Here is a 57,671-nt window from a genome sequence, read left to right as displayed (position 1 = left end):
TACCTGCGCGCTATATTTTGGCGCGTATCTGCTTGGCTCAATTCCGTTTGGATTATTGCTGACCAAGCTTGCGGGGCTTGGTGATATTCGCACTATGGGTTCGGGCAATATCGGTGCAACGAATGTGCTGCGCACCGGTAATAAATCGCTTGCTGCACTCACACTGTTTTTGGATGGGGGTAAAGGCGCGCTGGCGGTTTGGCTTGGCCTTGCCATCAGCGACAACACATTTTTTGCGCTGCTGATGGGCCTGTGCGCTGTGATTGGTCACATCTATCCAATTTTTTTGAAATTCAAAGGCGGCAAAGGCGTTGCGACCGCCATCGGCTTTTACATGATGATGTCATGGGAATTGGGTCTGATGATTGTGGTCATGTGGCTTATAATTGCCTTTGTATTAAAAAAATCATCCGCTGCCGCGATTGCTGCCATTGGCTCCGCGCCGTTCTTTGCATGGTTTCTCGATATGCCCGAATATATCCTTTATTTTGGCGGGCTTTCAGCGCTGATTATCTGGAAGCATAAAGCAAATATTGAGCGCCTTTTTAATGGCACCGAACCCACCATTGGAAAAAAATGATGATTACTACTCGCGCTATGAACGATAATGAGCGCATGGACTGGTTAAGGCTAATCCGCAGTGAAAATATCGGCCCTATTACGTTTTATAAATTGCTGGAACGCTTTGGCACCGCGGAGAACGCGCTGCGTCAAGCACCAGAACTTGCCAAACGTGCTGGCGCCAAAAAGCCAATTATTATCGCAACGCGCGAAGTGGCTGAAAAAGAAATCAGCGCTTTAGAAAAGTGTGGCGGATATATGGTGGCCGCGTGCGAAGCGGATTATCCCGCGCATCTGCGTGCTGTTGAAGACGCACCGCCGATCTTAAGCGTGAAGGGTCAGCGCAGCGCATTAAACGGCAGACGCATGGTCGCCATGGTGGGTTCACGCAACGCATCCTTGAACGGAAGGCAATTCGCCGAACGCATTGCGCGTGATTGCGGGCAGGCGGATATGATGGTGGTATCCGGTTTGGCCCGCGGTATTGATACCGCGGCCCATCAAGGCGCATTGAAAACAGGTACCATTGCGGTTGTAGCGGGCGGAATTGATGTGATTTACCCCGAAGAAAATGCCAAGTTATATGATGCTATTTGCGAAAAAGGCGCCATTATCGCCGAGAGCCAGTTTGGGGTGCCACCCACCAACCGCCATTTTCCAAAACGGAACCGCATCATCTCGGGTGTGAGCGAAGGCGTCTTAGTTATTGAAGCGGTTGAACATTCTGGCTCCCTGATTACTGCTCGAATGGCCTTGGAACAGGGCCGCGAAGTGATGGCGGTTCCCGGTTCCCCGCTTGATCCACGCAGCAAAGGAAATAACAATTTGTTGCGTCAGGGCGCAATATTGGTTGAAAACGTGCAGGATATTATGGGCGGACTGTCCAAATTACCCAACCACACCCTGTCAGAGCCATTGGCAAGTTTTTCGGAACGAAACGAATCTCTATCCGAGGATGATATTGCCCAAGCTCGCAGCAAAATCCTTGAAACCCTTGGGCCAGTGCAGGTCCGGATTGATGATTTAATCAGGGACGTGAATTTGCCCGCATCCATTGTTTTAGCTGCACTTTTAGAGCTGGAACTAGCCGGAAAAGCTGCCCGTTCACCGGGGCAATTTGTGGCGCTTATTGACGCGAGCTAATAAATTGTTTACGGGTCAGCACCTACAGGTAAACGGCGTATTAAAATTTTTTGCCTCTTTTCTGACCATATATAAGCATGTCCGGACACAAACTCGTCATCGTTGAATCGCCCGCAAAGGCAAAAACCATCAATAAATATTTGGGCTCGGATTATACCGTTTTGGCCTCTTTTGGGCATGTGCGTGACCTCCCACCCAAAGATGGCTCAGTAAGACCCGATGATGATTTCGCCATGTCGTGGGAATTGGGTGATCGCGCTGCGCGGCCCGTTGGTGAAATTACCAAAGCATTAAAAGATGCCGACACCTTATATTTAGCAACCGACCCTGACAGAGAAGGTGAAGCCATTGCATGGCACGTGCAGGAAGTATTGGAACACAAAAAACTGCTCAAAGGCAAAAAAGTCCACCGCATTACGTTTAATGAAATCACCAAAAGCGCGGTAAAGGATGCGATTGAAAATCCGCGAGCGCTTGACCAGCCACTGATTGACGCTTACATGGCACGCCGCGCGCTCGATTATTTGGTTGGCTTCTCGCTCTCGCCCGTATTGTGGCGCAAATTGCCAGGCGCACGTTCGGCTGGCCGTGTGCAATCAGTTGCATTGCGTTTGATTTGCCAACGAGAAGATGAAATTGAAAAATTCATCCCGCAGGAATACTGGACCATTGAAGCTGTATTCACAACCGACACTGGCGCACAAATTCCTGCGCGCCTGTCGCAATATGACGGCAAGAAGGTTGAAAAGTTCACCTTCACCAATGAAAAAGATGCCAAGGCCGCCTTCGATAAACTGAATTCACTGAACTACACGGTTGGTGAGATCGAGCGCAAGCAAACCAAGCGTAACCCCTACGCGCCATTCACCACTTCGACGCTGCAACAAGAAGCATCGCGCAAACTGGGCATGGGCGCTTCACGCACCATGCGCATGGCGCAGCAACTTTATGAAGGAATGGATATTGGCGGTGAAACCATTGGCCTCATTACCTATATGCGTACCGACGGTATTTATTTGTCAAATGAAGCGATTGCCGGCGCGCGCAATATCATCGGTAAGGAATATGGCGATAAGTACCTGCCCAGCGAGCCACGCATATATAAGAGTGTGGTAAAGAATGCGCAGGAAGCTCACGAAGCCGTTCGCCCTACTGATTTAAGTCGCTTGCCATCACAGGTCGCCCGTTATCTGGAACCCGATGCGCTGCGGTTATATACTCTTATTTGGCAACGCACGGTTGCGAGCCAAATGGAAAGCGCAATTTTGGATCAAGTTGCCATTGATATTGTGGGCTCAAATAAGGGCTTTGAATTCCGCGCGAATGGTTCGGTTGTATTATTCGATGGCTTTTTGAAAGCTTACGAAGAAGAAAAAGATGACACCGAAGCAGCAAGCGATGAAGACAAACAATCCCGCTTGCCAAACGTAAAGACCGGTGAAGCACTAAAGAAAAATTCGGTCACGCCAAACCAGCATTTTACCGAGCCCCCACCGCGCTATTCCGAAGCGAGCCTGATTAAAAAACTGGAAGAGCTTGGCATTGGCAGACCTTCAACCTACACCAGCATCATTCAGGTATTACAAGACCGTGATTATGTAGTGCTGGATAAGAAGCGCTTTGTGCCCGAAGACCGCGGACGCATCGTGACCACATTCCTTAATCACTTCTTTGAACGCTATGTTGAATACGGCTTTACGGCATCGCTGGAAGAACAACTAGATAAGGTTTCTGAAGATAAGCTGAACTGGAAGGCTCTCTTGCGCGATTTCTGGAAAGATTTTTCTGCCGCGATTGATGGCACGAAAGAATTAAAAATCCGTGATGTGATTGATGCGCTTGATGAAAATCTTGGGCCCCACTTCTTCCCGGATAAGGGTGATGGTGTTGACCCGCGTCTTTGTAAATCATGCAATACGGGGCGTCTTGGGTTGCGCCTTGGTAAAAACGGCGCGTTTGTTGGCTGTTCCAATTATCCTGAATGCAAATACACCGCGCCGCTAGTTGCCGGTGAAGCAGCAAACGCTGGAAGCGCCGAACCAAAATTATTAGGCAACGACCCTGTCACCAACATGCCTGTAACATTACGCAACGGCCCATACGGCATGTATGTGCAGCTGGATAGGCCCGAAAGCGCCGCGCCGCCAGCCCCAAAAGAAGAAGTGGTTGAAGACGAAGTTGACGCCACAAAAGACTCTGGGGGCAAAAAGAAGAAAAAGAAAAAAGCCAAAAAGGAAAAAGGCCCACAACCCAAACGCAGCAGCCTTCCAAAAGGCCTTGATCCCGCCACTATCGATCTGGATATTGCGCTCAAGCTATTGGCATTACCGCGCGATGTTGGCCCATACCCTGAAACGGGAGAAGTCATTCAAGCAGGCGTTGGTCGTTTTGGCCCTTACTTGAAACTGGGTAGTGTTTATAAATCCATTCCAAAAGATGAAGACGTACTTACTATCGGTTTGAACCGCGCAACGGTTCTTATGGCTGAAGCGCTTGAAAAGCGTAAAGCCATGCAAGGCCGCGACGTAGGTGAACATCCCGCAGACAAGAAAATGATTACTGTGCAACAAGGCCGCTTTGGCGCATTTGTAAAACACGGAAAAGTTATGGCTACCTTGCCAAAAGGCACAAACATGGATGCCCTGACACTGGCAGAAGCTGTTGAAATCCTCGCCAAAAAAGCCGCCAAAGGGGCTGCGCCTAAAAAAGGCAAGGCAAGCAACGATGACGAAACCACTGAACCAAAGAAGGCCGCGCCGAAAGGCAAATCAAAAGCTGCAAAGGCCGAAGAAAAAGCAGCACCCAAAAAGAAAGCCGTAAAGAAAAAGAAAGCGGCGTAACAAGAATAGAAAAATAAATTGAAAAAGAACAAACCACCTAAAGACAAAAAACCAACATCCTTCCCTGCTTCGGAAGAAATCCTTAAATTCATCAAAGAAAGCCCCGTTCCCGTTGGTAAGCGTGAAATTGCACGTCACTTTCGTATCCACGATGACCAACGCATAAAACTTAAACGCCTGCTGCAAGAATTAAAAGTTAGCGGGAATGTTGAAAAGTCGCACGGTAAGAAAATATCCCGACCCGGTGCGCTGCCCGATATTCTTGGCGTTGAAATCACGCATATCGATGGCGATGAAATGACGGTCCGCCCACTGGAACCACAAAAAGACCCCAATGCGCGTATTCATCTGCATATCTCCCACCATCAGGCCAAGACCCTAAAGCTGGAAAGCTTGGCCAAGGGCGACCGCTTGCTGGTGCGCGTGGAACATCAAGGACGCGGCGATTACACCGCAAGGCCCATCAAAAAACTGCCCCGCGCTGTTTCCAAACTGGTGGGTGTTGTTGAGCAAAGTGGTGAAGGATTAGTCCTGCGCCCCACTGACCGCAAGAACCGTGATGAATATGTTATCGACCATAAAAACGAACTCAAAGCCGTTAAGGGTGATATTGTTGTGGGCGATGTGTTATCACAAAGCAAGTTCGGCAAAAAACTTGTGCGCATCACCGAAAATCTTGGCCCGCTTAATGCACCGCGCGCCGTATCGCTTATCGCGATTGCACAGCATAGTATTCCATGGCAATTCCCTGAAGGTGTAGTAGAAGCATCAGAAAAATTAGTTGGCGCCGATTTAAAAGGCCGCACGGATTTACGCAAACTACCCCTCATCACCATTGATGGCGCGGATGCCCGTGACTTTGATGATGCCGTTCATGCCGAAATGGATGACAGCCCATCCAATAAAGGCGGATGGAAATTGACAGTGGCGATTGCCGATGTTTCGTATTACGTCAAATCAAACTCCATCATCGACCGTGAGGCAATCAAGCGCGGCAATTCGGTTTATTTCCCCGACCGCGTTGTGCCGATGCTGCCCGAAGCATTATCGAATGAATTATGTTCGCTAAAGCCACAGGTTGACCGCGCCTGTATGGTTGCGCATATGACGATTGATAAGCATGGCGAATTGAAACACTTCAAATTCTCCCGTGCGCTCATGAAATCGGTTGCCCGCACCACCTATGAACAGGTGCAAGAAGCCTTTGATGGCAACCCGAATGATATCACTAAGCCCATATTGGAAACCGTAATTAAACCGCTTTATGGCGCTTACCACGTATTACTTGAAGCGCGCAAGAAACGCGGTACGCTGGAATTGAACATTGCCGAACGCCAAATCAAGGTTTCGGAAGACGGGAAGATTTCATCCATTGGCAATCGTGCGCGCCTTGAAAGCCACAAGCTGATTGAAGAATTCATGGTGCTGGCGAATGTTGCGGCCGCACGTGCACTGCAAGACGGCAATATGGGCGCGCTGTACCGCGTACATGACTTGCCTTCGGTTGAAAAGATTTCTGCCTTGCGCGACTTCCTGAAAGGTTTTGGCGTTAATTTATCACCTGGAAAAACACTGCGCCCAGCTGATCTCGCAGCTATCCTTGAACAATTTGTTGATACCGCACATAGCCAGGTTATTAACGAGGTGATGCTGCGAAGCCTTGCGCAAGCGATATACAGCCCCGAAAATATTGGGCATTTTGGCCTTGCGCTTTCCCATTACGCACATTTTACATCGCCCATCCGCCGTTATGCGGATTTGATTGTACACCGAGCCCTCATCCGTTTGTTCAAACTGGGGGATGACGGAATTACCGATGATGAACTGTCGCGCCTTGACGAAATTGGCGAACACATATCCAAAACCGAACGCCGCGCGATTGATGCCGAGCGTGATGCAAGCGACCGTTACACATCGCTCTATCTTGCTGATAACATCGGTGCGGAATTTGAAGGCCGCATTAGCGGTGTTACGCGCGCGGGAATTTTTGTGCGTCTTACTGAAACCGGCGCGGATGGGTTTGTACCCATGAGCCAGTTGCCCAATGATTATTATAACCATGATGAACAAAACCAGCGGCTTGTTGGATCAAAGCATGGCAAAGTGTTCCGGCTTGCCGATATGCTGAAGGTAAAACTGGTTGAAGCAGACCCCGTTGTAGGTGGCCTTAGATTCTCTATCGTTGGAGTTATTGGCCGCGCCAGCACACCAGTCAGGGATAGTGGGAATTTTAGAAAAGACCGCAGCGGGAAACATCCGTTCGGTGGCAAGAGAAGCTTTAAAAAAGGCCGCAGGAGAAGGTAAAACCACCGTTTGTGGCACGCGCAAAACTATCCACAAACCGCTCGCAAACGCTGGAGATTCGCGCAGAATCTGTGTGTCCAAGCAGCAACAACTGCAAAGTAGATAGCTTAAGATTGCCAAAAAGCCCGAACTTAGCTAGGAAATAAGCTTCTAACGTATTAATCTTTCATAGGTTTTTAAGCTTTTGGTCGCGAGACTGCGAATGCGGCATATTTAAGTCAGATGAGGTTTCAGTAATGAACTTGACCAAGCATTTTTATCAATCGGTTGCGCTGCTGGTTTTGGCCAGCGCAGCGTTTGTCTCAACGCCTCTTTTTGCTCAAACGGCAGATCCGAATGATGATGCGCTTCGCCCGCTTATCGTTCGCCCAACAGACGGCGTTTCATCGGCTGCTCCAGCGCCAATTGCCCCTCCATCTGGCGCAACCATTACCCCAATTTCTGCTCCAACTGATTTGACACAGGCTGCCGGTGCAAGCGATGCACGTCTGCGTTTGCCGCCCCCACCAGCACCAAGCCAAATCGATTTAAATACCGCACAACCTGCACCTGGTTCCCGTACGCCAGTGCGCGCACCGGTTGGCCAGAATATGTTTGCTGATTTCGGCCCGCCAAGTGGTTCCAGTGTTTCGGACCGCGTATTCCAGTTACGCGATGAAGCAATTGGCCTTCGCCAGGCGGTTGACCGCGACGTTGATGAATTCACCCAATTACGTGGCCGCGGCGCTGCTGGCGCTATCCAATTCCATTCTACCGTTGCGGCTATAACCGCACGTTTGGAAGCAGGCACGACCCGTGGCAACCCGATTTTGCAACGCCAATGGTCTGAAGCTGAGCAAAGCCTGACGGAAGTGAACTATTCGATTTCCAAACTGAACCTGCTCTCCACCACCCTATCTGCTTCATCATCCCAAGCAGCTTACCTGCTTCAGGCTATTAAGGCAGCGTTTGAACTTTCTGGCGCATTGGATGAAGACCATGACCAGCTCGCGATGATCCGTGATGAAGTTGCCAAGTCCACAGTAAACATCGACCGCATTCGCGGTGAAATCAACGACGACATCCGTCGCCAAAACACCTATCTCGCAACAGAACGCCAAAACCTGCAAGTGCTTGCCTTGTCTATCAGCCGCGGCGAACTCATTCGTAACTCGCTTGCGGGTCAAACCGTTATTGTTGGCAATGAACCCATCTATGGAACCTTGCCAAATACGCAAATGGACGTAAGCGGCTTCCCAAGCATTCGCGAACCCACCAGCCTTTCACCAACCGACAATGGCGGCGTTTACAACCCGCCAGCCGTACCGGTTGATCCTGTTCAGTCTGCCCCACTTGCTCGTAATCGCTCTGCCCTTCCGATGAAGACCGGTAGCGCAACCGCACGCGGCGCAACGCCCGTTAGCGCGATGATGGGCGATGAAGCAACGCTGGGCCAACTTCTTGTTCTTGTACGCTTTAACGAGCCACAGGTGGATTACGAAGACCAGATGTACCAAGCTGTAAGCACAGCGTTAGACCGCAAGCCAGATGCAAACTTTACCGTTGTAGCCGTTAGCCCGAAAAGCAACGACCCAGCAGCAGTTGGCGGGGATGTGGAACGCGCGGAGCGTAATGCAGAAAACGTGAAAAGCTCGCTCATTCAGCTGGGCCTACAACCCAACCGCATTTCCATGAGCAATATCAGCAGCGAAGCGGCACAAAGCCCCGAAGTGCATCTCTACATTCGCTAAGTAAATTAAGGCAAACCCATTAAAAACCCCGCGAAAGCGGGGTTTTTTAGTTTCAGGATTTTGGGTTATTTTATGATCATATTTTTAAAGGATATGGCATGGCCAAAACACCGCTTGTTGAACTGGCAAAAGACAATGCCCAAGTAAATATTCACACTGCGCCAAAACGCGGCGTTGATGTGCGTTTCTATTTCAAAGCAACAGCTATAGAAGTTACTGCGGATAAGCTAAATGCTATGCTTGATCTGATTATCGAAGATTTAAATAAAGGCTGGAAAGCAGAATTCGGCGAAGCACCTGCATTTAAAACCCAACTTACAAAAGGCAACGTGCATATACAAAATGTTGTGGTTGGTTCTAATAAAAAACTGACTTTTGAAGTATCCTTGCAGGAAGTCGAATTCGACAGCATTAATAATTCGAATGCACAACGTGCCGCCGCAAATTCAATCTTGCGTACACTCAATACCGCCCTGCCCCACGCATTGAAACAAGCCTAATCAACCATATTTGTTGGACGGAAGTAATTCGCCGCCGCGCCAGCTGCCGCGCCATTTCTGCCGCCAGAGCGGCTTAGAATTATCGCGTGTTACGGTTTCAATTTTTTGCTGCGGATTGCGGATACTCGCAACGCTTCCTTGGGTAAATAGCCCCGATTGCTCGGCTGCCAAACTTATGCTTTGTACCACAAAGGCAACCATATCTGCTTCTTCGGTTGTTTCAGCAACCGGGACAACCAAGCCAGCCTCACGCCAAATAAGCGGGTTTTCTTCTTCGCGTTCATCTAAGTCCGGCTTCAGGACAAAAGAGCCGCCCAGCGCGGCGATTTCCTCGCGGAAGCGCTCAATGCGGTATTTGCCTGAATATTCTTGAAAGATAACGGGGTAATCGCTTTCAGGTCCCATAATCCAGCCCGGGCCGATTTCCCCATACACATCAACGGTTGAAGCAGTCCAGCGTGGATCAAAATCAAGAACAACTAGACGAACAGGGGGAGCTTCCGCGTCTTGCGGGTCAGACTTCGTTGTAAGGGCTGAAGAATGAAGGGCCATTGATGCGCGACCTTATAGGCTGAGTACCAGCAGACGTAAAGGAGATTCGGGAATCTCATCTACATGGCGTACGGGCTGCGTTTGTGCTGCTTTTTCCTTTTCAATCAATTTTGCGTAATAGCCAGGCGGGCGCGGAATATAATTTTCGCCTCTGCGCACGGCCCATGCGGCTCTGCGATCTGCAAATGATGATGTGGGTTTTGATTTGGCTAATAGCGCCATGTGTTGCTCCTGCTGTGTATTGTCCAAAACGCAGATTGGTTGGCTGATGAAACCTTGCAATCTGTAGGGACTACAGCAGCGGGTAATGGTGGTTTACCCATCGGGGTGCACTTTCCCCTAAGCTATAGCGCTTTAGCACTTGGTAACGCGGTTGCAAGCAAGCCCTCAAATCCCGCGATTCACATCCATTTGTCTGTGAGTGAAGAAAATATACTTATGGGCACCCCTATTGTCAAGTATGTTTGTAGGAATTGTATATTTATCAAAATCTCAATAAAACATGGGGTTTATAGCGATTCCTTGAAACTAATCAGCACCTAATTATCCGCAGGCTGATTTTAAAGTCGCTGCGGCTGGCTTGTAATCCGGAGCACGGCTGGCAAAGACCCGCGAACCCATGAACAGACGTTCCAAAACTGCCGGATCTGTCTCACCCAATATAGCCTTTGCGCCGCCATCCACATTAATCAGCCGGAAGCCAGCGCCTTCTAGCCGCTCGATTGCTTTAGCAGAGCGCACTCCGCCCTCGCACAGCACATGAATTGCCAACCCTTTTGGCAAGCCAGCAATAACGGGATTATCCAATTGTACTTCACCGCCGCGCAGTGATGCGGTAGCAAGTTGGCGCGATCTATCTTGTGATAATGAAAAGCTCAACAGTTCCTCTGCATCGCGAACATCAAGAACAACATTTGGTTTACCGCCATCCTTGGAACGCAAATCGAGCTCGGCTGCAAAATCGACCACATTAGTAACACCAGTAACGGTTGCGCCAATGTGTTTCGCAACAGCTTTAATGCCCGTATAGAACACTCCCACACTGTTAGCGATGTGATAGGTAATCGCGCCAACTGCCGTGATATTATCACCCGCAAAGGTTGGCAACACGCGCGGATTGTCAATAGATGGAGCAATCAAATCTGTTTCAATTGCACTACGCAATAACGGGCTAAGGATCTGACCATCACGGCCAACTGCCAAGGCACGGCGTACCGTTGTGCCATCAATTACCCGACCTTGAGTAACAACTGGTGCGCGCTCGTCTTCAAAATGGAGTTCTAATGCCTGCTCACTGTGCGGCTGAACATCCTTGATTTTGGCAGCGATGAAGTTAATTTTTTTGGATGCAATCAGATGCTCCAGCAATTTCTGGCGCTCTGGCGCAACGGGGTTGCCGTTAAACACAATCGCCACTTCATGCACATGTTTGTTTTCCGGTGCAGACACACGTTTAGGATCATCACCTAATAACAAATAATCAATCACATGCTGTTCAAGAATGGCTGGCGTTGCTGCTTTGGCATCGACCAATAATCCGCGGATATGATAGGCCACCCTAGCAGGATCATGTTTATCATCGCCAAGTTTATTATAAAACGCATCAACCAATGGGCGAAGCGCCGCGATTTGCTCAGGATTTGGCGGGATTTTTCCATAGAACGGGATTGATGTATCGCCAAGCGGCGCATACACATTAATCACCCCATTAAAATCGTGACCGACTAGCGTCGCGATATCCAAGCTGGTACCACCCCACCCCAGCAATGATAATTCCTTGTCATTCGATGCAATCAGCTTGGCGAGTGCCAGCTTATCTTCCCAATTCTTTTCCGAATATGGCGCGATGTAATTTGCATGGTTCTTAACTGCTACGCGCTCTTCAAATTCATGGCCCGTTGCCAGAACAACATGATCATAGGTATTTTTGACGCCATTTTCCTGAGTCACACTTAAGGTATTATCTGCATATCGTTCAATATTCACCGCAACTGATGGCATATTATTGATTTGAATGCCAAGTTCATCTGCTAGCTGCTTGGTTTGGTCATGCAGCCATAAAATATAATCGCCATATAGGCCACGCGGTACGAAACTGTTCTTGGTATAATCCTTTTCCGGCACAACATTGTTGAGATATTTCAAGAATCCGTAGCCTGTGGGCGCAAGCGGATCCATTACTTCGACGCTGCGGTTCAAAATCAACGCATCACTCTGCGCATTATAGGCAGGGCCAGTTGTTACCTCACCAATAATGTCGATATTCCGCAGCGCGCCAATATCTTGTCCTGCTTCCTTGCGCTGTTTTAGTTCTAATACAGCACTGAAGGCAGTTGCCACGCCGCTAAACCCGCCACCAACAATCCCTAATGAATGAATGCTCATAAATCTCTCCGCGTTAAATACAGAGAAACAATGCAGCCTGAACCGCCTTATTGTCAAGTTAGTTTGTAGGATTTGTATTATTTAAGAATACGCCTATTTTTGTTGGAGATTTTGAAATCTTAAGAAACTAATTTTGCTTTTAGTAATCCGCGCACGGAATTGCCAAGATACACCTGCTTGGCCGTTTTTAAATCATCAGGAAACACGGTTTTCTCGATTACGTGGTTTTTTGCAATAAATTCTGCACGAAATACGCCCGGCAGCAACCCCGCAGTTATAGGCGGCGTTACAAATGTTCCATCTGCTTGCTCCAGAAATATATTCATGTAACTTCCTTGTGTCACTTCCCCGCGTTCATTTAAATACACTACCTCATCACAACAGGTTGATTTTTTGAGCCGTGCGCATGGCGCGTCCAGAAAATCACGCGTGGTTGTCTTATGATACAAATACGGATTATTACTTTGCATAATTTCTGGCGCGTAAACGAAATGAATAGTCTGGGTTAACGCACCTGCTGGCAAGGCCTGCGCGGTCAAGTTTATGCCACCACTAGAAAGCAATACAAGCCTGCACCGTGTGTGGTCATCAACGATATCTGCTACAAATTCATTAAGCGCCTTGATTACCTTGTCCCTGTTAAACGGAATTTCATAATAAGCCGCAGAAGCAGCCATGCGTTGCATGTGGAGATCCAGCAGATAAAAGCCGCCCTTTTTGTCATAGCGCAGGGTTTCAATTAACCCTTCGGGTTTAATGTGATGTTGAAAGAATTTTGTCTTGAGCAGGCATTCCTGATATTCACTGGTTGCAGATGAATCATATACCACGCCACTACCAATGCCCATTTCACCTGCATAGGCTTGATCATCTTTTGGAAAAAGCACAGCTGTGCGAATGGCTACATTAAAAACAGCTTCACCCTGCCCCATCATACCGATGGCGCCGCAATAAATGCCACGCGGGGATGTTTCAAGTGCACGGATTTTTTTCATCGCTTGTATTTTTGGCGCACCGACAACTGAACCCGGAGCAAATAGCGCCTTAAACAAATCCATACAGTTAATATTTGGTTTTAAGGTAGCGCTTACGGTCGAAATCATTTGATGCAATGTTTTGTATGTTTCCACGGCATATAAATTATGCACAGCCACACTGCCCGTTTGTGAAATGCGCCCAACATCGTTGCGCATTAAATCTACAATCATAAGGTTTTCAGCCTGTGATTTGGGTTCAGTAGCAAGGGTATGCGCTACCACTTTGTCCAATTCTGGCAGCGGGGCGCGGGGCGCGGTGCCCTTCATGGGGCGCGTTTCGATATGGCTACCGCTTTTCTTGATAAACAGTTCAGGAGAAAGCGATAAGACTTTAAAATCTGGCGCATCAAGATAAGCGCCATATGCTACGGGTTGCTGTTCACGCAACCGTAAGTATAAATTAACCGGATCCCGCTTGCATTCAAATGTTGTCTTGAAGGTAAGATTTAGCTGATAAATTTCCCCGGCACTTATTGCTTCGCGTGCTTTTTCAAAACGCTGCGTGTAGTCATCTTGCGACCATTCCGGAACAAGGGTTGGAATGTGAATGCCTTGCCCTGCCTTGTTTTTTAAATAGGCTGTGGCTTGATCAGCACTCAACCTCTCACGGGTTTTAAATACACCAAACCACAGCAACGGAACATTACGGTTTTGGGGTAAATACGGGGTGAGGCTTGGTTCCAGCACATAAGCCAGCTCAAACGCACAAAATCCAGCCGCATAAAGCTCACGTTTATGTGCATTTTCCAGTTTTTCGAAAGCCGCAAGAACCTCTTCCGGCGCATCAGCGCGAATGAGTTCGAGCGGATCTTCAAACAACCACGCCCCTTCATCCCTGTCTTTGGTATTATCGAGAAGAATAAAGGTCATGGCTTTTCAGCACTGTTACTCGGCAGCGTCGTGATAAATCTGGCTGCCTAGTTTGCGGAATTCATTTGATTTTTCCTGCATACCTTTATCTGCCATATCGCGGATTTCGGCAGAAATCTTCATGGAGCAGAATTTCGGCCCGCACATCGAGCAGAAATGCGCAAGTTTTGCGCCTTCGGCTGGCAAGGTTTCATCATGGAACGATGCTGCTGTGTCCGGGTCAAGCGATAGGTTGAACTGATCTTTCCAACGGAACTCAAAACGTGCCCGCGAAAGCGCATCATCTCGCAGACGCGCACCCGGGTGTCCCTTTGCTAAATCAGCCGCATGCGCTGCGATTTTATACGTAATAACGCCAACTTTCACGTCATCACGGTTGGGCAAGCCCAGATGCTCTTTGGGTGTCACGTAACACAGCATCGCTGTGCCGAACCAGCCAATCATCGCCGCTCCAATGGCTGACGTGATGTGGTCATACCCCGGCGCAATATCGGTTGTAAGCGGCCCAAGCGTATAGAATGGCGCTTCGCCGCACACCTCCAATTGCTTATCCATATTTTCTTTAATCTTGAGCATTGGCACATGGCCCGGGCCTTCAATCATCACTTGGCAATCATGCTTCCATGCGATTTTGGTAAGCTCGCCCAGCGTTTCCAATTCACCAAATTGCGCTTCATCATTGGCATCTGCAGTCGAACCAGGCCGCAACCCATCACCCAATGAGAATGCAACGTCATATTGCTTAAGCAATTTGCAGATATCCTCAAAATGCGTGTAGAGGAAATTTTCTTTATGATGGGCGAGGCACCATTTCGCCATGATGCTGCCGCCACGCGATACAATGCCGGTTACCCGTTTTGCAGTAAGAGGAATGTAAGCCAAGCGCACCCCCGCATGGATGGTGAAGTAATCAACGCCTTGCTCGCATTGCTCAATGAGCGTATCGCGGAAGATTTCCCATGTTAAATCTTCGGCCTTGCCGTTTACTTTTTCCAAAGCCTGATAAATGGGCACCGTGCCTATCGCAACAGGTGAGTTGCGGATAATCCATTCACGCGTCGTGTGAATGTGACGTCCCGTTGATAAATCCATCACGGTGTCAGCACCCCAGCGGATCGACCACACCATTTTTTCAACTTCCTCCGCGACACTGGATGCAACAGCTGAGTTGCCGATATTCGCATTAATCTTTACCAAGAAATTACGGCCGATAATCATCGGCTCTGATTCAGGGTGGTTGATGTTGTTTGGAATAATCGCGCGGCCAGCCGCGATTTCATCACGAACGAATTCCGGCGTTACGAAGTCAGGAATATTTGCGCCAAAGCGTTCGCCCTTATCTTCGGCTTCTTTCAATTTTGCTTTGCGGCCGATATTTTCACGGATAGCCACATATTCCATTTCCGGCGTTACAATGCCCGCACGTGCATAAGCAAGCTGCGTTACTGCTTTGCCGTCTTTAGCGCGTAACACAGGCACGTCGCCGCGGTCAAACTGTGCAACTTTCAACACTTCACCTGGCGCCAAGCCATCATCTTCGGGTTTGCGGGTGCGGCCCTCCACAACTTCCACATCCCCGCGCTGCATAATCCATTCGCGGCGCAAGGCAGGCAAGCCTTTGGTAATATCAATTTGAATGGCAGGATCTGAATATGCGCCCGATGTATCATAGACGCGCATCGGTTCTTCTTTTGCTTCTGGCGCTAAATCAATTTCGCGCATTGCGACGCGGATATCCTTATGCTTGTCACCTTCCACATACACTTTGCGGGATGATGGAAAAGCGCCGGTTGTTACCGTCATATCGTTTGAATTATCGAGCATCACAAACCCCTTTTTAGTTTTTGAATTGTGTGGTCAAAGGGATTGGTGGATTTCATTATTCCATCCCTCCGCCGGCACAACCCGGATCAGGTTCTAAGAGTATTTCTCAGCCCTTATGTACTCAAACGCCGTACGGCTTCGCTCGCATAAGCTCGCGCGGTGACGGTCGTCACCGATACTATGTTTGAGGTAATAATGAGCACCTCTTGGAATAAGGGAAAGATAGGCGCATCAGCTTTTTTGTCAAAGGATTTAGGCCAATAGCTTATTTATATGAGTTAAAGGGCGGCGACAGCCGACCCGCGAGCTTATGCGAGCGAAGCCACCTAAAGATAATGGCCGGCGTTTGAGCTATATGAGGCGTTTAACGGCCTTCACAACCATATCCACAGAGATAGCCTGCATGAGGCCAAAGGGGTTCACGGTATGCTCCAACCCGTAAAATGGCGCGCCACGCACAAAAGCCGTGCGTGGCCCATGGGGTGAATATTCCACATCATTACTTGGCCCAAAAAGACCAAGGGTTGGTGTACCCATAGCAGCAGCAATATGCATGAGGCCTGAGTCGTTTGCGATACATAACTGACAACGCGCAAGACATGCCGCCGCTTCCAACGGATTGGTCTTTCCGACCAAATCAATCACATCGAATTTTTGCTGAAGCGCGGTGATGATGGGCATGGCCTGTTCGCGTTCATGCTCTGCACCAAAAATCGCAATACGCTGGAAGGGTGAGCGCATTGCAACATCAATAAACCGTTCGGCTGGCCATGTTTTGGACTGCCAATTCGCAGTCGGGCATAACGCCAAAATGGGTTCGCCATCATGCAATATAGTTTGTGCTTGCTGGTTTGCGGCTTCACTTAGCCAGATTTTATTGTACGGCACATTGTCTAGCAGCCCCATGACCTTGGCAAGCTGATGGGATTTATGTTCAGTCTCGACCCCCTGCGTGAAACGAAAAGTCTTTTTGCTAAAGATAAGGTAGGATACAGCGGAGTTGCGCAAATCAATCACCACATCCCAGATGTGCGGGAATACTTCGCGCCATAGCTTAAGCCAATGAAGGCCGCCTTCTTTTTTATCAAGGATGATGATGCGCTTTAAATTCGGCACGGCAGTAAAGAGCGGCGCAGGTATGGGTCCGCACGCAATGGTCACTTCCGTTGGCTTGAAACGCGTAATGGCATGCTCCAATAAGCCAGTGGAAATCACGGCATCGCCAAGACGGTTCGATGTTATGAACAATAATTTTTTGGGGCTACCAATCATGCCCTCTTTGATAAACGAGAGAAGTGCGCTATGTCAAAGTGCATGAATGGAGCAACAAAAACAGCACTATTAGCAAGCCGCGCCGTGCTGAGGCTGGCAGGACCTGACCGTTTTACATTCCTGCAGGGGCTAATTAGTCAGGACATCCAGCTGGCAGTTGATGGCAAACCGCTCTTTGCGGCATTCCTTACCCCCCAAGGTAAATACCTGTTTGATTTTTTTGTGGTGCCCGATGGCGATACGCTACTGATTGATTGCAGCGCCGACCAAATCAATGATCTGGTAAAACGTCTTTCTTTCTACAAAATGCGTTCACAAGTAGCACTGGAAGATACCCGCAAGTACTTTTCAGTATTCGGGTTATGGGGCGCGCCGTCGGGTCATCCCCTCGCCTTTGCCGATCCACGACTTGCTGCAATGGGTGAACGCCTGATCATAAAAAAAAGCGATGAAGCCAGTATCGTAACCAACAGGGAAGAAAGCGATTACCGTGAATGGCGTTACAAAAATGGCGTCGCGGAAGGGTTAGTCGAAATTGAAACTGGTCATTCCACACTTCTGGAAATTAATTTCGATGTATTGAATGCAATTAGTTGGACGAAGGGCTGCTATATGGGGCAAGAATTAACAGCACGCACCCATTATCGCGGACTTATTAAAAAGCGCTACCTGCCATTTAAATTTGAAGGCCTTCCACCTGAGCGCCACCATAATATATTGCATGAAGGATTTGATATTGGCCGCGTGATGGCGATTGGCAAAGATTATGGCCTTGGATTATTCCAGCTTGATAAAATCAAACCATTTATTGCCGAAAAACGCCCACTGATCCACCACGGCACAACCTATGATGTGCGTTTTCCCGATTATCTAACGGCTAAAATCGTTCACTCCGAAAACGCCCAAGCATAAGCTGAGCCATCCTCAGCGCCTCCCAATAAGGTCTGGCCGTTATCACTCCAGCGCAGTGATGTAATCTCGCTTTTCGTATTGGTTTTCAAACGCACGATGCGGTCATCTTGAAACCGTGCGAGATACACATCGCCCGCTATCGTTCCAGCGGCAACCAAATCAAGTGACGGATGGCAGGCAACTTTGGTTGAAATATCTTCGCAATCTTGCGCCAATACAGTTGCAGGTTTACCCATGGGCCCCTTGCCACCACAATCCCAGCACACAATACCGGGGGAACCAGAACTGGCCAGCCAGCGATTATCATGTAACCAGTTGAACGATTTGGGCTTGATCGCATAACCACTCATTTGAAAATCAGCAAAATCCGGCGTGCGCCAACCATGCAATGTATTTTCCTGCATGGCGGTAAGAAGATATTTTCCATTCATGCTCCACGCAATCGAAAGGTGAGAGCCTTTCCAGTTCAAGCGCTGCGGCACCTGCCCTGCTTCACCGTTCACCCACCACAAACTCACGCCGCCATAATGGCTGGCGGCTACGCGCTTACCTTTGGGATCGAAGCACAAGCCCTGTACCGTGCTGGGATGATTTGTAAACTCGCACCGCGCCTTGCCTTGTTCATCAAACACAAAAACCGTTTTCTTGGCACTGACTGCAATCAGACCACTTTCATGAACGGCCAATTGTTCAAGCCACACTTTACCTATTTCAGCAAGTTGCTGAACCGCTCCATCGGGCGTGATGCGCATAATGCGGCCATCTTCGCCAATCGAAATAAATGATTTGCCGTTTGGCGCAATTGTGAGTGCGGTAAGGCCGTTTTTATGCGCGGGTATCGCTGGCACTAATTCGGTTTCGGGTCTGCTGATAAGGCGCAAGGAAACCGTGCCATCGGCAAGACCAATTGCCATGCATCCGAAAGCTTCCAGCGCAGTCATATCAACAACAAATGCTTTTTCCTGCCATTCCACGCCGGCATAGGGGCGGTCATCCACGCGCTTAGTCATTTAAGCATCCCCGTTAAGCATCAGCGGGGTGGAAAAAATCAACCAACGCGCCACTACCCTTATGAATATGTACCCATAAGTCGCTTTGGAAGCTTAACACCGCACAAGATGTTGGTGGAAAGCGTTGTGACAATTCAGGTGATTTTTGCACTTCGCCTGCCCCGCAGAGCATAAGTGCAAGTTGATGTATGCACGGGTTATGCCCAATCATCATTACACTGTGATGAATTTCATCTTGCATTGCGATCATCTCTAAACATTCATGTGCATCGGCGCGGTAAATTGCCGGATCAAAAAATGCCTGCGGATAAACATCAGGAGCCCAAGCATCTTGCATCAGCTGGCACGTTTCCTTGGTGCGTTGCGCGGCGGATGCCAAAATAAAATCGGGACATAGGCCTTTTTTTGTTAGTTCATTTCCAACCCATACTGCCATGCCACGTCCTTTTGCTGTTAAAGGCCGTTCTGCATCTTTGCCCGACTGTAAATCGGCAGCTTCGGCATGACGTAAAAGTATCAAGGTTTTCATGCAATTCGTGGGGGTTTTCCGCTGGAAACATCTTCTTAATATCTGATAGCTAAACCTAGTTTACCACCTTAATAAAGACCTTTTATGCCAAATACAGTCACAGATTCTGAAAAAAACAGCGCATCGCGTTTCAATAACCGCGAATTATCGTGGTTGGCGTTCAATAACAGGGTGCTAGACGAAGCATTTAATCTGGCACATCCGCTTCTGGAACGGTTGAATTTTCTGGTTATCTCTGCTGCCAACCTTGATGAATTTTACATGGTGCGCATCGGCGGATTGCACGGCCAGATCTATAATCAGGTCGATGTGCTTAGTGATGATGGCTTAACGCCTGAACAACAACTTGAAAAAATTCATATCAAAACGGCCAAGATGTTGGAGCGGCAGCAAAAAGCTTGGCAAGAAATTCGCAAGGAACTTGAAGAAAACAAAATTCATGTATGCCGTTCTAGCGAACTCACCAAAAGTGACATGACATGGCTTAACGATTTTTTTCACAGCATGGTATTACCACTGCTCACGCCAATTGCGGTTGATCCAGCACACCCCTTCCCGCTTATTCCGAATAAAGGTGTCGCGCTGGTTCTGGAAATGGAGGAAAAGGCCAGTGGCGAAATCATGCGCCACCTTATTCCTATTCCCACCAGCGTGGAGCGGTTTATCTTTTTGCGTAACAAGGACGAGAACAACGAAAAGCAGCGTTATATCCAATTAGAACGCATTATTTTGCTATTTGTAGAGGAAATCATACCAGGCTTCACCCTTAAATCGTCAGGCGTGTTCCGTGTAGTACGCAATACCGAACTCGAATTTGATGACCGAGCGGAAGATCTACTACGTACCTATGAGCACGCGGTAAAAAAGCGCCGCATGGGACGCGTGATACGACTTGGCATCCATACCGATACATCTGAAAGCCTGCGCGCATTTTTGCGCGAACACGTCAATGTTGATGAAAAGTATATTCATATTGTCAAAGGATTTAACGGCCTATCCGATTTACGTGAATTGGTGAATTGTGGGCGCGATGATTTACGCTTTAAATCCTATGTGCCACGCCAAAGCGAGCGCATCAGCGATTTTCAGGGTGATATGTTCGCGGCCATCGCCAAAAAAGATTTACTCATCCACCATCCTTATGAAAGTTTTGATGCGGTGGTGCATTTCCTGCGGCAAGCGGCCAAAGACCCCGATGTTATGGCAATCAAGCAAACCCTTTACCGCACCAGCGCCAACAGCCCGATCGTGCAGGCACTGATTGAAGCAGCTACTGCAGGTAAAGCAGTGACGGTAATGGTTGAGTTAAAAGCCCGTTTTGATGAAGAAGCCAATATCAGTATCAGTCGCGCATTGGAAAGTGCTGGCGCCCAGGTCGTCTATGGCTTCACCGATTTAAAAACCCACGCCAAGCTTTCCATGGTTGTACGCCGCGAAAAAAACGGACTTAAGTCGTATGTTCATATTGGAACCGGAAATTACCATCCGCAAACTGCCAAAATTTATACTGACCTTTCTTTCTTCACAACTGACGCGGCAATTGGCCACGATACAGCTGCATTATTCAATTATATGACTGGCTATGCCGAGCCAAAAGCGATGGAAAAACTGGCCTTTGCGCCGCTAACCATGCGCAAGAAAATTTATGACTTGATTGATATCGAGATTGCGAACGCTAAAGGCGGCAAAAACGCTTGCATTTGGGCAAAGCTGAATTCGCTGGTTGACCCGGATATGATTGATAAGCTTTATGAAGCGTCAAGCGCAGGGGTTGAAATCAGACTTATTATACGTGGGGTTTGCTGCCTAAAGCCCGATATCCCTGGCCTTTCAGAGCGCATTACTGTGCGGAGCATTGTCGGAAGATTTTTGGAACATAGCCGTATTTTGTGCTTCGGTAATGGTGAAATGCTACCCAATCCCGGCGCGAAGGTATTCATTACATCTGGGGACTGGATGCAACGTAATCTTGACCGCCGCATAGAAGTGATGACACCAGTGGAAAACCCGACGGTACATGAACAGATTTTGAACCAGATTATGGTCGCTTGCCTCAAGGACAATTTACAAAGCTGGGAAATGGATTCGGATGGCGGATATCGCCGATTAAATCCGGAAGGCGACGATGATCCGTTTTCAGCTCATCAATATTTCATGAAAAACCCCAGCCTTTCGGGCCGGGGTTCTGCAATTCTGGAAGGCAATAAGCCGCCGGAAATTAAACTAAAGGAAGTTTAGGCTGATAACAGCTTTTTAGGCGCGAAGATTTCTGAACGCTTTGACCATTGCTTTGGCCATTCGTAGCCCTGTTCCTGGCGCATATTCATCAGCACAACTTTGTGGGTCATCACACGATGTGTATTCAAGCAACCGCTGGAGCGTACATAATTGCGGTCACCCATTTCTGCTTTGTCGTGGGGCATAGGAGCAGCATACATCTTGGTCATTGCCTGCTTCATAATACGCTTTGCAAAAAGAAAAATTGAATCAGCCATAACCGTTGCTCCTTGAGAATAGTATTTCCGTTAAAAAAACTAACCGGGAGGCAAACGATAGCAAAGCAAGGTTAATACCCGCTAAATAATGCATTGCATTTTAGTTATGGGAATTAAGCGGCTGATGTTTCAGACATTGTTTCAGAATAATCGACTTCGCTATCCTTGCGCATGGGCGCATGCTTACCTTCAACATCTCCAAGAATATACTCGAAGTTAGTTGAGAATTCTTCGATCTTGAATTTTGGGGTTTCCATCAATTCGAGTGGCGAAGATTGAGCCTGCAACGATGCGAACAGCTTTGGATTATAGCGTTTTGCGCTTTCCGTAAATTCCGATGATTTTTTAAAACGGTATCCAAATGCCATAGTTCTGTTTCCAATTTAACTGCTCAGAAGTATGTTCTCATTTGCCTAACAAATTCTAAATTGCTGTTTTTTAATTAAAGATTAACCCTGTTTTCAGGAAATCCGTGGGAAAAAGGCCACAATCGAAATGGGCTAGACTTCAATAAACTGGATTTTGTTTTTGTTTAACTTCAAGGCAAGCTTTCCTTGCTTCAGGGCCAGCGCCTTTTTTCCAAACAGTTCATACCGCCACCCCTTCATTGCCATAACATCCGCCGCATCATGTTCGGCCAGAATATCCAGATCTGACGAATTGGAAATCAGTTTTGCGGCAACATCGTTTTCTTCGGCGACCAGACGCAGTAAAACTTTCAGCATATCCACCACTGCGCCAAGGCTGGATGGTAAATGATTTTTGCGCAGTTCATCGGGCAGCGCATCAGGTGTGCGGCTTTGCGCATTCTTGATAACCTCGAGAATACCGGTGCCTAAACGGTTTTTTGCAAATTCAGACGACAGACCGCGCACGCGCGCCAATTCGCCAGCATCTTTTGGCACGTGATGCACGATTTCCATCAAGGCTTCATCGCGTAATACGCGGTTGCGCGGAATATCAATCTGCTGCGCTTCTTTTTCACGCCATGCACATAGATCCTTCACGAGCGTGAAGAATTTTGGCTTATCCATCTTTATCTTCAAACGCTTCCATGCCTGGTCGGGTTCAAGGCGATAGGTGGACGGCTCACGCAAAATTTGCATTTCTTCCGCAATCCAGTCAGCACGGCCCAGTTCAGCCAGTTTTGTTTCCAGCTTTTCAAACACAGGCCGCAGATAACGTACATCATCCAGCGCATAGTTTAATTGCTTTTCAGAAAGCGGACGCAGCGCCCAATCGGTAAAGCGCGAAGATTTATCAATCGTGCCCTTGGCAAGCTTAGCGACAATATTTTCATAGCTGACACTTTCACCAAATCCGCACACCATGCCCATCACCTGTGTATCAGCAATTGGCGTTGGAACTTTTCCGGTCAGGTGGAAAAAAATCTCCAAATCCTGCCGCGCAGCATGAAACACTTTCAGAATTTTTTCGTCATACAGCAATTCCAGCAGCGGGGCTAAATCAACCCCTTCCGCCAGGGGGTCAATAGCTCCTACATCGCTCTCCCCAGCAACCTGAATGAGGCAAAGGCGCGGCCAATAGGTGCGGTCACGAATAAATTCAGTATCAATGGCCAGAAAGCGGCTGCTGCGTAATTTGCCGCAGAACTGTTTTAATTCATCATTGGTGCTGATAAGCATGTTGATTGCCAAAGGGAAAGCCTTTAAAAACACTATTCATAGACTATCCACCATTAAAGCAAAGTAGAATTATGCATATTTATCGCTCACACACCTGCGGCGCGCTGCGCGGCACCGATATTGGCAAAACCGCCCGCATTTCCGGCTGGGTTCACCGCAAACGCGACCATGGCAGCCTGCTGTTCATTGACGTGCGCGACCATTATGGCATGACCCAATGTGTGATTGATCAATCGAACCCGATTTTTAAGCAGGTTGAAGCACTGAAAAACGAATCCGTTGTATGTTTTACGGGCGCAGTTGTTCGCCGTCCTGACGAGACGATAAATACCAAACTTCCCACAGGTGAAGTTGAACTGGATGTAAAGGAAATCAGTGTGCTTGGCGCAGCAGACCCGCTGCCCATCCAGGTGAATTCTGATGAAGATGCGGGTGAAGATGCGCGTTTACGTTACCGCTTCCTCGATTTACGCCGCAAGAAGATGCAAGAAAACATCATTCTGCGTTCCGAAGTTATATCGCATATCCGCGCGAAGATGATTGATCAGGGCTTCCATGAGTTCCAAACGCCGATTTTGACGAGCAGCAGCCCCGAAGGTGCACGTGACTTTTTGGTGCCATCACGTCTTCACCCCGGCAAATTCTATGCACTACCGCAGGCCCCACAGCAATTCAAACAGTTATTAATGGTTGCAGGTTATGACCGTTATTTCCAAATCGCGCCCTGCTTCCGTGATGAAGATAGCCGCGCCGACCGTAGCCCCGGTGAATTCTACCAACTTGATTTTGAAATGTCGTTCGTAACACAAGAAGATGTGTTTGCAGCAATCGAACCCGTGCTGCATTCAACTTTTGAAAAGTTCGGCAATTTCCGCCGCGAAAACAAGCCAGCGATTGATGGCTTCCCCTTCCGCCGGATTACCTATGCGGATTCAATGTTGAGATACGGCAATGATAAGCCGGATTTGCGCAACCCGCTGGAAATCTGCGATGTCACCGAAGTATTCAAACGCGATGATGTGACGTTTAAAGCATTCAAAGGTAATATCGATACGGGCGGCGTTGTGCGCGCCATTCGCGCACCAAAGGTTTCCGACCGTCCGCGTAGCTTCTTTGACAAACTGAATGACTGGGCCAAGGAAATTGGCGCACCGGGTTTGGGTTATGTATTGTTTGAAGCCAATGAAGGCAAAGGCCCGATTGCGAAGTTTATTCCAGCCGAAGCACAGGCAGTGCTGCGCAAGCTAACTGGCGCAACCGACGGCGATGCCGTATTCTTTGTATGCGATAAGCCAGCGGTAGCGGCAAAAATGGCTGGTCAAGCACGCACCAAGATTGGTCAGGAACTGGACATCATCGAAAAGAATGCATTCCGCTTCTGCTGGATTGTCGATTTCCCAATGTTCGAAGCCGATGAAGTGACCGGCAAGATTGATTTCTCTCACAACCCGTTCTCCATGCCGCAAGGCGGGCTGAAGGCACTGGAAACCATGAACCCCTTGGATATCAAAGCATTCCAGTATGATATTGTATGCAACGGTATTGAATTATCATCCGGCGCTATCCGCAACCATCAACCAGAAGTCATGTACAAGGCATTCGGAATTGCAGGTTACAGCAAGGAAGATTTGGAAACACGCTTTGGCGGTATGCTGTCAGCACTTAAGCTTGGCGCACCGCCGCATGGTGGCTCCGCGCCCGGTATCGACCGTATTGTGATGCTTCTTGCCGATGAACCGAACATCCGCGAAGTTATCGCCTTCCCGCTTAACCAGCGGGCCGAAGATTTGATGATGCAAGCACCAAACTTTGTTCAGCCAATGCAGCTGAAGGAATTGCACATCAAGGTTGATGTTCCAGTGAAAAAAACGGCCTAGCTACGCGTTAGCTAATAATTGCGTTATAAGCGCCAATCAGCGTGATGCAGAACCATGCGACGTTCTGTGCGACAATTGCGTTGAGCTTTTTGTTGAATGCGCCATACCCAAAGAACAATGCTGCCAAGCAATTCATCACAATGAATATCGCGCCTGTTGCAGTGATAAGATGCAAGTTAAGCAACAGATATGAACCGATGCTGCACGTAAACCCAGCCCAGCAAATAATATCGGTTTGTTTTTCGGTAAGGGTCATAAAAATCCTGATGTATATCAGGACAGCCTAATAGTGCAGGCTTAACCAAGCCTGAATAATGTTTCAAACTTTATCTATTTCTTCTTACGCTTTTGCTTATCAGCATAAAGCTTGAGGTCGGCGGAAACCATGACCGCTTCGGCAATATCGCGGCCCGTATAGGTTGCAACACCACAACTGGCTTTAAGCTGGATGGTGTGCTGGCGCCATGTCATGATTTTACTGTTGATGGTTTTAGCAATCGCATTTGCTCTTGCAATACCGGGCTTAGCCGCAGCTCTTGTTAAAATCACCGCGAATTCATCACCGCCTATACGGGCTACGATGTCCGATGGACGAACTTCATTGCTCAGAACAGCAGCAAATGAGGATAAATATGCATCGCCAGCAGCGTGGCCATGTGTATCATTCACCAGCTTAAAATCATCCAGATCAAACATAATGATAATACCATGGGCCTGTGGGTCACGCTTGGCCGATGCCAATTCACGATGCAACGCATTCATAAAGCCGCGACGATTCATTAGGCCAGTTACTTCATCACTTAAGGAGAGTGTTTCAAGATACGCAATGCGGCGGCGCTGTGCTTGAATAAGATGTTCGGCTTCCCCAATCGCTGCAAGTGCAGCGTCTAAATCACCAATACGTGCACGGTTCAGCGTTTGATCGATGATGCTGTCTTTTAGCGGCACCGAAAAATCGGTATCACTGCTATTCAAACTTGATCCTGACATCTTCAGCGATTGGGGGTAACGAGCCATTTATTTTCTCCATCCTCACATTTCGTGTGTATGACACGATTAAAGTGAAGCAGTGCAAGCACTGTGCCAGCCGGAACACTCCAACAACTCACTGAATAATCTGTTTTTTTTGGTGTTATGCGCGCGGAATCATCCCTGCGCCATCATAAAACCATGGTTTTGCGGTAAAAATTGCCTAACAAAAAACGTGCTAAACCCCGAAAAACATAGGATTTTTTGTTAATTTCGGGCTTATCCGTAAACCTTGCTTAACTATTTGATGACACAATGAGCAGGTATTAGGAGTAAATTATTTAATGAGGATTTTAAATCGACCATTAAGACTTCTTCCCACCTTGGTTATAGGCGTGTTTTTCGCAGGCGTCTTTGGGTTGATGTTTTTTGGTGTTTTAAATGCCGCCGTACTTACCGGAACAGATCCTAAAACTCCCATAGCCGTTTCCACACTTACCAAAGCACCGCCCGCACCAAAAACAGGCGCACCAGCAATTCAACCACACCGTGCAATGTATTCTATAAAATTGTCGGGCACACGCAATGGCAGCCGGGTGAGTGATATTTCCGGCCGGATGCTTTTTTCATGGGCCGATGATTGCCACGCGTGGAATATTGAACAAAAGATGCAGCTGCGCTTCTTTTACAGCGAAGGCGAAGTAAGCGATACGGTAAACGATTTAGTGAGCCGTGAATCCAAGGATGGATCCAGTTTTAACTTCCACACCCGCCGCACAGGTGATGAAAAAGACAACAATGAAACATTTCATGGCTATGCCAACTTGAATGTTGGCGTTGATGGTCTTGGTACCGGCGAAGCGGTTTATTCAGGCGATAATGAAAAACGCATCAATCTTGCAGGCGCATTGTTCCCTGCCCACCACACCATGCAATTGCTGGAACATGCACGCAAGGGCGATAAATTTTTTAGCGTGAATGTGTTTGACGGCGCAGATGAAAAAGGCTTTACCGAGATAAGCTCGTTTATCAATTCGCCTGTTGAGAAACCAATGCTTGAAAAAACAAGTTCTGGCAAAGAAAACACCAACCAATTATTGAATGTCAAAGCATGGCCAATCCGTATGGCATTCTTTGCGCCTAATAGTGAAACAGGATCACCTGATTATGAAATGGATATGGTGCTGCTTGATAATGGCGTGATTAAAACCATGACTATTGACTATGGCGATTATTCGATGACCGCAGACCTAGTTGAAGTAAAGCCGCTGAGTGCACCAAAATGCAGCTCCGACAGCGCCGTTCCGCATTCGTAATCCTGCAATCATGCAATGAAATAAGCCCATTATTCATGTCAGGGGTTTCTTAACCTTCACCTGACATTCTTATGGCTCAACCTACTGATTCAACACCGCCTTTCTAATTTTAGCCCTGCTTAACGATCCATGACGGAAAACGGAAAAACAATTCTGATTGTCGAAGACAATGAGCTTAATGCAAAATTGTTTCGCGATTTATTGTCGTCAAAAGGGCACCGCATTCTTGAAACGCGCGAAGGCATGCAGGCCATCCGCCTCGCGCAGACCGAAAAACCCGACTTAATTTTGATGGATATTCAGTTGCCGGAAATCTCCGGCTATGACCTTATCCGGATGATCAAGGAAGATGCCAGTTTGCGCCCCATCCCCGTGATTGCGATAACGGCCTTTGCTATGAAAGGCGATGAAGAACGTATTCGTCAAAGTGGCTGTGATGATTATCTTTCCAAGCCCATTTCCGTGGGCAAGTTCTTTCAAACCGTTCAAAAATATCTGGATAAATAATGTCAGCGCGCCTTCTTGTTACCGATGATAATCCGCTTAATGTCAAATTGCTCAGCGCAAAGCTGGCGCGGGAATATTACACAGTGGTTACCGCAGAAAATGGCGTGCAAGCAGTGGAAAAAGCCATTTCTGAAAAGCCTGACCTGATCTTATTGGATGTGATGATGCCGGAAATGGACGGCTTTGAAGCATGCCGCCAGATCAAGGCAAACCCCGCTACACAAGGTATTCCCGTCGTCATGGTCACGGCATTATCTGATGTGCAGGACCGCGTTCGCGGTCTTGATGCAGGCGCCGATGACTTCTTGACCAAACCAATTAACGATGTCGCGCTGATGGCGCGGGTGCGTTCCTGTCTTCGTCTAAAAAGCCTGATGGATGAATGGCGAATGCGCGAAGGCAATAACGCGATGATGGGCGATATTGATGAAGACAGCATGCGCTCGGGTCAGATTATTTTGCTGGATGACCAACCGCATGAGCAAGATATCATTCGCAAACACATCCACCATGCAGGCATGATTTGCCATGGCATTTCATCTTCTGCTGAAATCGAGCCATTATTGGAACGTGAACGAATTCACGCGATCATGATCAATCTGAATTTGCACAGCGAGGAAGGGCTTCGCGTCTGCGCCAACTTAAAAGCCAACGAAGCAACTCGATATGTGCCGATTGTCGTTTATGCTGATGAATCCGAACTGGGAAAAATCGCCAAAGCGCTCGATATCGGTGCAAATGACTATATTTTCAAACCGGTTGACCCGCATGAACTCCAGGCCCGTTTAAAAACCCAGATTAAACACAAGCGCACTTATGACCGTTTACGCTTGTCGTATGAAAAGAACATGACTATGGCGATAACCGACCCATTAACGGGCGCACATAATCGTCATTACATGGAAAAGAATTTACCGCGTCTATTTGAACGAAGCAAAACAAATAAGAAACCCATTTCCGTGGTTATGCTGGACATCGACCATTTCAAAAAAATCAATGATACCTATGGCCACCATGTGGGTGATCAGGTATTACAGGAGTTGGTACGCCGCCTGAATGGATGCATTCGCTTTTTCGACTTGGTCATACGCCTTGGCGGTGAAGAGTTTGCAGTGATTATGCCAGAAACCCCCTATGGCCCAGCTTTAAGCGCCGGAGAGCGCCTACGCACTGCTGTTAGCAGCGCCCCGTTTAAGACCCATGACCCTCAGATTGAAATCAACGTGACAACAAGCGTGGGTATTGCAGGTAGCGATGACGGGCAGGAAACGTCGGAAGTCCTGTTCCGCAAAGCCGATGCAGCCCTATACAAGGCCAAGGAAACAGGCCGCAACAAGGTTGTGGGCGATAAGGAAGTTTAATTTCTTGCTTCTTGCCCGTTTGGGCATTATCCAACTCCCATGTCTAAAGACGAACAAATCAAAGAAGTGATGCGTCGCCGTACTTTTGCGATTATCGCGCATCCTGACGCTGGTAAAACCACACTTACCGAAAAGCTGTTGCTGTTCGGGGGCGCGATTTTGCTGGCTGGAGCAGTTAAAGCACGCGGCGATGCCCGCCGCGCACGTTCTGACTGGATGAAGGTTGAGCGCGAGCGCGGCATTTCGGTTTCGGCTTCCGTCATGAGTTTTGAGTTTGACAACAAAGCTTTCAATCTTCTTGATACTCCCGGCCACGAAGATTTCTCCGAAGATACGTATCGTACGCTTACCGCGGTAGATAGCGCGGTGATGGTGATTGACGGCGCCAAAGGTATCGAAACACAAACACGCAAACTATTCGAAGTTTGCCGCATGCGCGATATTCCTATCATCACCTTCATTAACAAGATGGACCGGGAAGCGCGCGACCCGTTTGATTTGATGGATGAAATTGAAAAGACCCTCGCACTGGATGTAACACCCGCCAGCTGGCCGATTGGTTCAGGCCGCGATTTCCTGGGTTGCTATGACGTTATCCGCGATCGTTTATTCCTGTTGAACCGCAAAGGGTTTGCCGCCAAGGTCGATGAAGGCATTAAATGCACTGGTCTTGATGACCCGCAACTGGCAGAGCACTTGCCCGAAGAGGCGCTGGCCAAGCTGCGCGATGATGTGCAGATGGTGCGCGCATTATGTAAACCGTTTGATGAACAAGCCTACCGCGAAGGGCACATGACGCCTGTATTCTTTGGCAGCGCCGTGAATAACTTTGGTGTGCGGGAATTATTGCAAGGTCTTGCTGACTTTGCGCCATCCCCTCGGCCGCAACCTGCGGCTGAACGCATCGTGAATCCGCAGGAAGAAAAGGTTACGGGTTTTGTATTCAAGGTGCAGGCCAATATGGACCCCAACCACCGCGACCGCATTGCCTTCGTGCGTTTATGCTCTGGGCATTTTAAGCGCGGTATGAAGCTCAAACATATCCGAAGTGAAAAGACCATGGCGGTTAATAACGCTGTGTTGTTCTTGGCGCGTGAACGGGAACTCGCCGAAGATGCGTATGCCGGTGATATTATGGGTATTCCCAACCACGGCACGTTGCGTATCGGTGATACATTAAGCGAAACCGAAATCTTGCGTTACGTCGGCGTACCCAGCTTCGCCCCAGAAGTATTGCAGCGTGTGCATCTCGATGACCCGATGAAGGTTAAACATCTACGCAAAGCCTTGGAACATTTTGCTGAAGAAGGCGCAAGCCAGGTATTCAAGCCATTAAGCGGCTCGGATTGGATTGTGGGCGTCGTTGGCCCGTTACAATTCGAAGTATTAAGCGCCCGTATTGAAGCCGAATATGGCTTACCCGCAAAATTTGAAGGCGCAGGGGTTGAATATGCACGTTGGGTTGAGGGTGATGCGATTAAGATGAAAGCATTTACTGAAAAATACCGCATGTCCTTGGCTGAAGACCATGATGGCGCATTGGTATTCTTGGCGCGTAACGCTTGGCACCTTGACCGCACCAAGGAAGAAAACCCTGATTTGGTATTCAGCAAAACACGTGAGATGAATAAGGCTGCGGCTTAATTCGCTGCAATTTTTTTTCTTCCATCCCAGCGCAGCAGCATCACACCGACAATCGCCGATATAAGTGAACCAGCCATCACGCCAAGCCGCACCAGATTATCCTGTTCGCCAGATTTGAATGCAAGCGAGCCGATGAACAAACTCATGGTAAAGCCAATTCCTGCCAGTACTGAAGCCGCATAGAATTGGCGCGGGCTAACATCCTCCGGCAACTGCGCCCAGCCAAGGTGGATCGCCACCTTACCTGCCAGTACAATCCCGATTTGCTTGCCAAAAAATAGACCCGCCATAATCCCCAGAGGCAGGGGGTTCCATAAATCCCCAACACTTATACCGCTAAATAAAAGCCCAGCATTCACCAATGCAAAAACTGGCATGATAAAAAATGCTGACACAGGATGCAGCGCATTTTCTAATCTGTGCAGGGGCGATTTTTCCTTATTTTCACTCACGGGTATCATAATGGCCAGCAATACGCCCGCAATGGTTGGATGCAGGCCAGATTGTAAAACAGATAGCCACAAGAAAAAGCCCATAAGCAAATATGGCCATATGCGTTTGACGTTCATGACGTTCAGCCTTAGCAGCACAAACATAACCACCACCGCAACAAAGAACGCATCAATATTCAATGGCTCTCCATAAAATAGCGCGATAATCAAAATCGCAATTAAATCATCGATAATTGCTAGCGCGGTCAAAAATACCTTTAATGATAGCGGTACATTTTTTCCGCCAAGCGCTAGCAGCCCAAGCGCGAAGGCTATATCCGTTGCCGTAGGAATAGCCCAACCCTGCCAATGCTCATGATGCCCTTTATTGATGAACAGGAATATCAACGCTGGCGCAACCACGCCGCCCACCGCGCAGATAACCGGGAATGCGGCCTTACTTAGCGTCCCCAGTTCGCCCTGCATGAATTCACGTTTGATTTCTAAACCCACCAGTAGAAAAAAAAGCACCATCAATCCGTCATTGACCCAGTGCTCCACCGATAGATCGAGCGTCAGAAAATCAGTCTTTATGCCAAAATGCGCCTGTAAAATGGAATGATAACTTTCAGCAGCAAAAGAATTTGCCAAGAACATAGCCAACGCAGTTGCAAATATCAGGACAATACTGCTGGAATACTGGCCGTGCAGAAATTTATTGATAAACCTTAGTGGCATCTTACGCCTTTAAGTTTTCGAGCCCTAAATCATCCATCAATTCATTCCATTCACGCTTGGAAAGGCCGCTATCCGCCTGCGTTACTTTTTCACCGCGCAGCATGCGTTGAACGATGGTCAAGCCTGTGGTAGATATTTGCGCGCCACCCATGCGGTATTCCTTAAATGCGGCAAAGGTATGCGGGCACCAGCGTGAGAGCACATCTATCATAACATCTGCATAAACACGGATTTCGTATTGCGCATGCGCATCGGCGCGCAAACGAAGGAAGTGCATCAAATTGTGCAAATCAACTTTCCAGTACCACTGCGTGTAATAATTCAGCGTCAAATTCATACGCGCCAATTCGCGTGCAAATCCTTCGCGGCCAACATCGATCACGTTGCCGGCCTCATCTTCGTTCAGCATTTCTTTGTAATGGGCATAAACGCGTTCGCTGTCTTGCTTCAAAAGTTCCATCACGCGCGCAGATTCCGCATCGCTTAATGTTTGTCCACGTCCTTGACGGTTCTGCGTGGATTGCACCGCCATCTGGTCACGTTGCGGCAAATAAAATTCCTTATCCATAATCGAATAACGCGCAGAGTATTCGTTCACATTGGCGGTGCGATGACGTATCCATTGGCGCGCCACGAAAATCGGCAATTTGACATGGAATTTGATTTCACACATTTCAAAGGGTGTGGAGTGCCAATGTCGCATCAGATATTTGATAAGCCCCGCATCCTCGCTGACTTTTTTGGTGCCTTTGCCGTATGACACACGCGCTGCCTGAACAACCGCATTATCATCGCCCATATAATCAATTACGCGAACAAAGCCGTGGTCGAGCACCGGCAGCGGTTCGTAGAGAATTTCTTCCAACGCTGGCACTGTTGCACGGCGGGTAGGTACGGTTTGTGAGCGGATTTGTTCAATTTCAGAGCGTTGTTCAGCGGAAACGGGCATAGGGGAAAATCCAGAAAAAGTTTTACAGAATCAATCAATCTAGTCTGTTTTGAATGCCGCCTGACGTCAAACGATTATCGGCACTTTCCAACAATAAAAACGCCGCACAAGGCATTGAAAGCATTGACTAAAATTCATGCAATTTAAAATAAGCCATCCCTTTTTTACCATTTCGTGCTATATAGAAGGCGCCAGTTCGCTGGCTATGGTGATAAACGCTGTACAAAATAAGCAGGACGGACCCGGGGGCGGTACCCGGCGCCTCCACCATATTGGCTCTAACCCTAATTCTCGCCCGAGCGGTTTTTCCATCGCATGATTGAACAGAGCAATGGCGAAAAGAGCTAATATGTTGGGGGCGAACTAGGATCGACGTATGTAGTAAAAGTACAGTTTTTGCTCGGCATGGTTCCGCCGTTATCGGGCTAACAACTACGGATGCCAACGACAACGTTGCTCCTGAAGCTCACGTAGCTGTAGCTGCTTAACCCTTTGGGGTTCGGTAGTTAAGCGAAAGGCTTAGCGGTCCGGGGGCTACCGGGCAACAGAAAGCCCCCACTCTTTTCATTAACGCGACTGCTCTGCGCCCAATTAAAAAATGGGGCGCAACCGCGACTGCTTAAGTTGCAGCGACTACTCCGCGCTACGCGCGACCACTCGGGCTATATATGACTACTCTGGGCCAATGTTTTAAAAAATGCGCCCAACCGTGACTGCTTAGTAACGTGTTGCCGCGGCGATACTGCAATAATATCCCCTGAAATATAATCATTCTTGAGCAGTTATGTGTGCGGCAAAACAGCGATCAAGCCCCGCTTTGCTTTCATAATGAAAGCTGCCTTGACTTAAATGCCTTATCAGGCGAAGAAGTTAATAGTGATTAATTGATATTTGAGTCTCTAGCCCCTGCTTTGAAATGACTGAAGAAGATTTACGGTACGATTTAATGGTCGAAGGCGCGCTGCGCCGCGTGGTTTCCGATACCTTGAAAATGGTTGCGGAACGCGGGCTTCCCGGTAGCCACCATTTTTATATTTCATTCTTGACCGAATATGTTGGTGTACAAATCCCCCAGCACTTGCATGAACAATATCCAAAGGAAATGACCATTGTATTGCAGTACCAGTACTATGGGCTGGTAGTCACGGAAACCGGATTTAGCGTTACCTTAAGCTTCAACAACATCAAAGAACGCCTGACCATTCCGTTTGGGGCGATTACCACTTTTGCCGATCCATCGGTGAACTTCGCATTGCAGTTCCAGACCATGGAAGATGGCGATGAAGAAGATGCCTTTGATGATGACAGCGCAAATGAAGAAGTGAAAAAGTCATCCACACCAAAGGATGATGGTGAAAAAGGCGTTGTTATCAGCCTTGACCAATTCCGTAAAAAGAATGCAACGACAGAAACGAAAGAATAGCTAAGTCACGCCGCTTTCTTCGCAAACCTCTCTTTGATACCGCCCACAAATTTGCCAAATTTCAGCACGTTTTCAATGCGTGCGCGTAGGAATGTTTTGGTGCTTTCAAACTCATCGCTCATATCATCAAACCAGTGATTAAGTGTTGAAACATATACGCCCGATAGCAGAATGCGTTTAGTATAAAAATTATAATCAACCGAACGATCACCCGCCAATTTCCACATGGCATCGGCGGCGCTTCCTAAATCGCGAAGCCCCCACGGTTTGTTCCATGGCAATAATTGGTGGCCTGCTAAACGGCGCATCGCTTCGCGGTGTGGGGTCAGCGTTTCAATTCGTGCCATGACGCAGCGATAAATTTTCTCGCGGATTTTGGACGTTTCAAAATCGGGCTGAGCGGCAATCTTGCGCTGCATTTCACTATCCACCCATTGGTGCATTTGCTTGATAAAATCTTGTATCCCGCCGGGAAAATAGGCCGCAAAGGTTCCGTGCTGCAGCCCTTCAGCTTCCTCGGCTTTTTCAAGGGCCCGCCTCGTCCAGCCTTCAAAAGGCACCTGACGCAGGGCAGCGTTAATGAGCATTTCTTTAGATAAATCTTCAGCCGAATGTTTCATGCCCCCTTCCCTAGCATGGGCGGCAAAAGAAGCCAAACATGAACAAAAAGCGAACTATTATAGGGGCTTATATTGGCTGCTTGCATTTTGTGCAGGGTTTCATTACTTTGCCCCACTTCGAGAGGTTCGGCTCTTAAACCGACCAGAATTTATGTGTTTAGAAAAACTTTAGGAGACTGCTTTGCAAGTTAGCGTACGCGATAATAATGTGGACCAGGCGCTTCGCGCGTTGAAGAAGAAATTACAACGCGAAGGTGTGTTTCGTGAAATGAAGCTGCGTCGCTACTATGAAAAGCCATCTGAAAAGAAGGCACGTGAGGGTTCTGAAGCTGTGCGTCGTCTCCGTAAGGTTGAACGCAAGCGCCGCGAACGCGAAGGCTTCTAGTCTACCTGAAATCTATTGCGTGGTGCCCTATTGAAACTATGGGGCTGAAATGCCAGAGTTAACCATGCAAATTACCAATCATCCCGTCCTTAGCGTGATACTGCCTTGCCATAACGAGGCAGATAATCTCGATTTGCTATTCAGCCGCCTTGAGGCCGTTTTCGATCGAATGGCGCTGCCCTACGAACTGATTGCAGTTGATGACGGCAGCACCGATGATACCTATGCGCGGCTTGTCGCGCATCATAACCGTAATCCGCGTATTGTTACCATTCGGCTTGCCCGCAATTTTGGCAAGGAAAATACCGTCAGCTGCGGTCTTGCCCACGCGCGTGGTAAAGCAGCGATTATTATGGACAGCGATCTTCAGCACCCGCCTGAAGTCATTCCTGAATTATACACGAAGTGGCAAGAAGGCGCGCAGATGGTCTATGCGCTGCGCCGCAACCGCGATACCGATGGTGTCGCACGCCGCCAATTCAGCCATTTGTATTACTGGCTATTCGATAAAATCGGCGACATCAAATTACCCGAAGGCGCTGGTGATTTCCGTTTGCTTGACCGCCGCGTAGTCGATGCCGTGAATGCATTGCCGGAACGCAGTCGTTTCATGAAAGGGCTGATGAGCTGGGTTGGCTTTACAACGGCCAGCGTTGAATTCGATGTTGCCCCGCGGCACAAGGGACAATCCAGTTGGTCGCCTATTGGCCTTGTGCGATTTGCATTTGATGGCTTGCTCTCGTTCAGCAGTATTCCGCTTCGCATGTGGACCGCGATTGGCGTGGCGGTTTCGGTGTTTGCATTTCTTTACATGATTGTATTGCTTATCCAGACATCTATCTTTGGTGTGGATGTACCAGGCTTTGCAACCATCATGGTCAGCGTGTTAATGCTTGGTGGCATTCAGTTGATTGGCCTTGGCGTCGTTGCCGAATACATTGCGCGTATTTTTGTGGAAGTAAAACAGCGCCCACTTTATTTCATTGCCGACCAACGTGGCATTGATACACCCATGGATATGACGGCCAATGCCTCCGATACCGCCCAATCACGCAGAGCTAGATAAACACGCATCGAAGTTTTTCTGGGGCTTTGTGGCGCTGCACGTAGTGTGCTGGACGTTCCTTCCTTCGCTCATTCAACCCAATGCGCCGCTTGATACGGTAGAAGGGTTTGTGTGGGGCAATGAGATGCAATGGGGCTATTATAAGCATCCGCCCTTGCAAGCATGGCTTCTGCAATTCGTTGCGTACATTTTCGGCAATTCTGGCTTTGGCTATTTCGGGCTTTCGGCCCTTACCATTGGTATCAGCTTCTGGGCCATTTATCGCACAGGGCGGCTGTTCACAACGCGCATGAACGCGCTGGTCGCAACCCTCCTATGTGAAGGGATTGTCTATTTCAATTTTCTTTCGCCTGAATTTAATCCCAATGTATTACAGTTGATGACATGGTCGCTATCGGCCTATGCGTTTTCAAATGCAGTTCTGCGCGACAAATTAAAACACTGGTTATTGCTGGCGGTGTTTTTTGCACTTGGCATTTATGCCAAGTATTCCATCGCACTGCTTGGCCTTGGCTTTTTTATCTTTATGATCACGCATCAGGATGCGCGTAGATTTTTTACGACATACAAACCGTATCTTGCTTTGGCGATATTCGCGGCACTCATTGCGCCGCATGTGATCTGGTTAATTCAGCATAACTTTCTGCCATTCACCTATGCGTTAAGCCGAAGCGACGAAGCCAAGAATGTTATGGAGCGGTTATACTTCCCCTTTCGTTTTACGCTGACACAGATTTTAGACATGGTGCCGATGATCGCATTGGTTTCAATGTTATTGAATTTCCGCCAGCGCCCGCCAAAACTGGCGCATTTCCGCCATGATTTATTGGCTTATTTGGCATTTGCACCACTTGCCCTTAACTTCATCATATCACTTTGCACGGGGCACAAGGCGCTTGATATGTGGGGTATGCCCTATTTGAGTTTTATCCCACTGTGGCTGATTGTGAATGCGCCGCTCGACTTATCCATGAAAAATTTAAAGCCTTTTGCGATTGCATGGGGTTTTGTGTTTGTCATATCGCTCGGCGCATTTTATTTCAGTGTGGCGATGGCACCATCTTATGGGTTCAAACCATTACGTGGACACTTCTCTGGAGCGGAACTGTCACGCATCATGCACGAGAAATGGCAAAGCGCGACGAACACACCGCTTACGTATATTGTTAGCGATGCGTGGCTAGGCGGAAACATCGCATTGTATTCGCCCGACGTCGCAAAGCGCCCGCATGTGTTTATTGATGGTAATGCGCTGATTAGCCCGTGGATTGATATGAATGAGGTCATTGAAAAAGGTGCCCTGGTTGTTTGGCGCGAAAATGCACCAAAACCGGTTTTTTTGAATAATATTTCACCCAAGATAGAGGAAATGGATGTGCCGTGGCAAACCGTTACAAAAATGCCACCGCTACATATCTATTGGACAATTGTCGCTCCAAATAGCGCGCCTAAATAGCGCGATTAGGCACCAATCCGGTCATAGCCTTGCCATAATTCCACGGCTTACTTTAAACTACGCACACATTACTTGTAGACTCAACTTTTGGAGATAGCCCGCATGAAAATCCTCGTTCTCGCATTCACCGCATTGCTTTTAGCAACACCTGCATTTGCGGAAGACGTAGCCGCACCTGTAACTCCGCCAGCTCCTCCCCCGCCTGCAATGATGCCTGCTGGCGCGCCAGTAGCAACTGCACCATCTATGGCCGCACCATCTGGCGAAGTTAAGCACGACACACAGCAAATTCATGAGATGAATAAAGCCATTCATCAGAAGCGCGAAGAACGCAAAGAAGAATTGAAAGCAGGCGATAAGGCAGCGGCCAAAGAAACCACAAAGCAAATTCATGAAATGAAAAAAGTCCGTCATGATTTGAAAAAAGAGCGCCGTCACGATGCCAAGAAAGCCCACAAGGCTGCACACTAATTCTTAAAAGTTTTTAAAATAGTAATGCCAGGCTTCGGCCTGGCATTTTTATGCCTGCATATCATTGTACACGGCATGTATAGCAGCTTTTAACTACGTTTGCTTATGCTTGGGGCATGTTCAACAAGGAACATTGGCCTCATGGTAAACAATCACATTCTTATCATCGAAGATACGCACACAATGGCGGCACTCTATGCCAAATACCTGACCACCCAAGGGTATGAAGTGGACATAGCAGAAACTGGACGCAAGGGGCTGAGTATGATAGCCGAGCATGTATACTCAGCGATTGTGCTTGATTTGAATTTGCCTGATATGAATGGCATGGAAATTTTACAGCATATGCAAACAACCATTCCATCTGTTCCGGTGATTGTGGTTACCGCCTATGGGTCACTGGGTGCTGCCGTTGACTCCATTAAGCATGGTGCGTTCGACTTTATTATGAAACCATTTGCCTCGGCTCGGCTTAATACCACTGTAAAACTGGCGATTGACCACAGCACGCTGAAACGTGAATTACAGGAATTAAAAGCGAACATGTTTGATAGCTTGAAAAAGCTGCCTAATGATAATGCATGGTCGCACGGCTAGGATCGATTCTGGCCCTATTTGTGTCACATAAACCTCTCCCCTTTGTCGCAAAAAGTGAATAGTCTGGTGTGGTCTTTCCACTTTCAGGAACTTCCCCGGACTTATATGCAGATACTCCTCGTTCTATTCTTCGCCCTTCTCGCATTTCCAGCTCACGCCGATGCCAAAGATACACCGATTGCAGGTGTGCAAAATGCTCACGGCGTTGCACTTCACGGCGCGCCGAAGTATCCGGCTGATTTCAAACATCTGGATTATGTGAACCCCAACGCCCCAAAGGGCGGGGAAATCCGCACCGCGGTGATTGGCGGCTTTGATACGCTTAATGCCTACATCCTGAAAGGCGAGCAAGCTGCGGGGCTTAGCAGCATCTATGAAACATTGATGGAAAGCACAAATGATGAGCCCAATAGCGCATACGGGCTGCTGGCCGAAAGCATCAGCTATCCTGATGATAAATCCTACGTATCATTCAAACTGCGTCCCGAAGCCAAATTCAACGATGGAACGCCTGTTACGGTTGACGACGTCATCTGGAGCTTTAATACGCTTAAAACCAAAGGCCACCCATTCTACCGCGCTTATTATCATGAAGTAGCCAAGGTTGAAAAAATTGGCGAGCGCGAAGTAAAATTTACCTTTGTGAAAGGTGGCAATACCGAATTACCGATGATTATGGGACAGCTTCCTATTTTGCCGGAACATGATTGGGTAAAGCGCAAATTTGAAGAAACGACACTGGAAAAGCCTATTGGTAGCGGCCCATACCAAATTGAAAGTTTTGAGCCCGGCCGCACCATAACCTACAGCCGAGTCAAAAATTACTGGGGCGCGAACCAGCCAATTAATGTGGGGCGTTATAATTTCGACCGCATCCGCTATGATTACTACCGTGACCAAACGGTTGCGCATGAAGCGTTCCTTGCCGGAAAATGGGATTTCAAGCTTGAAAACGTGGCAAAGAATTGGGCAACGGGTTACAACGCGCCTGTTGTAAATAACAAACTGGTAAAAAAAGAAGAAATTCCAAACCAGTTGCCGCAAGGCATGCAGGCCTTTGCGTATAATCTTCGTCGCCCAATATTTCAGGATATAAAAGTGCGCGAAGCTTTGGCGTATGCGTTTGACTTTGAATGGTCAAACAAATCCCTTGCATTTGGCGCATATCACCGCACGGCAAGCTATTATGAAAATTCGGAACTTGCAGGCCATGGCCTGCCAAGCGCGGAGGAACTAAAAATCCTTGAGCCCTATCGCGGCCGCATTCCTGATCGTGTATTTACAGAAGAATACCGCCCGCCCAAAACCGATGGCAGCGGTAATAACCGGGACAATATGCGCAAAGCTCAGGAATTGCTGATGCAGGCCGGATGGACGTTGAAAGACGGTATGTTGGTGAATGCCAAAGGTGAACCGTTCAAATTTGAAATCCTGATTGATAGCCCCATGTTTGAACGCTGGATTCAGCCCTTTATGCGTAATCTTGAAAAGCTGGGCATCAAGGTCGATTTACGTCTGGTTGATACCGCACAGTACCAAAACCGCTTGCAGGATTTCACATTTGACATGATTGTGCAGGTATTCCCGCAATCCATCTCTCCGGGCAATGAGCAACTGGATTTCTGGGGTTCATCACGCGCCGATGTGGTGGGCAGCAAAAACATTTGTGGCATTAAGGATAAAGTAGTCGATGAACTGGTCGATAAACTTATCCGTGCTAAAGGCCGTACTGAATTGGTCAACATAACCAAGGCGCTGGACCGTGTGTTGCTATGGAACTTCAACGTCATCCCGCAATGGCATACCAAAACATACCGCATAGCCTATTGGGATATGTTTGGCCGCCCTGCTATCAATCCGCCATATGGTCTTCCGGTTACTGAAACATGGTGGATTGATGATGAAAAACTTGCCAAACTGAATGCCACCGGTAAACGGGCTAAATAGCACATGCTCAATTACATCCTTCGCCGTCTGTTGCTGATTATTCCGACCTTGTTCGGAATTATGGTGCTGAACTTCTTAATCGTGCAGGCAGCACCGGGGGGCCCTGTTGAGCAGGTGATTGCAAAGCTGCAAGGCAATAATACTGAAGCAACTGCGCGTATTGGCGGCGGTGGCAGCGACAATATGCAGGCCATGCAGCATCCCGGCGACAAGATGATGACGAATGCCAATAATGGCGGTTCATCACGTTATAAGGGCGCGCAAGGTTTAGACCCCGAATTTATCAAAGAACTGGAAGTGCAATTCGGATTTGATAAGCCGATGCATGAACGCTTTTATTTAATGATGGCGCATTATCTAACTTTCGATTTTGGAAAAAGCTATTTCCGCGACCAGAAGGTCATTGATTTAGTGCTTGAAAAAATGCCCGTCTCGGTTTCACTTGGGCTTTGGACAACATTACTGATCTATCTTATTTCCATCCCGCTTGGTATTCGCAAAGCCGTGAAGGACGGAAGCAACTTCGATATCTGGACCAGTACGGTTATTATCATTGGCTACGCCATTCCCAGCTTTTTATTTGCGGTATTGCTTGTGGTGGTTTTCGCCGGCGGGCGCGTGTTTGACTGGTTCCCGCTTCGCGGGCTTGTTTCCGATAATTGGAACGATTTAAGCTGGCCACAGCGCATTCTCGATTATTTATGGCATATCACCCTGCCCGTCACCGCGATGGTTATCAGTGGCTTTGCCAGCCTGACCATGCTGACTAAAAACTCCTTTATGGATGAAATCAGCAAGCTGTATGTAACCGCCGCACGCGCCAAAGGCTTATCCGAGAAACAAGTTCTATACGGGCATGTATTCCGAAATGCGATGCTGATTGTGATTGCCGGTTTCCCACATGCTTTCATCTCCATTCTGTTTACAGGTTCGCTGCTGATTGAGGTTATCTTTTCACTTGATGGGCTTGGCTTGCTTGGTTTTGAATCCGCCATAAGCCGTGATTATCCGGTTATGTTCGCTACGTTATATTTCTTCACACTGCTCGGGTTAATCCTCAATATTATCGGCGATTTGACCTATACCGCCGTCGATCCGCGCATCGATTTTGAAAAGCGGGATACCTAATGCTGAGATTATCTCCTTTAGGCGAACGCCGCTGGCAAAACTTCAAGGCTAATAAGCGTGGCTATTATTCACTATGGATTTTTCTGGTACTGCTGGTGTTCAGCTTGCTGGCGGATGTGATTGCGAATGATAAGCCACTCGTTATTTCCTATGACGGCGGTTTGTATTTCCCGACGCTTGAAAAATATCCGGAAACCACCTTTGGCGGAGAATTTTTAACCGAAGCGGATTACCGCGATGCGTTTGTTGCACAAAAGATAAAAGAAAAAGGCTGGGCCATTTGGCCCCTTATCCCCTATTCCTATAATACCATTAATTATAACTTATCAGTTCCTGCGCCATCGCCGCCTTCGGTTGATAACTGGCTAGGCACTGATGATCAGGGACGCGATGTATTTGCGCGGCTTATTCACGGTTTTCGTATTTCTGTTCTATTTGGACTTACCCTTACCTTCTTTTCATCAATTGTGGGTATTGCCGCCGGCGCGATACAAGGGTATTTCGGCGGCACGCTTGATTTGGTCATGCAGCGTTTTATTGAAATCTGGTCGGGTATGCCTACGTTATTCCTGCTGATTATCATGTCATCGCTTGTACAGCCGAATTTCTGGTGGCTACTTACCCTTTTATTATTATTCAGCTGGATGCATTTAGTGGGTGTTGTGCGCGCTGAATTCCTGCGCGCCCGCAATTTTGACTATGTGAAGGCTGCGCGCGCACTGGGTGCAACGAACCTTACCATCATGGCGCGGCACATGCTGCCGAATGCATTGGTTGCCACCATCACCTATCTGCCGTTTATTCTGAATGGTGCGATTACCACCCTTACCGCACTGGACTTCCTTGGGTTTGGCCTACCACCCGGTTCGCCATCCCTTGGTGAATTGTTGAACCAAGGTAAAAACAACCTGCAAGCACCATGGCTAGGTATTACTGCGTTTATTGTACTATCGCTCTTGCTTAGCCTGCTAATCTTTATTGGCGAAGCCGTACGTGATGCATTTGATCCGCGCAAAAACAAGGTGGGCGCCTAATGAATACTAAAACGAGCCTTTTAGAAATTAAAGATTTGAATATCCGGTTCAACAGCGGGGCTCGTGCCGTTGATGCCGTGCGCGGCGTTTCATTCAGCATCAATAAGGGCGAAGTGGTTGCGCTGGTTGGTGAATCTGGCTCCGGCAAATCGGTTACTGCCCTATCCATCATGCAACTGCTGCCGAATGCAGCGAACATCATCGGCGGCAGCATTAAGTTCAACGACAAGGAATTACTGGGCAAGCCTGAAAACGAAATCCAAAAGCTGCGCGGTAATGATATTTCAATGATCTTTCAAGAACCCATGAGCGCGTTAAATCCGCTGCACATCGTTGAAAAGCAAATCGCCGAAGTGGTCATGCAGCACAAAGGCATCAGCATGGAGGCTGCGCGCCCACGCGTGATGGAACTGCTGGAACTGGTTGGCCTTCCCAACCCCAAGCAATGGCTTTCGCGTTACCCCCATGAATTATCCGGCGGGCAACGCCAGCGCGTGATGATAGCTGCGGCATTAGCAAACGACCCTGATTTGCTGATCGCCGATGAACCCACCACCGCCTTAGACGTCACCATTCAAGCGCAGATTTTGACCCTGTTGAAGGATTTACAGCATAAATTAGGCATGGCGGTATTGCTCATTACGCATGATTTGGGAATTGTGCGCCACATGGCGCAACGCGTTTGCGTGATGCAGCATGGCTTGCTGGTTGAGCAAGGCAATGCAGCCGAATTGTTTGCGCGACCCCAGCACCCCTATACGAAACATTTGCTCGATAGCGAACCCAAAGGCCATGCCGCACCTGTTCCTGCAAATGCCGCGGAAATTTTGAAAACCGAGCATTTGAAGGTTTATTACCCCATCCGCAAGGGCTTCCTTAAACGCATCGTTGATTATGTGCGTGCGGTGGATGATATCAGTTTCAGTTTACGTACCGGGGAAACACTGGGCGTGGTGGGTGAATCCGGTTCGGGAAAAACAACCTTAGGCATGGGCATTTTGCGTTTAACGCGCGGCACAGGCACGGCTGTATTCATGGGCAAAAATGTCTTAACAATGGATCAGAAGGAATTGCGCCCACTGCGCCAACGCATGCAACTGGTATTCCAAGATCCGTACGGAAGCCTTTCGCCGCGTCAAACTGTTGGCGCAATTATTGGCGAGGGGTTAAGCATCCATAATATCGGATCGCAAATTGAACGCGATGCCGCAGTTGCCGCAATATTGAAAGAAGTTGGCCTTGAGCCTGAAATGCGCCACCGCTTTCCGCATGAATTTTCAGGCGGCCAGCGCCAGCGGATTGCAATCGCCCGTGCGCTTATTTTAAAACCCAAATTAATTGTACTGGATGAACCAACATCCGCATTAGACCGATCCGTGCAGGCGCAAATCATCGCGTTGCTGCGTGATTTGCAGACCAAGCATTCGCTTAGCTATATCTTCATCAGCCATGATTTGCGCGTTATCCGCGCCATGTCGCATCATGTATTGGTGATGCAGCATGGCAAAATGGTTGAAAGCGGCACGGCAGAAAGCGTCTTCAATAATCCGCAGCAGGATTACACCAAGAAATTGCTGGCGGCGGCGTTAAGTTAAACGGCGAACGATGGTTACAGCGCTACCCCGCGCTACAACATCTGCCAACGGTTCCACCACCACACAGCCATGATAGGCATTGGCGTGAAGCAGATTGGCGGGGTCGGTCATAATACCCACATGCCCCTGAAAGAACACAAAATCACCGCGATGCAGCTTATCATGGTCATTCACGGGCTGTCCTAAACTGGCGGCTTGCATATCACTATCACGCGGGCATGCGATTCCGGCAGCTTCACAAGCGATTTGCACCAACCCCGAACAATCGAGGCCAAGGGACGTGTTCCCGCCCCATAAATAAGGAATGCCGAGGAAACGCCCAGCGGTGAAGACAATATCGCGCTCCGCCCACTCCGCCATCGGCGTTAAATGATGTGCATGAATAAACCCGCCGCCTTTAAGTTTGGAAAATTTTCCATCGGTTTCTTCAACTTCAACACCGCTTAAAAAGGTTAGCGTATCCATCGGCACTTTTTTGATAGAAGGCTCAGGAAATAAAAAACTGTGCGATTTTTTAATCCGGTGTGTCGGGTTCAAGGGTTGGTCAAAAAAACCTTGATTAACCGTATAACCGACATACCCATCCCGTGCGCATTGCCCCCACAGCCATTGCTCGGTCGATTCATACACGGTGAACACATCACCATAACGCATCACCGATACTTGCTCCGCGAGGGTGTCGGGTTCTTTATGCAGCACGGCAATTCCGTGATAAAGGGTAAGAGGCACGCCCACGACATAGGAAGGCGCATCTACAATGCCGCGTAAATGCTCTGCGGCAATATCACTACGATAGGGATTAATGCGTGAATCGGGTGAGGTCATAACCCCACATTAAGCTGCTTGCGCTTCGCCGTCAGCTGCTTCGTCTTCTTTGGCCATTTCAGCAAGCTCAAGGAAGATAGAAGGTTTCAAGCTGTCATCCGCAGTGCGGTTGGCTTCCTGAATGCTTTGAACAAATTCAACAAGGAATGCAGAACCCTTAACCGTGCGTTGCACCAGCACATTCCGTTTGTCTTTTTCATCACGGCGACGCTTAACAAAATCCAGCTCGCCCAATCTGTCGAGCGCACGGCTGATTGCAGGCTTTGAAATGTTAAGATAGCTGGCAAGGCCACGCACAGTGTGCGGTCCCTCCTCCAAATATACAGTCAACATCAAGGCCATTTGGCGGGCGGAAAGGTCTGGGCCTTTGCTACGCACACCGGTTACTAATACTTTGCGCCACACATTGAGCGCACGAACATCTAAATTCACGTTAGCAACTCCGGTAAAAATGACTGGATAGGTATGAATCGTTTAGTAAGTGTAGTGTGCGTCGCATTTATTAAAACTGCAAGAGGCCGTGTTAATGATTTTGACAAGTGTGACTTTTACGCCCAACCAGCTGAAACCACAGACAATAATCACATTAAGAAAAGCGACTAACGTCTTGTTACGAATCAACAATTATGGGGTTTCTGCCGTACAGCTCACGCCGGGCTTATTGCCGTTATCAATATAGCAATAGCTGACATAGCCGGTGTTGACATTAACACGAAACACACCTGCTGCGGCAGTTGGGTTACTATGTTGCATCAACATATAAGGGCCAGGTGTCGTGCGGCCCGTTTGTGCAGCACTGGCTTCGCTATAAAGCATAGCGCCAAGTATCACGATGACCGCAATGCAGATCGCCAACATATAGGAAGTGGTTTTGGATGATAAGAACGACATGAGTGCCTCCTGATGTAATATTCAGGGGCAAACTATAAACCTGTATGAAGCTTTACGTTAGTGATTCAGGCTAGCCAGCTTTTTGTTCCAGCTGGTCTTGCACCAACTGGTCTTGGCGCGCCTTCCATTCCATTAGGAAGTGAACGGCTTCGTTGTAATCATCGCTCTTCAAATCTTCGACGCGAACGAGATTAAACGAATCAAGGAATGTTTTTTGCAATTCTTCAACCGACGTATCGGTTTCTACAGCGGTATATGCGAGCAGGCTGAGCAGTGACATTTGTTCGGATTTATTGATGGTTTTGTGACCACGCAATAACCAACGCATAACATCAAAGCGGTCGAAACGACCAAAGCGACTTTTTAGAATGTCTTCTAGCGAGTTAGCCATACTTCCTTTATCCACCACGTTTATTGATCGATGTTGTTTAGTCTTAACTGAACAAACTGTATCACAAAAAAAGGCGTAAATTTGAAAGTAATAACTTTATCAGCTACAAAAAGGATTAACCCCGCGCAATTTGACGCTGGGATGTTAATTAACCTTGGCGAGCTTTATAGCGTTTTTTCAATTTATTGATGATGTACACGCGGCCCTTACGGCGCACCAAGATGCAGTTCGCATCGCGCTTACGTAGGCCCTTTAATGAATTAGCGATTTTCATAATATTATCCTTATAACTTCACAAGCGCAGGAAACTAGGCGATTGGCTGGCTTGAAGTCAAGAAAAACCGCCATAAATTTAATGGTGTTGGAATAGCCACAATCCGAGGTTTTTAGACCAACTACCCCCTTGGAATCCAAGGAATCGATAACAATCCGGATTATGCTGCGGTACGGTAATAATGGTTAAACGTAAGATTAACCTTTTAGGCTTAAACTGTGGATAAGTGGGGCTAAAAGCGTTAACTCATCGAAACGTATAACGCCACATTAGGGTAACGGGATTTCAAAATCCCACATCCGGAAGGAGAACGGCGATAAGACATCGCTTTGATCTCAACACTGCACAAGGACTAGCGCATCGCGCCAGGGAACTTTTTGTCCTTCAATCTTCTGTCCCAAATTCCGAACTTTCTAAAATCACGACTCATTTGAAAAATTTAAATCGCGGTTTTTCGTCTCGCGATTTTACATCATTCACATCCAGCATGAGTGCGGCCAAGAGCAATCTTGAAAGTGCTGGGTTTGAAAAGCCTACCCTCACCCTTACATCATGGAGACACCTATATGGGTAAACGCTCGGATAAATTCCAGAGTAAACGTAGCGCTGACAGCAGAAAGTCGAATGTCGAAGTTCTGTTCAACCAAAAATGGTCGCCAATAAAAGATGAAGATGATCGCCGCGATCAAAGCTACATCCGCAAGATAAAGCCGCAAAACAATAATCAGGCGCGATTGATGGAAGCACTTGCCACGCACAACCTTACCCTTGCGGTTGGTCCTGCGGGTACGGGTAAAACCTATTTGGCGATTAGTGCTGCGGTTGAAGCATTAGAAGCAGGAACGGTTGACCGCATCATCCTTTCCCGCCCTGCGATTGAAGCAGGTGAAACCATCGGTTTCTTGCCGGGTGACTTGCAGGAAAAGATGGCCCCCTATCTTCGCCCGCTCTATGACGCATTGAATGACCGGATTGGCAGCAAGCGTTTAAAACAGCATCTGATTGATGGCGCGATTGAAATCGCTCCTATCGGTTACATGCGCGGACGCACCCTGAACAACGCCTTTGTCGTGATTGATGAAGTTCAAAACTGCACGTATACGCAGCTTAAGATGCTGCTGACCCGCCTTGGCTGGCATTCCACGATGGTACTGACAGGTGACCCCGATCAAAGCGATTTGTTACCAGGGATGTCAGGCTTTGCGGATATCGCCAAGAAGCTGGATGGGGTTAAGGGCATTGCGGTTGTGCAACTTGAAGCAACCGACGTGGTTCGCCACCCGCTTGTCGCAAGCATGCTAACGCGTATCTAAACTTATCCGTGTGCTACAGCGATTTGCCGGATGTGCTCAGGCACTTCATGTGCATGACGAACCGGTAATTCAATAACTGTTGCTTCGCGCTTATCCGCCGCTAATCCCAATGTCTTGAATACCGCGTCCCGCGTTTCTTGATCATCAAATGGAAATTCTGCACGGCATGCTTTCAAATCAGCCGCATTATCTGGCGCATAAATGCGCTCATTGGTTTTTGCATCCCGCAACTGGAAGCCGAGCCATTCGAACATTTTTAGCTTGCCATGTTCCATGCGTTCAACAAGCGCGCGGTCATTATCATCTTGTATGCTATCAATTCGCTCACGCTTAGCCATGATGCCAGTTGCAATAACTACATTATGCATGTCGCGCAAAGCGGATACCAAATGGCGAACCGCATAAGGCGCAAAGCCTTTGATGCCTTTTTTGATACCGGTACCATAGGTCATATCATACAGCATGACCTTAGCGTTTCTGATGCCCAAACGTGACGTAATCACAGCAAAGCATTCCCCATCTTCCATTAATTCCATGGTGAATTGCGGATCAGCGTCCAAACCGTAATTGTATTCAACATAAGCGTCTGTGGTCAGTGCGGACGGCATGCCTTTTAAAGGATTGTTTCCTATCACGCTTAAATCGACCACGGCTTCTTCAGCGGCTGCCTTGAATTGCGCATGTATAAGCCGATCAAGCGGAGAGATATGCGCACGTGCCGTTACTGTGTTTAAATCGCTATCAGTCATATCGCGTAAAAAATGTTAACCTATTGTTTTAATACCTCCATTCTACCGAAAATTGCTGAAACTAATTAACGTGAACAGTGTTTACACCTTCTATTAACGGCTTAATATTAATCTTAAGCGGCAAATTTGCTGTGCCTATTCAAAGTGGGGCGATTATGAAAACCGAGCTTGATAAAAAAATTAAGGCGTTTGAAAAAAACCGCGCCGACGAAAAAGCCCCGATGTTTAAAAATATGAAGGGCAGCAGTGCAGGCCGCGTGGGTTATGAATTCTTGATTGCAACGCTGTTCTTTGCCGGCATCGGCTTTGTCATTGACATGCAGTTGGGCACAACACCATGGGTGACCCTTGGCCTGTTTTTTATCGGGTTCATTACCGGCATCTATAATGCCTGGCGCGTCATGAATGTGGATGGTGAAAAAGTAGGCGCAAAGTACAAAACCGCCCCCAAATCAGAACTTGGCAGCCACGACATCACTATGCCTGCGGCCCGAAAACGGGATGATGGTGAAAACCAGCCCTAGATTGGGGTTCGTTTCATCCATTAACACCTTTAAAAAAACCCAATAAATAAGGGGCTTTTTACCCACAGTTTTTTGCACCCTTTTCCATTTGACATTTTTCCCGTTCTTTCCGATAAGAAGCGCGGTTTTTGATTCATGACTTTCACGATTTACCCGCCCCAGAGCAAACAAGCCGAATGAGTTCCCCACTCCACCAGTTTGAAATTCACACCATTTTGCCACTGAATGTTGGCGGGTATGACGTTTCGTTGACCAATTCTTCCCTGTTCATGTTTTTGGCCGTGATTTCAGCGACCATCTTTTTTGTGCTGGGCATGCAAAAGAAGTCTCTTGTTCCCGGACGCCTTCAGGCAGCTGCGGAAATGCTTCATAGCAGTGTCGCCAATATTGTCGGGGACACAGCCGGTGAACATTCAAAACCTTACTTCCCGCTTATCTTCTCCATCTTCATTTTCATTTTGTTCTGCAACATACTGGGAATGATCCCATATAGCTTCACGGTTACATCCCATATTCTTGTGACCTTCTTCCTTGCGTTGATTGTGTTTTTGGCCGTAACCATTACCGGCTTTGCAAAACATGGCTTGCATTTTTTCTCGCTGTTCGTTCCTGCTGGCACACCGATTGTAATGGTGCCGCTGATGTTCGTCTTGGAAGTATTTTCGTTTTGTGTTCGGCCGTTCAGCCTCGCCATTCGTTTGTTCGCAAACATGATGGCAGGCCATATCATGCTTAAAGTGTTTGCAGGTATGGCTGTAATGTTGCTGACCGCTGGCGGAGCAACGATGGTTCTATTACCTCTACCTGTATTATTGAATGTCGCGTTGACGGGATTTGAATTCTTCGTTGCCGGCCTTCAAGCCTACATTTTTGCAATTCTGGCCGCTGTGTATTTGCACGACGCCCTAGAATTGCACTAAGTGGAGCTACACTAAGACCAAGTTTTTTTAAACGCATCACAAAGGAGATTAAAATGGATGCAGCTGCAATGAAACTTCTCGCCGCCGGTATCGCCATGATTGGCACGCTCGGCGCCGGTATCGGCCTTGGCAATATCTTTGCCGCTTGGCTTTCAGGTATCGCACGTAATCCTGCTGCCGCTAAGCAAATGAACACCACAGGCTTCATTGGCTTTGCTGCTACCGAACTTGTTCTGTTGCTCGGTTTCGTTGTGTCCATGCTTTTGCTGTTCGTTGCAAAATAAGCAACTACTTGCCAAAGGTATCTGATGCTTAAGAAAGCTGCCCTCTTTTGTGCGTTATTTATGATGTCTCTTGTGCTGGCCATTGTGCCAGCCCATGCGGCAAAGCATAAAAATGCTCCTACCCCTCCTGTCGCTGTTGAAACAACGGCTGCGGAAGGCGAACATGGCGCAGGCCATGAAGCCGCCGCGCATGAAGAGGGTTCAGGCGGCTTGCCGCAAATGGATATTAGCCGTTTTCCGGGGCAACTGTTCTGGCTAACCATTACCTTCATTCTGACTTATTTGCTGATGAAGCATGTTGCATTGCCTGGCGTTGAAAAAACGCTGGAGACACGCGAAAAGCGCATCTCGGCTGATATTGGTGGCTCGAAGGCCAAAAACGAAGCAGCCAAGCATCTGATGGTTGAATATGAAACCCGCCTTGCCAAGGCACGTTCGGATGCGCAAACTGCAACCCGAACCGTGACAGATGAAAGTGCTAAAAAAGCTGCCGACGCGCTTGGATCGCAAACGGCCAAGGTCAATGCGGATATTAGATCAGCAGATGCGCGCATTCTGGCTGAAAAAAACAGGGCGATTGCTGCACTAGATAAAGAAGTAGTGAGCGTGATTGGCGCACTGGTTCAATCCGTTGCTGGCATCAACCCATCAACCAGCGATATTGAAAATGCCCTACAAAAAGTAAGGAAAGCATAAGCATGCAAGAATTACTAAATGACCCAACAGTATGGTTTGCAATTTCATTTGTAATCTTCCTTGTCATTGCATGGAAAGCTGGCGGCGCGGCGATTGCCTCTGCGCTTGATAATTACGGTGTGAAGGTAAAACAAGAGCTGGACCAAGCTGCCGCCCTTCATGCTGAAGCTGCGCAATTATTGGCCGATACACAGGCCAAGCATAACAATGCATTTAAAGAATCTGATGCGATTATTGCCCGGGCGGAAGAACAGGCGCGCCTGCTTCAAGTTCAAGCTGAAAAGGATTTGGAAGCAACCTTAAAGCGCCGCGAACAACAAGCGGTTGAACGTATTCAATTGCTTCAAGAACAAGCTGCAACTGAAATCCGCGCCCAAGCCGTTGATGTCGCATTGAAAGCTGCCGAAGCGCTTCTTCGCACAAACCTTGGTGCAGAACACGATAAGAAGCTCATAGAAGTTCAGACCACCGAGATGGCCCAAAGGCTTAAAAATACTGTCAAAAACGTAGCCTAACCGTTTTAAAACCTATCTAAGCTTCGCTTTGCTCGCATCTGAGCCTGTGCTATGGTCGAACACCAAGGCACACAAACATGGCTCAGCGCATTCTAAAATCCGCCAACCAACCAAACATGTCGTTACCGCTTAGCGGTTACGCGACCACCGGCATTCAGCCGATGGTCATCGATTTTAAGAAAAGCCGCGCCCGTACATTGTCAACCAAGGCGTTATATATTGCTTATGGCGCGCTTGCCTCCTTTCTTATCACCAGCTTGTGCGCATTGTTTCTGCTTGGCGATCAGATGAATAATGTATTTCGCGAAGCACAGCACCAGCCAGCACATGCCATACAAATCGTGAAGGAAGCAGAACCGGAAGCGGCTTTTCCAGCCACAACTATTACGCCGCTGCCAAGCAAAGCCTTGATTATTGGGCGTGACTTCCAGCAGCCAAAAGCAACGACCACAGAAAAAGATTTAGCGCCCCAACCTTTAACAAAAATGCTTGCCCAATTGCCGCTTTATGAAAAGCCAGCCGTAAAAGAACGTAGCCATTTTATTGAAGTTGAAACGGTTGGCGCTGTACGCAAAACATCCACCCTACTGCAACAAGCCGATGAAGCGATTGCTGATGGGAATGTCCAAAAAGCGGTACAACTTTACGGCCGCGCTGTGCAATTAAGCCCCACAGATGATGGTCTTCGTAGCAATTACGTTGCCCTGCTCCTTCAGCAGGCACGCAGCTATGATGAGCAAGGTGAAACCGATGAGGCATTAGCCATTTATAAAAAGGCACAAAGCCTATGGCAAGGCGACAGCCATACAGCACAGAGCATCAAAGCACGAATTACATTTCTAGAAAACAATTAGCGCAGCGCTGTGTGCGCAGGCAATAGATTTAGTGTTATTTGCTGTTCGGCTTTGCCGTCTTTCCAATGCACCGACACGCTTTGCGGTGACACATCAAGCATTGTTAAATGATTGATTGTTTGGCCTGGCACGTGCTTTTCGCCATTAATCCAGACAACCCAATCCTGCGGGTTATTGTAAATCACAGCATTCAATGTCAATTGCGGAGGCGTGGCGAGCGGAGCTTCCGGTGGCAATTGCGAAACAGGTTTTATAGTCTCAATCACTGCAGGCACAGCCGCCGCATGTTCTGATTTACCAACATTTGTTAAAATGGACATGCCACCAAAAATCCCTGCACTACCAAATACCATCAAGACCCATACGGCAATCTGTTTCTTCATTGTGCCATCGCGCATCTGGCGTAGCCAGCTGGTATCAATGGATAATGCAGCATGCTTTTCCTGCGCAGCGATATGAAGCCATGCGATATCCGCAGCCCATTCGTGGGGCACATGAGCTGTTTTGGGTGATGGAATAGCAATCAGTTGCGCATTTGGCACTTCAAGATTGCTTAAATGGTCAGCAACATAAAGGCGTGCTGATATGTTTCCTGCGAAATCGCTATTTAGACGCGGCAAATAATCCAGCGTTGACTTGATATGTTCACTAAGGCGCGCAACCAATTCATCCTTTGCCATGCTGGGCACGCAATCCGGGTGACTGCGGGTGAAGATAAGCTTGCCGTCATTAAGCACAAGCTGGCGAAGACCAAAGCTTTCACACAAGACATTCACGAACGCCCAGCCTTTTTTTGGCATCACTGAAACCTGACTTGCGTAATCCATCCATTCGGTAGCAAAGAATGACAACGGCTCAATAGGGTTCATTATTTGCTGTAAACGATCAAAAATCGGTTGCAACCATGCTTCTTCTGGTGTTGCGGCATGCAACACTTTCCATTTGCCCGTAACTTTATCATGGAAAGATTCCGACACTTCCAATTGGGCCTTAGGAAAGAAATGCGCGCGTTGGCGCTCGACAATTGATTTACGCGCCCACGGGCTGACGGGCGGCAAGATTTCCATGCGCACATCAAGATGCGCAGAATCAACAACGATTTTTAACGGGTAAAACGGATGGCGTTTAAGTGCACCAAGCAGCGTATCAAAAAACTGGTCACTATGATAAGGCAGTATCCAACTGGTTTCGATTTCTTTTGCGTTGGTCAGCATCAATACTGCTGCACGCGGGCTGAGTAAAAGCGTGAAACGTGTAACGCCACAGAAAATCATGCAGCCACCATATGACTAATGCCACGGTATAGCGGCCCCATAACGCCGCTGACCATCAATATCAGCGTTAAGCCTACCGCAAGAGTGATGAAGAGACTACTAATTCTTAACAGCTGGTCGAGCGCCTGCTGGGTCTCCTGTTGATAAACGGAGGATATATGAAGCAGGCTTTCGCTCATTTTCCCGCTATCTTCGCCGATTTTAAGAATGCGGATGACATAAGGGGGAATAAATATTTCTTTGGTTAATACGGTGCTTAACCCCTGCCCCCCGCTGACCTCCCTTGCCACATTTTGAAGGGCCGCAGCCATGGCCCGGTTATGGGTTAATGTAGGCAATACCGCCAATGCTTCCATCATCTGCACCCCGCTACCCAGCATGGCTGAAAATACATGGGTGATTTGTGCAAGTTCCACTTTGCGGAATAGCGTTCCAATAATAGGCAGCGATAGAAAAACGCGGTCAGCCATTAGTGCAATATCCTGATGTAGCGCTTTGATAAGCGGCAGAATAACCGCAAGTAGCGCAGCAAAAACCATGACTAGCGCTATGGTTGCGCCAAATGCGCGCATGCTCCATAAAATGATTTCAGAAGCCAGCGGCAAGTGCTCGCCAATCATCTCCAGCAATTGAATAATCTGTGGTACAGCAATCAGCATCAACACTGCGACAGCCGTACCCGCCAGCAGCATTTGAAGCGCGGGATAGGATAATGCGCGTCGCAGTTTTTCATTAAATTCCCGCTTCCAGCTCAGGCTTTGATAGAGAAAGCCCAAGGCTTCGCAAATTTTACCGGTTTTTTCCCCCGCGCTTAACAACAGCGGTACTAGCGGGTCAAATTCCATACGTGATGATGCAAAAGCGGATGAAAGGCTGGCTCCACCCGTGACGTTCTGCAATATCGCCGCGACATTGCGGCGCAAAGCTGATGGCAGTGCTGGTAGCACATCTTCTAATGCAGTATGCACAGGAACACCGGCCTTCGTCAGCATGACCAAATGCCGGCATAGCAGTACCTGTTCTGGTAATGGCACTTTTTTATTAAACAAAAACTGTGTGGGCCTATCGCTGCTTTGGCAATCAATTAGGTTGAGCCCTTGGTGATGCAGCTTGGCGAATAATTCATTTTCATTGGCGGCGGCGGTTTCACCCTTGTTGATTGCGCCATATTCATCAACTGCGCGATATGCGTAATGCGGCATTATACGGCTCCCGCATTCTGGATTAAATCAACCTCCGCCATCAGGCTTTCAAGACTAATCACCCCTGCTTCCAGTTTCATAAGACCATCTTGCGCCATACTCATAAAGCCTTTGGCGCTTGCGCATTTGAATAATTGACTGCGGGGCGCATCATTTACCACCAACTCATCCAACTCACTATCAATCGGCAAGATTTCAGAAATGACCATGCGGCCTTTATGTCCAGTGTGGTCGCATGCTTCACACCCCACCGCATGACCAACCTTCGCGGGTAGTCTGACTGACGATGCCAATAAAGCCTTTAAATGCGCGTCTGGCGGTCGCATCTGGCGGCATTGTGGGCACAACACACGCACCAAACGCTGCGCCACCGCCGCCGTGATATTCCCCGACATAAGGCCAGATGTGAGCCCGAATTCGCGCAAGCGCGCAAACACGCCAAAACTGTCTTGCGTGTGCAGCGTTGTAAATATCTGGCTGCCCGTCATGGCGGCGCGCAGCGCCATTTGCGCGGTATCAGCATCACGGATTTCGCCAATCAGCAATACGTTGGGATCTTGGCGAAGAATAGCACGAACGCCTTCGGCAAAACTTAATCCAAAATTTTCACGTACCTGCGTTTGACGAATGCCATCGAGTTGATATTCAATTGGGTCTTCTAAAGTGCGAATGCTACGCGTTGCTTTATCCAATAATTGCAACAGCGCATAAAGCGTTGTGGTTTTACCGGAACCCACAGGGCCTGTGAGCACCAACATACCATTCGGACGCAAACACAAACGGCGCAGCAATTGTTCCTGCGGTTCACTAAAACCAAGTTTTTCAAGCGGCAATAATGCCCGCGCCTGATCAAGAATGCGGATTACGATATTTTCGCCATGCTGCGTTGGCAAAATGGAAACGCGAAAATCGACGTTTTTGCTGCCAATTTGCAGATGAAAACGGCCATCTTGAATATTGCGGCTGTCCACAATATCCATCCCCGCCAGCACTTTAATCCGCTGCGCAAGACGCGGCCATGACGCACGGTGCAGTAGCGTCAGCGTTTTTAAAAGTCCGTCAATACGAAGGCGAATCCGCACGCTTTTTTCTTCCGGCTCCAAATGAATATCGGATGCGCCGGCGGCCACGCTTTCTGCCAATAATGCTTCTACGGTTGCAATTACCGGATGGTTATCATGCGTTTCTGGCGCGGGGGCGATAATCCCCTGCTCCATCTCACTTAAGTGATATTTGAAATTTTCAGCGCCGCCATAGACACGGGCAATAAATGCTAAAACATCATCTTGCGCAGCAATAAATAAACGTAAAGCCAACCCTTGCGGTAACATGCGCTTTAAATGATCAGTAACGCGAATATCCAGAGGATCTGCCATCGCGACATATAACGCGTTATCATCAATTGCAAAGCCAACAGCTTTAAACCTTAATGCAGTATCTTTATCCCAAAAGCTGCTGGCATCTTCATCAACCAACTGTTGATGCAAATGAATGGCAGGATAGCCGGTTTGTTGGCTTAACGCTTCCAATAGCTGGTTTTCCTGCACAAAACGCAGTTTCAGCAACACGCGCCCCAATAAATCCGGATGCTGCTTTTGTTCATGCAATGCAAGCCGCAGCTGATCTTCATTTAGCATTCCATGCGCACATAACCATTCGCCAAGCATCATGCGTTTAGGATTTGCTTCAGGGAAGTTTAAGACGTTCATCACTTCCACTCCGTCGTGCATGGCTGGTTGCCTAAATACGTCACCAACGCATTTCGGTCTAAATAAAGGTACACATCATCGAATGGGTCATCTACTGGCGTTCCATTTACGACTTTTGAAAATTGT

The 57,671-nt window shown here is 48.1% G+C and carries 56 protein-coding genes, 1 other RNA gene and 1 riboswitch (2 of these 58 cut by a window edge); of the genes, 31 read left to right on the top strand and 26 right to left on the bottom strand.

Annotated features, from left to right (window positions below):
* The 6 genes from plsY to SFW65_07435 form a co-directional block, all read left to right on the top strand.
* On the top strand, window positions 1–580 hold the 3' portion of the coding sequence (plsY, locus tag SFW65_07460; GenBank protein MDX1922948.1) for a glycerol-3-phosphate 1-O-acyltransferase PlsY. Its footprint begins 47 nt before the window's first position; the window shows 580 of its 627 coding nt (coding positions 48–627); its start codon lies off the left edge, out of view; its stop codon occupies window positions 578–580.
* The gene (gene dprA / locus SFW65_07455) at window positions 577–1,704 is read left to right on the top strand and encodes a DNA-processing protein DprA (protein ID MDX1922947.1); all 1,128 of its coding nucleotides are present in this window, start codon (window positions 577–579) and stop codon (window positions 1,702–1,704) included. Before plsY ends, dprA begins: the two co-directional genes overlap by 4 nt.
* A 77-nt stretch (window positions 1,705–1,781) precedes the next feature.
* Window positions 1,782–4,544, top strand: a complete 2,763-nt coding sequence (gene topA / locus SFW65_07450; GenBank protein MDX1922946.1) for a type I DNA topoisomerase — start codon at window positions 1,782–1,784, stop codon at window positions 4,542–4,544.
* A gap of 18 nt (window positions 4,545–4,562) precedes the next feature.
* Window positions 4,563–6,848: a ribonuclease R gene (gene rnr, locus SFW65_07445; protein ID MDX1922945.1), complete on the top strand. Its 2,286-nt coding sequence runs from the start codon at window positions 4,563–4,565 to the stop codon at window positions 6,846–6,848.
* A gap of 236 nt (window positions 6,849–7,084) precedes the next feature.
* On the top strand, window positions 7,085–8,578 hold the full coding sequence (locus tag SFW65_07440) for a hypothetical protein (GenBank protein ID MDX1922944.1): 1,494 nt from the start codon (window positions 7,085–7,087) through the stop codon (window positions 8,576–8,578).
* A gap of 98 nt (window positions 8,579–8,676) precedes the next feature.
* A complete protein-coding gene (locus SFW65_07435) occupies window positions 8,677–9,078 on the top strand; it encodes a hypothetical protein (protein ID MDX1922943.1) in 402 nt (133 codons plus the stop codon).
* Here the strand turns inward: SFW65_07435 and SFW65_07430 are convergent, their stop codons facing one another.
* The 6 genes from SFW65_07430 to SFW65_07405 form a co-directional block, all read right to left on the bottom strand.
* Complete coding sequence (locus SFW65_07430) at window positions 9,079–9,630, bottom strand: hypothetical protein (GenBank protein MDX1922942.1); 552 nt, start codon at window positions 9,628–9,630, stop codon at window positions 9,079–9,081.
* Window positions 9,631–9,642: 12 nt separating this feature from the next.
* Window positions 9,643–9,852: a hypothetical protein gene (locus SFW65_07425; GenBank protein ID MDX1922941.1), complete on the bottom strand. Its 210-nt coding sequence runs from the start codon at window positions 9,850–9,852 to the stop codon at window positions 9,643–9,645.
* Window positions 9,853–10,173: 321 nt separating this feature from the next.
* The gene (locus SFW65_07420) at window positions 10,174–12,015 is read right to left on the bottom strand and encodes an FAD/NAD(P)-binding protein (GenBank protein MDX1922940.1); all 1,842 of its coding nucleotides are present in this window, start codon (window positions 12,013–12,015) and stop codon (window positions 10,174–10,176) included.
* 119 nt (window positions 12,016–12,134) lie between these two features.
* Window positions 12,135–13,922: an aminodeoxychorismate synthase component I gene (gene pabB / locus SFW65_07415; protein MDX1922939.1), complete on the bottom strand. Its 1,788-nt coding sequence runs from the start codon at window positions 13,920–13,922 to the stop codon at window positions 12,135–12,137.
* A 15-nt stretch (window positions 13,923–13,937) separates the two neighbouring features.
* Complete coding sequence (thiC, locus tag SFW65_07410; protein MDX1922938.1) at window positions 13,938–15,746, bottom strand: phosphomethylpyrimidine synthase ThiC; 1,809 nt, start codon at window positions 15,744–15,746, stop codon at window positions 13,938–13,940.
* A gap of 46 nt (window positions 15,747–15,792) precedes the next feature.
* Window positions 15,793–15,963, bottom strand: a riboswitch (TPP riboswitch).
* 134 nt (window positions 15,964–16,097) lie between these two features.
* Entirely contained in the window at window positions 16,098–17,018 is a 921-nt protein-coding gene (locus SFW65_07405; GenBank protein ID MDX1922937.1) for a glycosyltransferase family 9 protein, read from the bottom strand.
* Between the two features lie 42 nt (window positions 17,019–17,060).
* Between SFW65_07405 and SFW65_07400 the strand changes: the two genes are divergently transcribed.
* Window positions 17,061–17,930 carry a folate-binding protein gene (locus SFW65_07400; protein ID MDX1922936.1) on the top strand — a complete coding sequence of 290 codons (870 nt, stop codon included), beginning with the start codon at window positions 17,061–17,063 and terminating at the stop codon, window positions 17,928–17,930.
* Here the strand turns inward: SFW65_07400 and SFW65_07395 are convergent.
* Together SFW65_07395 and SFW65_07390 are read right to left on the bottom strand one after the other, a co-directional pair.
* The gene (locus SFW65_07395; GenBank protein ID MDX1922935.1) at window positions 17,906–18,940 is read right to left on the bottom strand and encodes a WD40 repeat domain-containing protein; all 1,035 of its coding nucleotides are present in this window, start codon (window positions 18,938–18,940) and stop codon (window positions 17,906–17,908) included. The genes SFW65_07400 and SFW65_07395 overlap by 25 nt on opposite strands.
* A 13-nt stretch (window positions 18,941–18,953) precedes the next feature.
* Entirely contained in the window at window positions 18,954–19,469 is a 516-nt protein-coding gene (locus SFW65_07390) for a histidine phosphatase family protein (GenBank protein ID MDX1922934.1), read from the bottom strand.
* A gap of 84 nt (window positions 19,470–19,553) precedes the next feature.
* Here SFW65_07390 and SFW65_07385 point away from each other — a divergent pair, with 84 nt between their 5' ends.
* Window positions 19,554–21,707 carry an RNA degradosome polyphosphate kinase gene (locus SFW65_07385; protein ID MDX1922933.1) on the top strand — a complete coding sequence of 718 codons (2,154 nt, stop codon included), beginning with the start codon at window positions 19,554–19,556 and terminating at the stop codon, window positions 21,705–21,707.
* Here the strand turns inward: SFW65_07385 and SFW65_07380 are convergent.
* The 3 genes from SFW65_07380 to rnd all read right to left on the bottom strand — a co-directional run bounded on the left by SFW65_07380 (window position 21,704) and on the right by rnd (window position 23,622).
* Window positions 21,704–21,964 (bottom strand): hypothetical protein, encoded by a 261-nt coding sequence (locus SFW65_07380; GenBank protein ID MDX1922932.1) that lies wholly within the window; start codon window positions 21,962–21,964, stop codon window positions 21,704–21,706. The genes SFW65_07385 and SFW65_07380 overlap by 4 nt on opposite strands.
* A 113-nt stretch (window positions 21,965–22,077) precedes the next feature.
* Window positions 22,078–22,332 carry a hypothetical protein gene (locus SFW65_07375; GenBank protein MDX1922931.1) on the bottom strand — a complete coding sequence of 85 codons (255 nt, stop codon included), beginning with the start codon at window positions 22,330–22,332 and terminating at the stop codon, window positions 22,078–22,080.
* Between the two features lie 132 nt (window positions 22,333–22,464).
* The gene (gene rnd / locus SFW65_07370; GenBank protein ID MDX1922930.1) at window positions 22,465–23,622 is read right to left on the bottom strand and encodes a ribonuclease D; all 1,158 of its coding nucleotides are present in this window, start codon (window positions 23,620–23,622) and stop codon (window positions 22,465–22,467) included.
* Window positions 23,623–23,681: 59 nt separating this feature from the next.
* Between rnd and aspS the strand changes: the two genes are divergently transcribed.
* Window positions 23,682–25,487 carry an aspartate--tRNA ligase gene (gene aspS, locus SFW65_07365; protein MDX1922929.1) on the top strand — a complete coding sequence of 602 codons (1,806 nt, stop codon included), beginning with the start codon at window positions 23,682–23,684 and terminating at the stop codon, window positions 25,485–25,487.
* A 7-nt stretch (window positions 25,488–25,494) separates the two neighbouring features.
* On the opposite strand, the gene SFW65_07360 is transcribed toward aspS, so the two are convergent.
* Window positions 25,495–25,743, bottom strand: a complete 249-nt coding sequence (locus SFW65_07360) for a hypothetical protein (GenBank protein MDX1922928.1) — start codon at window positions 25,741–25,743, stop codon at window positions 25,495–25,497.
* Between the two features lie 74 nt (window positions 25,744–25,817).
* Window positions 25,818–26,504: a GGDEF domain-containing protein gene (locus SFW65_07355; GenBank protein ID MDX1922927.1), complete on the bottom strand. Its 687-nt coding sequence runs from the start codon at window positions 26,502–26,504 to the stop codon at window positions 25,818–25,820.
* Window positions 26,505–26,878: 374 nt separating this feature from the next.
* Here SFW65_07355 and SFW65_07350 point away from each other — a divergent pair, with 374 nt between their 5' ends.
* From SFW65_07350 to SFW65_07335, 4 genes are all read left to right on the top strand, one after another.
* Window positions 26,879–27,772 (top strand): DUF1849 family protein, encoded by an 894-nt coding sequence (locus SFW65_07350; GenBank protein ID MDX1922926.1) that lies wholly within the window; start codon window positions 26,879–26,881, stop codon window positions 27,770–27,772.
* Window positions 27,773–27,901: 129 nt separating this feature from the next.
* The gene (locus SFW65_07345) at window positions 27,902–28,279 is read left to right on the top strand and encodes a response regulator (GenBank protein MDX1922925.1); all 378 of its coding nucleotides are present in this window, start codon (window positions 27,902–27,904) and stop codon (window positions 28,277–28,279) included.
* Window positions 28,279–29,640, top strand: a complete 1,362-nt coding sequence (locus tag SFW65_07340; GenBank protein ID MDX1922924.1) for a PleD family two-component system response regulator — start codon at window positions 28,279–28,281, stop codon at window positions 29,638–29,640. Before SFW65_07345 ends, SFW65_07340 begins: the two co-directional genes overlap by 1 nt.
* Window positions 29,641–29,679: 39 nt before the next feature.
* Window positions 29,680–31,284, top strand: a complete 1,605-nt coding sequence (locus SFW65_07335; GenBank protein MDX1922923.1) for a peptide chain release factor 3 — start codon at window positions 29,680–29,682, stop codon at window positions 31,282–31,284.
* Here SFW65_07335 and nhaA read toward each other — a convergent pair.
* Window positions 31,281–32,453: a Na+/H+ antiporter NhaA gene (gene nhaA / locus SFW65_07330; protein MDX1922922.1), complete on the bottom strand. Its 1,173-nt coding sequence runs from the start codon at window positions 32,451–32,453 to the stop codon at window positions 31,281–31,283. The two genes, SFW65_07335 and nhaA, sit on opposite strands and share 4 nt — an antisense overlap.
* A 1-nt stretch (window position 32,454) precedes the next feature.
* Complete coding sequence (thyX, locus tag SFW65_07325; protein ID MDX1922921.1) at window positions 32,455–33,402, bottom strand: FAD-dependent thymidylate synthase; 948 nt, start codon at window positions 33,400–33,402, stop codon at window positions 32,455–32,457.
* 151 nt (window positions 33,403–33,553) lie between these two features.
* On the opposite strand from thyX, the gene ssrA reads away from it, so the two are divergent.
* Both ssrA and SFW65_07315 read left to right on the top strand, forming a co-directional pair.
* Window positions 33,554–33,962, top strand: a transfer-messenger RNA (tmRNA) gene (gene ssrA, locus SFW65_07320).
* A gap of 356 nt (window positions 33,963–34,318) precedes the next feature.
* On the top strand, window positions 34,319–34,825 hold the full coding sequence (locus SFW65_07315; GenBank protein ID MDX1922920.1) for a ClpXP protease specificity-enhancing factor SspB: 507 nt from the start codon (window positions 34,319–34,321) through the stop codon (window positions 34,823–34,825).
* 5 nt (window positions 34,826–34,830) lie between these two features.
* Here the strand turns inward: SFW65_07315 and SFW65_07310 are convergent, their stop codons facing one another.
* On the bottom strand, window positions 34,831–35,445 hold the full coding sequence (locus SFW65_07310) for a COQ9 family protein (GenBank protein ID MDX1922919.1): 615 nt from the start codon (window positions 35,443–35,445) through the stop codon (window positions 34,831–34,833).
* Between the two features lie 181 nt (window positions 35,446–35,626).
* On the opposite strand from SFW65_07310, the gene rpsU reads away from it, so the two are divergent.
* The 9 genes from rpsU to SFW65_07265 all read left to right on the top strand — a co-directional run bounded on the left by rpsU (window position 35,627) and on the right by SFW65_07265 (window position 45,124).
* Window positions 35,627–35,830 (top strand): 30S ribosomal protein S21, encoded by a 204-nt coding sequence (gene rpsU, locus SFW65_07305; protein MDX1922918.1) that lies wholly within the window; start codon window positions 35,627–35,629, stop codon window positions 35,828–35,830.
* Between the two features lie 49 nt (window positions 35,831–35,879).
* Entirely contained in the window at window positions 35,880–36,896 is a 1,017-nt protein-coding gene (locus SFW65_07300) for a glycosyltransferase family 2 protein (protein MDX1922917.1), read from the top strand.
* Entirely contained in the window at window positions 36,859–38,352 is a 1,494-nt protein-coding gene (locus SFW65_07295; GenBank protein MDX1922916.1) for a glycosyltransferase family 39 protein, read from the top strand. Before SFW65_07300 ends, SFW65_07295 begins: the two co-directional genes overlap by 38 nt.
* Before the next feature lie 102 nt (window positions 38,353–38,454).
* On the top strand, window positions 38,455–38,823 hold the full coding sequence (locus tag SFW65_07290; protein ID MDX1922915.1) for a hypothetical protein: 369 nt from the start codon (window positions 38,455–38,457) through the stop codon (window positions 38,821–38,823).
* A gap of 141 nt (window positions 38,824–38,964) precedes the next feature.
* Window positions 38,965–39,420: a response regulator gene (locus SFW65_07285; GenBank protein MDX1922914.1), complete on the top strand. Its 456-nt coding sequence runs from the start codon at window positions 38,965–38,967 to the stop codon at window positions 39,418–39,420.
* A gap of 105 nt (window positions 39,421–39,525) precedes the next feature.
* Window positions 39,526–41,367 carry an extracellular solute-binding protein gene (locus SFW65_07280; GenBank protein ID MDX1922913.1) on the top strand — a complete coding sequence of 614 codons (1,842 nt, stop codon included), beginning with the start codon at window positions 39,526–39,528 and terminating at the stop codon, window positions 41,365–41,367.
* A gap of 3 nt (window positions 41,368–41,370) precedes the next feature.
* On the top strand, window positions 41,371–42,495 hold the full coding sequence (locus tag SFW65_07275) for a microcin C ABC transporter permease YejB (protein MDX1922912.1): 1,125 nt from the start codon (window positions 41,371–41,373) through the stop codon (window positions 42,493–42,495).
* Complete coding sequence (locus SFW65_07270) at window positions 42,495–43,529, top strand: ABC transporter permease (GenBank protein MDX1922911.1); 1,035 nt, start codon at window positions 42,495–42,497, stop codon at window positions 43,527–43,529. The genes SFW65_07275 and SFW65_07270 overlap by 1 nt, the downstream gene beginning before the upstream one ends.
* Entirely contained in the window at window positions 43,529–45,124 is a 1,596-nt protein-coding gene (locus SFW65_07265) for an ABC transporter ATP-binding protein (GenBank protein MDX1922910.1), read from the top strand. Before SFW65_07270 ends, SFW65_07265 begins: the two co-directional genes overlap by 1 nt.
* On the opposite strand, the gene SFW65_07260 is transcribed toward SFW65_07265, so the two are convergent.
* From SFW65_07260 to ykgO, 5 genes are all read right to left on the bottom strand, one after another.
* Entirely contained in the window at window positions 45,116–45,949 is an 834-nt protein-coding gene (locus SFW65_07260) for an NlpC/P60 family protein (GenBank protein MDX1922909.1), read from the bottom strand. The genes SFW65_07265 and SFW65_07260 overlap by 9 nt on opposite strands.
* A 9-nt stretch (window positions 45,950–45,958) precedes the next feature.
* On the bottom strand, window positions 45,959–46,381 hold the full coding sequence (locus SFW65_07255; GenBank protein MDX1922908.1) for a MarR family transcriptional regulator: 423 nt from the start codon (window positions 46,379–46,381) through the stop codon (window positions 45,959–45,961).
* A 192-nt stretch (window positions 46,382–46,573) separates the two neighbouring features.
* Window positions 46,574–46,840, bottom strand: a complete 267-nt coding sequence (locus tag SFW65_07250; GenBank protein MDX1922907.1) for a hypothetical protein — start codon at window positions 46,838–46,840, stop codon at window positions 46,574–46,576.
* Window positions 46,841–46,910: 70 nt separating this feature from the next.
* A complete protein-coding gene (locus tag SFW65_07245; protein ID MDX1922906.1) occupies window positions 46,911–47,231 on the bottom strand; it encodes a hypothetical protein in 321 nt (106 codons plus the stop codon).
* Window positions 47,232–47,379: 148 nt separating this feature from the next.
* The gene (ykgO, locus tag SFW65_07240) at window positions 47,380–47,505 is read right to left on the bottom strand and encodes a type B 50S ribosomal protein L36 (protein ID MDX1922905.1); all 126 of its coding nucleotides are present in this window, start codon (window positions 47,503–47,505) and stop codon (window positions 47,380–47,382) included.
* Between the two features lie 566 nt (window positions 47,506–48,071).
* Here ykgO and SFW65_07235 point away from each other — a divergent pair.
* Window positions 48,072–48,818 carry a PhoH family protein gene (locus tag SFW65_07235; GenBank protein ID MDX1922904.1) on the top strand — a complete coding sequence of 249 codons (747 nt, stop codon included), beginning with the start codon at window positions 48,072–48,074 and terminating at the stop codon, window positions 48,816–48,818.
* Between the two features lie 2 nt (window positions 48,819–48,820).
* On the opposite strand, the gene SFW65_07230 is transcribed toward SFW65_07235, so the two are convergent.
* Window positions 48,821–49,567 (bottom strand): hypothetical protein, encoded by a 747-nt coding sequence (locus tag SFW65_07230; protein MDX1922903.1) that lies wholly within the window; start codon window positions 49,565–49,567, stop codon window positions 48,821–48,823.
* A gap of 155 nt (window positions 49,568–49,722) precedes the next feature.
* Between SFW65_07230 and SFW65_07225 the strand changes: the two genes are divergently transcribed.
* The 6 genes from SFW65_07225 to SFW65_07200 all read left to right on the top strand — a co-directional run bounded on the left by SFW65_07225 (window position 49,723) and on the right by SFW65_07200 (window position 53,360).
* On the top strand, window positions 49,723–50,091 hold the full coding sequence (locus SFW65_07225) for an AtpZ/AtpI family protein (protein MDX1922902.1): 369 nt from the start codon (window positions 49,723–49,725) through the stop codon (window positions 50,089–50,091).
* Window positions 50,092–50,267: 176 nt separating this feature from the next.
* Window positions 50,268–51,011, top strand: coding sequence for a F0F1 ATP synthase subunit A (locus tag SFW65_07220; protein MDX1922901.1), 744 nt, complete (start codon window positions 50,268–50,270; stop codon window positions 51,009–51,011).
* 53 nt (window positions 51,012–51,064) lie between these two features.
* The gene (locus tag SFW65_07215; protein ID MDX1922900.1) at window positions 51,065–51,295 is read left to right on the top strand and encodes a F0F1 ATP synthase subunit C; all 231 of its coding nucleotides are present in this window, start codon (window positions 51,065–51,067) and stop codon (window positions 51,293–51,295) included.
* A gap of 24 nt (window positions 51,296–51,319) precedes the next feature.
* Entirely contained in the window at window positions 51,320–51,991 is a 672-nt protein-coding gene (locus tag SFW65_07210) for a hypothetical protein (protein MDX1922899.1), read from the top strand.
* A 2-nt stretch (window positions 51,992–51,993) separates the two neighbouring features.
* Complete coding sequence (locus SFW65_07205) at window positions 51,994–52,506, top strand: F0F1 ATP synthase subunit B (GenBank protein MDX1922898.1); 513 nt, start codon at window positions 51,994–51,996, stop codon at window positions 52,504–52,506.
* Window positions 52,507–52,583: 77 nt separating this feature from the next.
* A complete protein-coding gene (locus SFW65_07200) occupies window positions 52,584–53,360 on the top strand; it encodes a tetratricopeptide repeat protein (GenBank protein ID MDX1922897.1) in 777 nt (258 codons plus the stop codon).
* Here the strand turns inward: SFW65_07200 and SFW65_07195 are convergent.
* The 4 genes in view from SFW65_07195 to SFW65_07180 are tightly spaced (each overlapping or abutting the next) and all read right to left on the bottom strand, a layout consistent with a single transcriptional unit that may run on beyond the window.
* Window positions 53,357–54,634 carry a hypothetical protein gene (locus SFW65_07195; protein MDX1922896.1) on the bottom strand — a complete coding sequence of 426 codons (1,278 nt, stop codon included), beginning with the start codon at window positions 54,632–54,634 and terminating at the stop codon, window positions 53,357–53,359. The genes SFW65_07200 and SFW65_07195 overlap by 4 nt on opposite strands.
* Entirely contained in the window at window positions 54,631–55,836 is a 1,206-nt protein-coding gene (locus tag SFW65_07190) for a type II secretion system F family protein (protein MDX1922895.1), read from the bottom strand. The genes SFW65_07195 and SFW65_07190 overlap by 4 nt, the downstream gene beginning before the upstream one ends.
* Window positions 55,836–57,566: a GspE/PulE family protein gene (locus tag SFW65_07185; GenBank protein MDX1922894.1), complete on the bottom strand. Its 1,731-nt coding sequence runs from the start codon at window positions 57,564–57,566 to the stop codon at window positions 55,836–55,838. The genes SFW65_07190 and SFW65_07185 overlap by 1 nt, the downstream gene beginning before the upstream one ends.
* Window positions 57,545–57,671 carry the final stretch of a type II secretion system protein gene (locus SFW65_07180; GenBank protein MDX1922893.1) on the bottom strand. Its footprint extends 668 nt past the window's final position, so the window shows 127 of its 795 coding nt (coding positions 669–795); the start codon falls outside the window, past its right edge — the gene reads right to left on this strand; its stop codon occupies window positions 57,545–57,547. Before SFW65_07180 ends, SFW65_07185 begins: the two co-directional genes overlap by 22 nt.

This window comes from Alphaproteobacteria bacterium (genome assembly GCA_033762625.1).
In the GTDB taxonomy this organism is placed as follows: Bacteria; Pseudomonadota; Alphaproteobacteria; order UBA9219; family RGZA01; genus RGZA01.
The sequence above is the reverse complement of the archived record's forward strand: the minus strand, read 5'-3'. Positions and strand labels throughout refer to the sequence as shown.

Coding starts and splice junctions, on each gene's coding strand:
- dprA (MDX1922947.1), top strand. CDS start 577: ATGATGATTACTACTCGCGCTATGAACGATAATGAGCGCATGGACTGG.
- topA (MDX1922946.1), top strand. CDS start 1,782: ATGTCCGGACACAAACTCGTCATCGTTGAATCGCCCGCAAAGGCAAAA.
- SFW65_07440 (MDX1922944.1), top strand. CDS start 7,085: ATGAACTTGACCAAGCATTTTTATCAATCGGTTGCGCTGCTGGTTTTG.
- SFW65_07435 (MDX1922943.1), top strand. CDS start 8,677: ATGGCCAAAACACCGCTTGTTGAACTGGCAAAAGACAATGCCCAAGTA.
- SFW65_07430 (MDX1922942.1), bottom strand. CDS start 9,630: ATGGCCCTTCATTCTTCAGCCCTTACAACGAAGTCTGACCCGCAAGAC.
- SFW65_07425 (MDX1922941.1), bottom strand. CDS start 9,852: ATGGCGCTATTAGCCAAATCAAAACCCACATCATCATTTGCAGATCGC.
- SFW65_07420 (MDX1922940.1), bottom strand. CDS start 12,015: ATGAGCATTCATTCATTAGGGATTGTTGGTGGCGGGTTTAGCGGCGTG.
- pabB (MDX1922939.1), bottom strand. CDS start 13,922: ATGACCTTTATTCTTCTCGATAATACCAAAGACAGGGATGAAGGGGCG.
- thiC (MDX1922938.1), bottom strand. CDS start 15,746: ATGCTCGATAATTCAAACGATATGACGGTAACAACCGGCGCTTTTCCA.
- SFW65_07405 (MDX1922937.1), bottom strand. CDS start 17,018: ATGATTGGTAGCCCCAAAAAATTATTGTTCATAACATCGAACCGTCTT.
- SFW65_07400 (MDX1922936.1), top strand. CDS start 17,061: ATGAATGGAGCAACAAAAACAGCACTATTAGCAAGCCGCGCCGTGCTG.
- SFW65_07395 (MDX1922935.1), bottom strand. CDS start 18,940: ATGACTAAGCGCGTGGATGACCGCCCCTATGCCGGCGTGGAATGGCAG.
- SFW65_07390 (MDX1922934.1), bottom strand. CDS start 19,469: ATGAAAACCTTGATACTTTTACGTCATGCCGAAGCTGCCGATTTACAG.
- SFW65_07385 (MDX1922933.1), top strand. CDS start 19,554: ATGCCAAATACAGTCACAGATTCTGAAAAAAACAGCGCATCGCGTTTC.
- SFW65_07380 (MDX1922932.1), bottom strand. CDS start 21,964: ATGGCTGATTCAATTTTTCTTTTTGCAAAGCGTATTATGAAGCAGGCA.
- SFW65_07375 (MDX1922931.1), bottom strand. CDS start 22,332: ATGGCATTTGGATACCGTTTTAAAAAATCATCGGAATTTACGGAAAGC.
- aspS (MDX1922929.1), top strand. CDS start 23,682: ATGCATATTTATCGCTCACACACCTGCGGCGCGCTGCGCGGCACCGAT.
- SFW65_07360 (MDX1922928.1), bottom strand. CDS start 25,743: ATGACCCTTACCGAAAAACAAACCGATATTATTTGCTGGGCTGGGTTT.
- SFW65_07355 (MDX1922927.1), bottom strand. CDS start 26,504: ATGGCTCGTTACCCCCAATCGCTGAAGATGTCAGGATCAAGTTTGAAT.
- SFW65_07350 (MDX1922926.1), top strand. CDS start 26,879: ATGTTTTTTGGTGTTTTAAATGCCGCCGTACTTACCGGAACAGATCCT.
- SFW65_07345 (MDX1922925.1), top strand. CDS start 27,902: ATGACGGAAAACGGAAAAACAATTCTGATTGTCGAAGACAATGAGCTT.
- SFW65_07340 (MDX1922924.1), top strand. CDS start 28,279: ATGTCAGCGCGCCTTCTTGTTACCGATGATAATCCGCTTAATGTCAAA.
- SFW65_07335 (MDX1922923.1), top strand. CDS start 29,680: ATGTCTAAAGACGAACAAATCAAAGAAGTGATGCGTCGCCGTACTTTT.
- nhaA (MDX1922922.1), bottom strand. CDS start 32,453: ATGCCACTAAGGTTTATCAATAAATTTCTGCACGGCCAGTATTCCAGC.
- thyX (MDX1922921.1), bottom strand. CDS start 33,402: ATGCCCGTTTCCGCTGAACAACGCTCTGAAATTGAACAAATCCGCTCA.
- SFW65_07315 (MDX1922920.1), top strand. CDS start 34,319: ATGACTGAAGAAGATTTACGGTACGATTTAATGGTCGAAGGCGCGCTG.
- SFW65_07310 (MDX1922919.1), bottom strand. CDS start 35,445: ATGAAACATTCGGCTGAAGATTTATCTAAAGAAATGCTCATTAACGCT.
- SFW65_07300 (MDX1922917.1), top strand. CDS start 35,880: ATGCCAGAGTTAACCATGCAAATTACCAATCATCCCGTCCTTAGCGTG.
- SFW65_07295 (MDX1922916.1), top strand. CDS start 36,859: ATGCCTCCGATACCGCCCAATCACGCAGAGCTAGATAAACACGCATCG.
- SFW65_07290 (MDX1922915.1), top strand. CDS start 38,455: ATGAAAATCCTCGTTCTCGCATTCACCGCATTGCTTTTAGCAACACCT.
- SFW65_07285 (MDX1922914.1), top strand. CDS start 38,965: ATGGTAAACAATCACATTCTTATCATCGAAGATACGCACACAATGGCG.
- SFW65_07280 (MDX1922913.1), top strand. CDS start 39,526: ATGCAGATACTCCTCGTTCTATTCTTCGCCCTTCTCGCATTTCCAGCT.
- SFW65_07275 (MDX1922912.1), top strand. CDS start 41,371: ATGCTCAATTACATCCTTCGCCGTCTGTTGCTGATTATTCCGACCTTG.
- SFW65_07270 (MDX1922911.1), top strand. CDS start 42,495: ATGCTGAGATTATCTCCTTTAGGCGAACGCCGCTGGCAAAACTTCAAG.
- SFW65_07265 (MDX1922910.1), top strand. CDS start 43,529: ATGAATACTAAAACGAGCCTTTTAGAAATTAAAGATTTGAATATCCGG.
- SFW65_07260 (MDX1922909.1), bottom strand. CDS start 45,949: ATGACCTCACCCGATTCACGCATTAATCCCTATCGTAGTGATATTGCC.
- SFW65_07250 (MDX1922907.1), bottom strand. CDS start 46,840: ATGTCGTTCTTATCATCCAAAACCACTTCCTATATGTTGGCGATCTGC.
- SFW65_07245 (MDX1922906.1), bottom strand. CDS start 47,231: ATGGCTAACTCGCTAGAAGACATTCTAAAAAGTCGCTTTGGTCGTTTC.
- ykgO (MDX1922905.1), bottom strand. CDS start 47,505: ATGAAAATCGCTAATTCATTAAAGGGCCTACGTAAGCGCGATGCGAAC.
- SFW65_07235 (MDX1922904.1), top strand. CDS start 48,072: ATGGGTAAACGCTCGGATAAATTCCAGAGTAAACGTAGCGCTGACAGC.
- SFW65_07230 (MDX1922903.1), bottom strand. CDS start 49,567: ATGACTGATAGCGATTTAAACACAGTAACGGCACGTGCGCATATCTCT.
- SFW65_07225 (MDX1922902.1), top strand. CDS start 49,723: ATGAAAACCGAGCTTGATAAAAAAATTAAGGCGTTTGAAAAAAACCGC.
- SFW65_07220 (MDX1922901.1), top strand. CDS start 50,268: ATGAGTTCCCCACTCCACCAGTTTGAAATTCACACCATTTTGCCACTG.
- SFW65_07215 (MDX1922900.1), top strand. CDS start 51,065: ATGGATGCAGCTGCAATGAAACTTCTCGCCGCCGGTATCGCCATGATT.
- SFW65_07210 (MDX1922899.1), top strand. CDS start 51,320: ATGCTTAAGAAAGCTGCCCTCTTTTGTGCGTTATTTATGATGTCTCTT.
- SFW65_07205 (MDX1922898.1), top strand. CDS start 51,994: ATGCAAGAATTACTAAATGACCCAACAGTATGGTTTGCAATTTCATTT.
- SFW65_07200 (MDX1922897.1), top strand. CDS start 52,584: ATGGCTCAGCGCATTCTAAAATCCGCCAACCAACCAAACATGTCGTTA.
- SFW65_07195 (MDX1922896.1), bottom strand. CDS start 54,634: ATGATTTTCTGTGGCGTTACACGTTTCACGCTTTTACTCAGCCCGCGT.
- SFW65_07190 (MDX1922895.1), bottom strand. CDS start 55,836: ATGCCGCATTACGCATATCGCGCAGTTGATGAATATGGCGCAATCAAC.
- SFW65_07185 (MDX1922894.1), bottom strand. CDS start 57,566: ATGCACGACGGAGTGGAAGTGATGAACGTCTTAAACTTCCCTGAAGCA.